General features: G+C 64.2%; 58 protein-coding genes, 1 tRNA gene and 1 pseudogene (2 of these 60 running past the window's edge). 36 read left to right on the top strand and 24 right to left on the bottom strand.

Going from position 1 to position 55,104, the window contains the following annotated elements:
• The 4 genes from IVB48_RS33805 to IVB48_RS33790 form a co-directional block, all read left to right on the top strand.
• A protein-coding gene (locus IVB48_RS33805) for an FAD-dependent oxidoreductase (protein ID WP_247406969.1) crosses the window boundary here: on the top strand, nt 1-1,598 show its 3' portion. It extends 109 nt beyond the left edge of the window; 1,598 of the gene's 1,707 nt are visible here — the last part of the coding sequence; its start codon lies off the left edge, out of view; the stop codon is at nt 1,596-1,598.
• A 126-nt stretch (nt 1,599-1,724) separates the two neighbouring features.
• A complete protein-coding gene (locus tag IVB48_RS33800; protein WP_027565721.1) occupies nt 1,725-2,033 on the top strand; it encodes an EthD family reductase in 309 nt (102 codons plus the stop codon).
• A gap of 231 nt (nt 2,034-2,264) precedes the next feature.
• A complete protein-coding gene (locus IVB48_RS33795; protein WP_247406966.1) occupies nt 2,265-2,774 on the top strand; it encodes a hypothetical protein in 510 nt (169 codons plus the stop codon).
• A gap of 19 nt (nt 2,775-2,793) precedes the next feature.
• Entirely contained in the window at nt 2,794-3,618 is an 825-nt protein-coding gene (locus tag IVB48_RS33790) for an alpha/beta hydrolase (RefSeq protein WP_247406963.1), read from the top strand.
• 6 nt (nt 3,619-3,624) lie between these two features.
• On the opposite strand, the gene IVB48_RS33785 is transcribed toward IVB48_RS33790, so the two are convergent.
• Nucleotides 3,625-4,278 (bottom strand): TetR/AcrR family transcriptional regulator, encoded by a 654-nt coding sequence (locus tag IVB48_RS33785; RefSeq protein ID WP_247406961.1) that lies wholly within the window; start codon nt 4,276-4,278, stop codon nt 3,625-3,627.
• Between the two features lie 83 nt (nt 4,279-4,361).
• On the opposite strand from IVB48_RS33785, the gene IVB48_RS33780 reads away from it, so the two are divergent.
• The 10 genes from IVB48_RS33780 to IVB48_RS33735 all read left to right on the top strand — a co-directional run bounded on the left by IVB48_RS33780 (nt 4,362) and on the right by IVB48_RS33735 (nt 10,726).
• Nucleotides 4,362-5,300, top strand: coding sequence for an SDR family oxidoreductase (locus IVB48_RS33780; RefSeq protein WP_247406959.1), 939 nt, complete (start codon nt 4,362-4,364; stop codon nt 5,298-5,300).
• A gap of 26 nt (nt 5,301-5,326) precedes the next feature.
• A complete protein-coding gene (locus IVB48_RS33775) occupies nt 5,327-5,986 on the top strand; it encodes an NAD(P)H-binding protein (RefSeq protein ID WP_247406958.1) in 660 nt (219 codons plus the stop codon).
• A gap of 81 nt (nt 5,987-6,067) precedes the next feature.
• Entirely contained in the window at nt 6,068-6,508 is a 441-nt protein-coding gene (locus tag IVB48_RS33770; protein ID WP_247406955.1) for a DUF2948 family protein, read from the top strand.
• 152 nt (nt 6,509-6,660) lie between these two features.
• Nucleotides 6,661-7,956, top strand: coding sequence for a histidinol dehydrogenase (gene hisD / locus IVB48_RS33765; RefSeq protein ID WP_247406952.1), 1,296 nt, complete (start codon nt 6,661-6,663; stop codon nt 7,954-7,956).
• A complete protein-coding gene (locus IVB48_RS33760) occupies nt 7,953-8,450 on the top strand; it encodes a UPF0262 family protein (protein WP_018453111.1) in 498 nt (165 codons plus the stop codon). Before hisD ends, IVB48_RS33760 begins: the two co-directional genes overlap by 4 nt.
• Before the next feature lie 5 nt (nt 8,451-8,455).
• Complete coding sequence (locus tag IVB48_RS33755) at nt 8,456-8,923, top strand: low molecular weight phosphatase family protein (protein ID WP_247285704.1); 468 nt, start codon at nt 8,456-8,458, stop codon at nt 8,921-8,923.
• A 156-nt stretch (nt 8,924-9,079) separates the two neighbouring features.
• On the top strand, nt 9,080-9,709 hold the full coding sequence (locus IVB48_RS33750) for a Maf-like protein (protein ID WP_027565713.1): 630 nt from the start codon (nt 9,080-9,082) through the stop codon (nt 9,707-9,709).
• Between the two features lie 154 nt (nt 9,710-9,863).
• Entirely contained in the window at nt 9,864-10,046 is a 183-nt protein-coding gene (gene yacG, locus IVB48_RS33745; protein WP_247406949.1) for a DNA gyrase inhibitor YacG, read from the top strand.
• Nucleotides 10,047-10,232: 186 nt separating this feature from the next.
• Nucleotides 10,233-10,308, top strand: a tRNA-Phe gene (locus IVB48_RS33740).
• 169 nt (nt 10,309-10,477) lie between these two features.
• On the top strand, nt 10,478-10,726 hold the full coding sequence (locus tag IVB48_RS33735; protein WP_247406946.1) for a hypothetical protein: 249 nt from the start codon (nt 10,478-10,480) through the stop codon (nt 10,724-10,726).
• Nucleotides 10,727-10,757: 31 nt separating this feature from the next.
• On the opposite strand, the gene IVB48_RS33730 is transcribed toward IVB48_RS33735, so the two are convergent.
• From IVB48_RS33730 to IVB48_RS33720, 3 genes are read right to left on the bottom strand one after another with little or no spacing between them, the layout of a single operon-like run.
• Nucleotides 10,758-11,975 (bottom strand): cyclopropane-fatty-acyl-phospholipid synthase family protein, encoded by a 1,218-nt coding sequence (locus IVB48_RS33730; protein WP_247285707.1) that lies wholly within the window; start codon nt 11,973-11,975, stop codon nt 10,758-10,760.
• Nucleotides 11,976-11,985: 10 nt separating this feature from the next.
• Nucleotides 11,986-12,768, bottom strand: coding sequence for a DUF1365 domain-containing protein (locus tag IVB48_RS33725; RefSeq protein ID WP_247406943.1), 783 nt, complete (start codon nt 12,766-12,768; stop codon nt 11,986-11,988).
• A gap of 3 nt (nt 12,769-12,771) precedes the next feature.
• Nucleotides 12,772-14,085: an FAD-dependent oxidoreductase gene (locus IVB48_RS33720; RefSeq protein ID WP_247406940.1), complete on the bottom strand. Its 1,314-nt coding sequence runs from the start codon at nt 14,083-14,085 to the stop codon at nt 12,772-12,774.
• 200 nt (nt 14,086-14,285) lie between these two features.
• Between IVB48_RS33720 and IVB48_RS33715 the strand changes: the two genes are divergently transcribed.
• The 3 genes from IVB48_RS33715 to IVB48_RS33705 all read left to right on the top strand — a co-directional run bounded on the left by IVB48_RS33715 (nt 14,286) and on the right by IVB48_RS33705 (nt 16,148).
• Nucleotides 14,286-15,092 (top strand): DUF1295 domain-containing protein, encoded by an 807-nt coding sequence (locus tag IVB48_RS33715; protein WP_247406937.1) that lies wholly within the window; start codon nt 14,286-14,288, stop codon nt 15,090-15,092.
• A gap of 151 nt (nt 15,093-15,243) precedes the next feature.
• Entirely contained in the window at nt 15,244-15,645 is a 402-nt protein-coding gene (locus IVB48_RS33710) for a DUF2177 family protein (protein WP_027565708.1), read from the top strand.
• 2 nt (nt 15,646-15,647) lie between these two features.
• A complete protein-coding gene (locus IVB48_RS33705) occupies nt 15,648-16,148 on the top strand; it encodes a TspO/MBR family protein (protein ID WP_247406934.1) in 501 nt (166 codons plus the stop codon).
• 53 nt (nt 16,149-16,201) lie between these two features.
• On the opposite strand, the gene IVB48_RS33700 is transcribed toward IVB48_RS33705, so the two are convergent.
• From IVB48_RS33700 to IVB48_RS33675, 6 genes are all read right to left on the bottom strand, one after another.
• Nucleotides 16,202-16,504 (bottom strand): hypothetical protein, encoded by a 303-nt coding sequence (locus IVB48_RS33700; protein WP_247406931.1) that lies wholly within the window; start codon nt 16,502-16,504, stop codon nt 16,202-16,204.
• A 20-nt stretch (nt 16,505-16,524) separates the two neighbouring features.
• Nucleotides 16,525-17,106, bottom strand: coding sequence for a sigma-70 family RNA polymerase sigma factor (locus tag IVB48_RS33695; protein WP_035961032.1), 582 nt, complete (start codon nt 17,104-17,106; stop codon nt 16,525-16,527).
• A gap of 79 nt (nt 17,107-17,185) precedes the next feature.
• Nucleotides 17,186-17,833 (bottom strand): ChrR family anti-sigma-E factor, encoded by a 648-nt coding sequence (locus tag IVB48_RS33690; RefSeq protein WP_247285713.1) that lies wholly within the window; start codon nt 17,831-17,833, stop codon nt 17,186-17,188.
• The gene (locus tag IVB48_RS33685; protein WP_247407294.1) at nt 17,830-18,375 is read right to left on the bottom strand and encodes a sigma-70 family RNA polymerase sigma factor; all 546 of its coding nucleotides are present in this window, start codon (nt 18,373-18,375) and stop codon (nt 17,830-17,832) included. Before IVB48_RS33685 ends, IVB48_RS33690 begins: the two co-directional genes overlap by 4 nt.
• Before the next feature lie 247 nt (nt 18,376-18,622).
• The gene (locus tag IVB48_RS33680) at nt 18,623-19,765 is read right to left on the bottom strand and encodes a helix-turn-helix transcriptional regulator (RefSeq protein ID WP_247406928.1); all 1,143 of its coding nucleotides are present in this window, start codon (nt 19,763-19,765) and stop codon (nt 18,623-18,625) included.
• Nucleotides 19,766-19,824: 59 nt separating this feature from the next.
• The gene (locus IVB48_RS33675) at nt 19,825-20,913 is read right to left on the bottom strand and encodes a helix-turn-helix transcriptional regulator (RefSeq protein ID WP_247406926.1); all 1,089 of its coding nucleotides are present in this window, start codon (nt 20,911-20,913) and stop codon (nt 19,825-19,827) included.
• Between the two features lie 515 nt (nt 20,914-21,428).
• Between IVB48_RS33675 and IVB48_RS33670 the strand changes: the two genes are divergently transcribed.
• From IVB48_RS33670 to IVB48_RS33655, 4 genes are all read left to right on the top strand, one after another.
• Complete coding sequence (locus IVB48_RS33670; protein WP_247406924.1) at nt 21,429-21,608, top strand: hypothetical protein; 180 nt, start codon at nt 21,429-21,431, stop codon at nt 21,606-21,608.
• Between the two features lie 160 nt (nt 21,609-21,768).
• Nucleotides 21,769-22,443: a heme-binding beta-barrel domain-containing protein gene (locus tag IVB48_RS33665; RefSeq protein WP_247406921.1), complete on the top strand. Its 675-nt coding sequence runs from the start codon at nt 21,769-21,771 to the stop codon at nt 22,441-22,443.
• 19 nt (nt 22,444-22,462) lie between these two features.
• Entirely contained in the window at nt 22,463-23,173 is a 711-nt protein-coding gene (locus IVB48_RS33660) for a dihydrofolate reductase family protein (RefSeq protein WP_247407291.1), read from the top strand.
• A gap of 10 nt (nt 23,174-23,183) precedes the next feature.
• The gene (locus IVB48_RS33655; protein WP_247406919.1) at nt 23,184-24,455 is read left to right on the top strand and encodes an NAD(P)/FAD-dependent oxidoreductase; all 1,272 of its coding nucleotides are present in this window, start codon (nt 23,184-23,186) and stop codon (nt 24,453-24,455) included.
• Between the two features lie 58 nt (nt 24,456-24,513).
• Here IVB48_RS33655 and IVB48_RS33650 read toward each other — a convergent pair whose 3' ends face one another.
• On the bottom strand, nt 24,514-24,834 hold the full coding sequence (locus tag IVB48_RS33650) for a hypothetical protein (protein WP_247406915.1): 321 nt from the start codon (nt 24,832-24,834) through the stop codon (nt 24,514-24,516).
• 221 nt (nt 24,835-25,055) lie between these two features.
• On the opposite strand from IVB48_RS33650, the pseudogene IVB48_RS33645 reads away from it, so the two are divergent.
• Nucleotides 25,056-26,435: pseudogene (locus tag IVB48_RS33645) on the top strand (oleate hydratase); the annotation flags it as partial.
• A gap of 35 nt (nt 26,436-26,470) precedes the next feature.
• On the opposite strand, the gene IVB48_RS33640 reads toward IVB48_RS33645, so the two are convergent.
• The 5 genes from IVB48_RS33640 to IVB48_RS33620 all read right to left on the bottom strand — a co-directional run bounded on the left by IVB48_RS33640 (nt 26,471) and on the right by IVB48_RS33620 (nt 32,314).
• Entirely contained in the window at nt 26,471-28,129 is a 1,659-nt protein-coding gene (locus IVB48_RS33640; protein ID WP_247406910.1) for a sensor histidine kinase, read from the bottom strand.
• Between the two features lie 360 nt (nt 28,130-28,489).
• Entirely contained in the window at nt 28,490-29,071 is a 582-nt protein-coding gene (locus IVB48_RS33635) for a hypothetical protein (protein ID WP_247406906.1), read from the bottom strand.
• Nucleotides 29,072-29,268: 197 nt separating this feature from the next.
• Nucleotides 29,269-30,582 carry a tetratricopeptide repeat protein gene (locus tag IVB48_RS33630; RefSeq protein ID WP_247406903.1) on the bottom strand — a complete coding sequence of 438 codons (1,314 nt, stop codon included), beginning with the start codon at nt 30,580-30,582 and terminating at the stop codon, nt 29,269-29,271.
• A 13-nt stretch (nt 30,583-30,595) separates the two neighbouring features.
• Nucleotides 30,596-31,606 carry an aldo/keto reductase gene (locus IVB48_RS33625; protein ID WP_247406901.1) on the bottom strand — a complete coding sequence of 337 codons (1,011 nt, stop codon included), beginning with the start codon at nt 31,604-31,606 and terminating at the stop codon, nt 30,596-30,598.
• Between the two features lie 282 nt (nt 31,607-31,888).
• On the bottom strand, nt 31,889-32,314 hold the full coding sequence (locus IVB48_RS33620; RefSeq protein WP_027565689.1) for a PaaI family thioesterase: 426 nt from the start codon (nt 32,312-32,314) through the stop codon (nt 31,889-31,891).
• A gap of 68 nt (nt 32,315-32,382) precedes the next feature.
• Here IVB48_RS33620 and IVB48_RS33615 point away from each other — a divergent pair, with 68 nt between their 5' ends.
• Both IVB48_RS33615 and IVB48_RS33610 read left to right on the top strand, forming a co-directional pair.
• Complete coding sequence (locus IVB48_RS33615; protein WP_247406898.1) at nt 32,383-33,009, top strand: CoA pyrophosphatase; 627 nt, start codon at nt 32,383-32,385, stop codon at nt 33,007-33,009.
• A gap of 70 nt (nt 33,010-33,079) precedes the next feature.
• Entirely contained in the window at nt 33,080-34,294 is a 1,215-nt protein-coding gene (locus IVB48_RS33610; RefSeq protein ID WP_247406895.1) for a hypothetical protein, read from the top strand.
• A 150-nt stretch (nt 34,295-34,444) separates the two neighbouring features.
• Here IVB48_RS33610 and IVB48_RS33605 read toward each other — a convergent pair whose 3' ends face one another.
• Nucleotides 34,445-34,747 carry a hypothetical protein gene (locus IVB48_RS33605; protein WP_247357746.1) on the bottom strand — a complete coding sequence of 101 codons (303 nt, stop codon included), beginning with the start codon at nt 34,745-34,747 and terminating at the stop codon, nt 34,445-34,447.
• 194 nt (nt 34,748-34,941) lie between these two features.
• Between IVB48_RS33605 and IVB48_RS33600 the strand changes: the two genes are divergently transcribed.
• From IVB48_RS33600 to IVB48_RS33580, 5 genes are all read left to right on the top strand, one after another.
• A complete protein-coding gene (locus IVB48_RS33600; protein ID WP_247357747.1) occupies nt 34,942-35,421 on the top strand; it encodes a hypothetical protein in 480 nt (159 codons plus the stop codon).
• 164 nt (nt 35,422-35,585) lie between these two features.
• A complete protein-coding gene (locus IVB48_RS33595) occupies nt 35,586-36,533 on the top strand; it encodes a TAXI family TRAP transporter solute-binding subunit (RefSeq protein WP_027565684.1) in 948 nt (315 codons plus the stop codon).
• Between the two features lie 157 nt (nt 36,534-36,690).
• On the top strand, nt 36,691-38,799 hold the full coding sequence (locus tag IVB48_RS33590) for a TRAP transporter permease (protein WP_027565683.1): 2,109 nt from the start codon (nt 36,691-36,693) through the stop codon (nt 38,797-38,799).
• The gene (locus IVB48_RS33585) at nt 38,796-39,173 is read left to right on the top strand and encodes a DUF1850 domain-containing protein (RefSeq protein ID WP_247357749.1); all 378 of its coding nucleotides are present in this window, start codon (nt 38,796-38,798) and stop codon (nt 39,171-39,173) included. Before IVB48_RS33590 ends, IVB48_RS33585 begins: the two co-directional genes overlap by 4 nt.
• A 56-nt stretch (nt 39,174-39,229) precedes the next feature.
• On the top strand, nt 39,230-40,036 hold the full coding sequence (locus IVB48_RS33580; protein ID WP_247406892.1) for a glucose 1-dehydrogenase: 807 nt from the start codon (nt 39,230-39,232) through the stop codon (nt 40,034-40,036).
• A gap of 44 nt (nt 40,037-40,080) precedes the next feature.
• On the opposite strand, the gene IVB48_RS33575 is transcribed toward IVB48_RS33580, so the two are convergent.
• Together IVB48_RS33575 and IVB48_RS33570 are read right to left on the bottom strand one after the other, a co-directional pair.
• A complete protein-coding gene (locus IVB48_RS33575) occupies nt 40,081-40,851 on the bottom strand; it encodes a hypothetical protein (protein ID WP_247406889.1) in 771 nt (256 codons plus the stop codon).
• 78 nt (nt 40,852-40,929) lie between these two features.
• On the bottom strand, nt 40,930-42,474 hold the full coding sequence (locus IVB48_RS33570) for a sodium:proton antiporter (RefSeq protein ID WP_247406886.1): 1,545 nt from the start codon (nt 42,472-42,474) through the stop codon (nt 40,930-40,932).
• A 128-nt stretch (nt 42,475-42,602) separates the two neighbouring features.
• On the opposite strand from IVB48_RS33570, the gene IVB48_RS33565 reads away from it, so the two are divergent.
• From IVB48_RS33565 to IVB48_RS33550, 4 genes are all read left to right on the top strand, one after another.
• The gene (locus tag IVB48_RS33565) at nt 42,603-43,361 is read left to right on the top strand and encodes a tetratricopeptide repeat protein (protein WP_247406882.1); all 759 of its coding nucleotides are present in this window, start codon (nt 42,603-42,605) and stop codon (nt 43,359-43,361) included.
• 146 nt (nt 43,362-43,507) lie between these two features.
• Nucleotides 43,508-44,893: a tetratricopeptide repeat protein gene (locus IVB48_RS33560; RefSeq protein WP_247406879.1), complete on the top strand. Its 1,386-nt coding sequence runs from the start codon at nt 43,508-43,510 to the stop codon at nt 44,891-44,893.
• A 144-nt stretch (nt 44,894-45,037) separates the two neighbouring features.
• Nucleotides 45,038-46,960, top strand: coding sequence for a propionyl-CoA synthetase (locus tag IVB48_RS33555; RefSeq protein ID WP_247406877.1), 1,923 nt, complete (start codon nt 45,038-45,040; stop codon nt 46,958-46,960).
• 169 nt (nt 46,961-47,129) lie between these two features.
• Nucleotides 47,130-47,390 (top strand): hypothetical protein, encoded by a 261-nt coding sequence (locus IVB48_RS33550; RefSeq protein WP_007597509.1) that lies wholly within the window; start codon nt 47,130-47,132, stop codon nt 47,388-47,390.
• Nucleotides 47,391-47,578: 188 nt separating this feature from the next.
• On the opposite strand, the gene IVB48_RS33545 is transcribed toward IVB48_RS33550, so the two are convergent.
• Nucleotides 47,579-48,274, bottom strand: coding sequence for a cell cycle transcriptional regulator TrcR (locus IVB48_RS33545; protein ID WP_027565675.1), 696 nt, complete (start codon nt 48,272-48,274; stop codon nt 47,579-47,581).
• A 253-nt stretch (nt 48,275-48,527) separates the two neighbouring features.
• Between IVB48_RS33545 and ispH the strand changes: the two genes are divergently transcribed.
• Genes ispH through rnhA form a run of 3 tightly spaced genes read left to right on the top strand, consistent with a single transcriptional unit; the run spans nt 48,528 to nt 50,947 of the window.
• Nucleotides 48,528-49,496 (top strand): 4-hydroxy-3-methylbut-2-enyl diphosphate reductase, encoded by a 969-nt coding sequence (gene ispH / locus IVB48_RS33540; protein ID WP_007597506.1) that lies wholly within the window; start codon nt 48,528-48,530, stop codon nt 49,494-49,496.
• 6 nt (nt 49,497-49,502) lie between these two features.
• The gene (locus IVB48_RS33535; protein WP_247406876.1) at nt 49,503-50,486 is read left to right on the top strand and encodes a homoserine kinase; all 984 of its coding nucleotides are present in this window, start codon (nt 49,503-49,505) and stop codon (nt 50,484-50,486) included.
• Nucleotides 50,483-50,947, top strand: a complete 465-nt coding sequence (rnhA, locus tag IVB48_RS33530; protein ID WP_007597503.1) for a ribonuclease HI — start codon at nt 50,483-50,485, stop codon at nt 50,945-50,947. Before IVB48_RS33535 ends, rnhA begins: the two co-directional genes overlap by 4 nt.
• Nucleotides 50,948-51,105: 158 nt before the next feature.
• On the opposite strand, the gene IVB48_RS33525 is transcribed toward rnhA, so the two are convergent.
• The 4 genes from IVB48_RS33525 to IVB48_RS33510 all read right to left on the bottom strand — a co-directional run.
• Complete coding sequence (locus IVB48_RS33525) at nt 51,106-51,591, bottom strand: peroxiredoxin (protein WP_247406874.1); 486 nt, start codon at nt 51,589-51,591, stop codon at nt 51,106-51,108.
• 117 nt (nt 51,592-51,708) lie between these two features.
• Nucleotides 51,709-52,263 (bottom strand): DUF924 family protein, encoded by a 555-nt coding sequence (locus tag IVB48_RS33520; RefSeq protein WP_247406872.1) that lies wholly within the window; start codon nt 52,261-52,263, stop codon nt 51,709-51,711.
• 15 nt (nt 52,264-52,278) lie between these two features.
• Nucleotides 52,279-53,964, bottom strand: coding sequence for a long-chain fatty acid--CoA ligase (locus IVB48_RS33515; RefSeq protein WP_247406870.1), 1,686 nt, complete (start codon nt 53,962-53,964; stop codon nt 52,279-52,281).
• Between the two features lie 189 nt (nt 53,965-54,153).
• Nucleotides 54,154-55,104 carry the 3' portion of a D-alanyl-D-alanine carboxypeptidase family protein gene (locus IVB48_RS33510; protein ID WP_247406868.1) on the bottom strand. Its footprint extends 498 nt past the window's final position, so the window shows 951 of its 1,449 coding nt (coding positions 499-1,449); its start codon lies beyond the right edge, outside the window — the gene reads right to left on this strand; it ends in the stop codon at nt 54,154-54,156.

Genomic DNA, 55,104 nt, shown 5'->3' with positions numbered 1-55,104 from the left:
GGCATTTCGGCGAGGTCCGCAACTATGCCGATGGGGAATTCCTGTTCGAGACCGGCAAGCCGGGGCCCGGCATGTTCGTCGTGCTGAAGGGCCACGTCGCCATCACCCAGCGCGACGGCCTTGGCCATGTGACCCCGTTGATCGACCAGGGGCCGGGGCAATTTTTGGCGGAGCTGAGCCAGCTCTCCGGACGGCCGGCGCTGGTCGACGGTCGCGCCGAAGGCGATGTCGAGACGCTGCTGTTGCCGCCGGAGCGGCTGCGCGCGCTGCTGGTCGCCGAGGCCGAGCTCGGCGAGCGCATCATGCGCGCGCTGATCCTGCGCCGGGTCAATCTGCTCCAGGGCGGCGTCGGCGGCGTCGTGCTGATCGGTCCGTCGCATTCGGCAGGCGTGGTGCGGTTGCAGGGCTTCCTCACCCGCAACGGCCAGCCGCATCATCTGCTCGATCCCGCGCGCGATCGCGACGCCGCCGACGTCATCGCGCGTTATTCGCCCAAGCCGGACGACTGGCCGCTGGTCGTCACTCCCGACGGTGCGGTGCTGCGCAATCCCGGCGAAACCGAGCTTGCGCGCGCGATCGGCATGATCGGCGGCCCGCGCAACGACCGCATCTACGACGTCGCGATCGTCGGCTCCGGGCCGGCTGGACTCGCCACCGCCGTCTATGCCGCGTCCGAAGGCCTATCGGTCGCCGTGCTCGACACCCGCGCCTTCGGCGGCCAGGCCGGAGCCAGCGCGCGCATCGAAAACTATCTCGGCTTTCCGACCGGAATTTCCGGCCAGGCCCTGACCGCACGCGCCTTCAACCAGGCACAAAAGTTCGGCGCGGAGATCATGATCCCGGTGACGGTGAAGTCGCTCGACTGCACGCGCAAGGATGGCGCATTTTCGGTGGCGCTCGACGGCTGCGACCCCCTGCACTCGCGCGCGGTGGTGGTCGCCAGCGGCGCGCGCTATCGCCGGCCCGAGATCGAGAACCTCGACAAGTTCGAGGGCCGCGGCGTCTGGTATTGGGCCTCGCCGGTCGAGGCGAAGCTGTGCGCCGGCGAGGAGGTGGCGCTGGTCGGTGCCGGCAACTCGGCGGGGCAGGCCGCCGTGTTCCTCTCGGGGCACGCCAAAAAAGTGCTGATGATCATCCGCGGCGGCGGTCTCGGCGCCAGCATGTCGCGCTATCTCATCGAGCGCATCGAAGCCACGCCGAACATCGAACTGATGTTCAACACCGAGATCACGGCGCTCGAAGGCGACGAGGCCTCGCTGCTGCGGCGCATCCGCTGGAAGAGCCGGCTGTCGGCCGACGAGGACTTCGCCGACATCCGCAATCTCTTCCTGTTCGTCGGCGCCGATCCCGCCACCAATTGGCTCGACGGCTGCGGCGTGACGCTCGATCGCGGCGGCTTCGTCGTCACCGGCGCGCAGTCCGAGCAGAACCAGGGCCGGCTGGTTGCACCGCTGGAGACGTCGGTGCCCGGCGTCTACGCGGTCGGCGACGTCCGCTCCGGCTCGGTCAAGCGCGTCGGCGGTGCCATCGGCGAGGGCGCGCAGGTCGTGGCCTCCCTGCACGGCTATCTCGGCGACGCCGCAAAGCCGGCGCTTTAGTCAAGTAGAAGACACGCAGATGGCAAGGCGAATGTGACTTGCCATCCCGACGTGTCCCACGGACTATCCCCTCGTCGCGAGGCCAAACGCCCGTGGAAGAACAAAGACTCAAATGGGAGGAACTAAATGGCTGAAATCGTCGTGCTGTATAAAACGCCCACGGATGCTGCGGCCTTCGACAAGTATTACGCCGAGACCCACATTCCGCTTGCCAAGAAACTTCCCGGCCTGAAGAAGTACGCCATCAGCAAGGGGCCGGTCGGCTCCCCCGCCGGACCGTCCGGAATCCATCTGGTCGCCATTCTCACCTTCGACAGCGCGGCCGACATCCAGGCGGCATTCGGCAGCCCGGAAGGCAAGGCGACCGGCGCTGACGTGCCGAAATTCGCCAGCGGCGGCGCCGACCTGCTGATCTTCGACACCAAGGAAGTGTGAGACGTGTGCAGGGGCGCTCGCACCTCGCGAGCGCCCCCGCCTATTCGATTCAACTTTCGTTGAAAGCCTGCCGTCGTTTATGACAGCGATGCAAATAATTCAGCCATGCGTTTTCGATTCGCACGATGACGCATGGCTGCGCACGCATGTGTGACGCCAGCGCGTGTGGCAATCTGATGAGGGCCGTAATATCAATCTCCCGAACTTGATGCAGAGAATAGGAGAGATGTCATGGTTCTTGGGTTGAGCTTGCCCGCCTTCACGCAGGTCCATGTCGTCATCAGCCTGATCGGCATCGCCGCCGGCCTCGTCGTGATGTTCGGCCTGCTCGGCTCGAAGCCGATGCCGGGCCTCACCGCGATTTTCTTAGCGTTCACGATCCTCACCAGCGCCACCGGCTTCCTGTTTCCGTTCAAGGAGCTGCTGCCGTCGCATATCATCGGCATCATCTCGCTGGTCCTGCTCGCGATCGCCTGCATCGCGCTCTACGGCATGAAACTCGCTGGCGTCTGGCGACCGGTCTACATCGTGACCGCGATGATCTCGCTGTATTTCAACGTCTTCGTGCTGGTGATCCAGTCGTTCCTGAAGGTGCCGGCGCTCGCCGCGCTCGCGCCCGCCGTGGCGCCGGCGCCGCCCGGAGGCCCCGTGTTCGCCGTGGTGCAGGGCCTCGTGCTGGTGTTCTTCGTGGTGCTCACCATCGGCGCCTGGCGCCGCTTCAAGCCGATGGCGTTCGCTTGATCATTCAAGGAGCCTGACAATGCCCACCATCACCACCAAGGACGGCGTCGAGATCTTCTACAAGGACTGGGGAAGTGGCCAGCCGATCGTGTTCAGCCATGGCTGGCCGCTGTCGGCCGACGACTGGGACGCGCAGATGATGTTCTTCGTGACGCGCGGCTATCGCGTGATCGCCCATGACCGTCGCGGCCATGGTCGTTCGTCGCAGGTCGCCGACGGCCATGACATGGATCATTATGCCGATGATCTCGCGGCCGTGACCGCCCATCTCGACCTGAAGAATGCGATCCATGTCGGCCACTCCACCGGCGGCGGCGAAGTGGTGCATTACATCGCGCGCCATGGCGAGAACCGGGTGGCGAAGGCCGCGATCCTGTCCGCGGTGCCGCCGCTGATGCTGAAGACGGACGCGAATCCCGGCGGCCTGCCGAAGAGCGTGTTCGACGATTTCCAGGTACAGCTCGCTGCCGGCCGCGCCAGCTTCTACCGCGACATCGCGGCCGGCCCCTTCTATGGCTACAACCGTCCCGGCGCGAAGCCCTCGGAAGCGGTGATCCAGAACTGGTGGCGCCAAGGCATGATGGGCGGCGCGAAAGCCCATTACGACGGCATCGTCGCGTTTTCGCAAACCGACTTCACCGAGGATCTGCAGAAGATCAATGTGCCTGTGCTGGTGATGCACGGCGACGACGACCAGATCGTGCCTTACGCCGACTCCGCACCGCTGTCGGCCAAGCTTTTGAAGAACGGCACGCTGAAGACCTACAAGGGTTTCCCGCACGGCATGCCGACAACGCACGCCGAGACCATCAACGCGGACCTGCTGGCGTTCTTCAGGGAGTGAGCGGCCTCATTCCAATATCGCCCTGATCGCGTCGAAGGTGCGCTTGACGAAAGCTTCCGGCTTCTCCCGCGCTCCTCCGCCGATCCAGCTCTCGCCGCCGACGCGCATCGCGCCGGTGGCGATCATGGCGACGAGGCGTGCCTTCAACTGGTCCGATTTGGTTCTGGCGCGGTGGGCGAGCCCTTCGGCCAGCGCCCGCTCGAGCTTCTCGTATTTGAGTTGGTCGCGCGCCCGAAGCGCGGGATTGTCGCGCTTGAGCCGCGACATTGCCGCGGCCTCCGCCGGATCGATCCGCTTGAGCGCCGCCGCGATCGCGTTCTCCGCCGCGGTCAGCATGGTTTCGCCCGCCGGCCGCGCAACGACCTCCGCGACCAGCGCGGCGGCGGCGCCTTCCTGCCAGGCCGCGACGACGTCCTCTTTCGAGGCGAAATAATGGAAGAAGCTGCGTCGCGACACGTCGGCAGCGGCCGCGATGTCGTCGATGGTCGTGGCCTCGAAGCCGCGCTCCAGGAAGAGTGCCATCGCCCTGCGGGTCAACCGCTCGCGGGTCGCCTGCAATTTACGCTGGCGCAGGCCGGGGCCATCGGGGGATTTTGCTCCTGCCGGCAATGGCTTGGTGCGCTTGTTGACCGATTTCCCGGCGAGCTTCGAGAGCTTCAAATCATTTCACCACTTGCAAAGTTGCACCCAGTGCACATTTAGACCCGTCGCGGGCCGTTTCCCAGCCCCGACGGAGCTATGGCATGACCGACTGGACCACGGCAGACATCCCCTCCCTCAGCGGCAAGACTGCCGTCGTGACCGGAGCGACGGGCGGCCTCGGCTACGAGACGGCGATGGCGCTGGCGGGCGCCGGTGCCATTGTCATACTCACGGGGCGCAACGACACAAAGGGCCTGCGCGCGATCGATGGCATTTGCGAGCGCTTTCCCAATGCGCTGATCGCCTACGAGCATCTCGACCTCGCCAGTCTCGCCTCCATCGCCGATTTTACCAGGCGCTTCGCCGCCAGCAACGAGCAGCTCGACCTGCTCGTCAACAATGCCGGCGTGATGGCGCTGCCGAAGCGGCAGCAGACGGCGGACGGTTTCGAGATGCAGCTCGGCACCAATTATCTCGGTCATTACGCGCTCACGGCGCAGCTGTTGCCGCAGCTTCGTCGTGCGAAGGCGGCTCGGGTCGTCAACCTCTCGAGCCTTGCGCACCGCTCCGGTTCGATCAATTTCGACGATCTGCAGGCTAGGCATTCCTATCGTCCGTGGCGGGCTTATTGCCAGTCCAAGCTGGCGATGCTGATGTTTTCGCTGGAGTTGCAGCGCCGCAGCCTCGCCGCAGACTGGGGTCTGACGAGCCTTGCCGCACATCCCGGCTACGCGCGGACCGATCTGATTTCGAACGGGCCGGGTGCGAACACGTTCCAGTCGCGCGTGAGCCGCTGGCTGCAGCCCTTCATCAGCCAGTCTGCCGCAGAAGGCGCGCTGCCGACCTTGTTGGCGGCGACCTCGCCGGCCGCGGAGCCCGGCGGCTATTACGGCCCGAACGGGTTCTACGAATTGAAGGGGCCACCGCGGCCGGCGAAGATCATGCCGAAGGCAAAGGATTTCGCCTCGGCAGCCATGCTGTGGGATGTCTCGGCGACTTTGACCGGTGTATCCTTCGACGAGATCGCGGCCGCCGCATGAGCCGCGGGCCTGTCGGGGAGGTCCCGATGCAGATCATCATCTTCGGCGCGACCGGCATGGTCGGGCAGGGCGTCTTGTGCGAATGCCTGGTCGATGCCGGCATCGATCGCGTGCTCGTGGTCGGCCGCAGCCCGAGCGGCGTGCGCAACGCCAAGCTCACCGAGATCACGCACGGCGATTTCATGGACTACTCGGCGATCGAAACGCAGCTCACCGGCTTCGACGCATGCTTCTTCTGCCTCGGCGTCTCCTCGATCGGCATGAGCGAGGAGCGCTACCGTCAACTCACCTATGACCTCACGCTCGCAGCGGCGACCGTCCTGGCCCGGCTCAATCCGCAGATGACATTCGTCTATGTCACGGGTGCCGGCACCGATTCCACCGAGCAGGGTTCGCGGATGTGGGCGCGGATCAAGGGCAAGACCGAGAACGATCTCCTCAAGCTTCCGTTCAAGGCGGCCTACATGTTCCGGCCCGGTGCGATCCAACCGCTCCACGGTGCCCGCTCCAAGACCGCGTGGGTGCAGGCCGTGTATGCGGCAACCTGGCCACTGTGGTCGGTGCTGCGCCGGCTCTCGCCGCGGTTCGTCACCTCGACCGAGCAGATCGGCCGTGCCATGATCCGGGTTGCGCGGGAGGGGTATCCGCGAAAGGTGCTGGAGATGGAGGATATCAATAGCCTCTAGTCCGGTGGGGCGTTAGTTGTAGGGAAATTTCGTCGGCCGCCCGCGTTGAGCCCCGTCCGCCCGAAGCAGAAAGCGCCGTCGATGTCTCCCCAGCTCAAACTGATCGCACTCGACGCCGACGACCTCTCCGTGATCTCGGCCCACGTCCAGGACGCCCGCGTGCAGCCCTCGGACATCATCTGGCGGCAAAGCGAAAAGCGGCTGGTCGTCGGCATGAGCCGGTTGGACTGGGAGCAGACGCTGGACGGCGAGGCCGAGCCGCGCCGGCTGGTGGCCGCCCTCCGTTTCGACCGCGTGCTCGCCTGCAAGTCGCGCAACATCGACCTCGACGCGCTGGACACTGTCCTGGACCTCGTCGGCATCGAATTCCACGGCCAGGATGCCCCCCCCGGCGGGAGCGCGCTGCTGCTGTTTGCCCAAGGCGGCGCCATCCGCCTCGACGTCGAATGCCTTGAATGCGAGCTGACTGATCTGGGGGCGGATCAGCTGGGGACGGGGTTGGAGGCTGAAGCGCAGGGGTGAGGTGGCATGCCAAGGCCACGCATTCCGCTTTTGCCAGGACGACGCCGGAGGGGAACGGCCCGGCCCAAGGGTTGACGCAGCTTCCCCGCCGCGCCATTGAGCAGGGGCCTGGTGAGCCAAGCCGCGCCCCCAAAAACCAGTTAGAAGCCAAGATGCCCGTTCGTCTCGACCGCAGCAGCGCCGATTTTGACCAGCGATTCGGGGCCTTCCTCGCCGCCAAGCGCGAGGCCTCGGCCGACGTCGAGGCGGCCGCGCGTGCCATCGTCGACGACGTGGCGAAGCGGGGCGATGCCGCCCTGCTCGAGGCCACGGCAAAGTTCGACCGGTTGACGCTCGATGCATCCGGCCTGCGCGTCACCGCCGCCGAGATCGAGGCCGCGGTGAAAGCCTGCGATGCAGCGACACTGGATGCGCTCAAGCTCGCGCGCGATCGCATCGAGACCTATCACAGCCGCCAACTGCCGAAGGACGAGCGCTTCACCGATCAGCTCGGCGTCGAGCTCGGCTGGCGTTACACCGCGATCGAATCCGCCGGCCTCTACGTGCCCGGCGGCACCGCGGCCTATCCGTCCTCGGTGCTGATGAATGCGGTGCCGGCAAAGGTCGCGGGCGTGGCGCGTCTCGTCATGGTGGTGCCCTCGCCCGACGGCAAGCTCAATCCGCTGGTGCTGGCGGCGGCAAAGCTTGGCGGCGTCACCGAGATCTATCGCGTCGGCGGCGCGCAGGCGATTGCCGCGCTCGCGCATGGCACCGCGACGATCGCGCCTGTCGTCAAGATCGTCGGACCCGGCAACGCCTATGTCGCCGCGGCAAAGCGGCTGGTGTTCGGCAAGGTCGGCATCGACATGATCGCCGGTCCCTCCGAGGTACTTGTCATCGCCGATGACACCGGCAATGCCGACTGGATTGCAGCCGACCTGCTGGCCCAGGCCGAGCACGATGCCAGCGCGCAGTCGATCCTGATCACCGATTCCGCGCGCCTTGCCGCCGATGTCGAAAAGGCCGTCGAGGCGCAGTTGAAGACGCTGCCGCGCGCCGCGATTGCCAGTGCCTCGTGGGCCGATTTCGGCGCCATCATCATGGTGAAGAACCTCAACGACGCCATTCCGCTCGCGGATGCGATTGCCGCCGAGCATCTCGAGATCATGACGCAAGATCCCGACGCGCTCGCCGCAAGGATCCGCAACGCCGGCGCCGTGTTCCTCGGGCCGCATACACCGGAGGCGATCGGCGACTATGTCGGCGGCTCCAACCATGTGCTGCCGACGGCGCGCTCGGCACGATTCTCGTCGGGTCTTTCGGTGCACGATTTCCTCAAGCGCACTTCGATCCTGAAATGCGGCCCGGATCAGCTGCGTGCGCTGGGTCCGGCCGCGATGATTCTCGGTAAGGCGGAGGGCCTAGATGCCCATTCGCGCTCGATTGGATTGCGCCTCAATTTGTCATGACCCAGCCGCCCGAACAGGACGACTCGACCAATCGCATCGTCGGCGTCACGCTCGACGAGGACTCGATCGGCCGTTCCGGGCCCGACATCGAGCATGAGCGCGCGATCGCGATCTACGATTTGATCGAGCAGAATTTGTTCGCGCCGGAGGGCGCCGACGGGAAGGGGCCGTTCACGCTGCATATCGGCATCACCGGCAGCCGGCTGATGTTCGACATCCGCCGCGAGGACGGCACGCCCGTGGTCGCGCATCTGTTGTCGCTGACGCCGTTCCGGCGGATCGTGAAGGACTATTTCATGATCTGCGACAGCTACTACCAGGCGATCCGCACGGCGACGCCGGACAAGATCGAGGCCATCGACATGGGCCGCCGCGGCATTCATGACGAGGGATCGCGTACGCTGCAGGAGCGCTTGAAGGGCAAGGTGCGGGTCGATTTCGAGACCTCGCGCCGGCTGTTCACGCTCATTACTGTCCTGCACTGGAAGGGTTAAGCGCGATGGCGGGTCCGCCACGCGCACGCGATCCGCAATCGGTGCTGTTCGCCTGCGCCATGAACAGCGTGCGCTCGCCGATGGCGGAGAGCCTGCTGCGGCACATGTTTCCGCAGGGCCTCTACGTGAAGTCGGCCGGTGCCAGGCGCGGCGAGCTCGATCCGTTCGCGGTGTCCGTGATGGCCGAGCTCGGCCAGGACATCTCCACCCACAAGCCGCAGACCTTCGAGGAGCTGGAGGACTGGGAGGGGCTCAATTTCGACCTGATCATCACGCTCTCGCCGGAGGCGCACCACAAGGCGCTGGAGCTGACCCGCACGCTCGCCGCCGACGTCGAGTACTGGCCGACGCAAGATCCCACCACCATGGAAGGTAGCCGCGACCAGAAGTTGGCTGCCTATCGCGACGTCTGCGACCAGCTCCTGATGCGCATTCGCCGGCGGTTTTCGAAGGTGGGCGCGGCGAACGGCTAGCATTCGGCGCCCGTAACACCCGCGTCACAGACTGCGGGCACACGCATCCTGTACCCGTCGAATCAGTAAAGTCCGGGTTCCCGGGTTGTGAAATCAGCCCCCGTCCGATAGGTTCCGCGCGCAATTCACCCCCTGCTTCATTCCCCAAATCACCTGATGCTCGGCCGCCCCAAATTCGTTCTCGCCTCCGGTTCGCCGCGGCGCCTGTCGCTGCTCAACCAGGCCGGCATCGAGCCGGACGCGCTCCGGCCCGCCGACGTCGACGAGACGCCGAAGCGGGGCGAGCTGCCGCGCGCCTGCGCCAACCGGCTGGCGCGGGCCAAGGCGGATGCGGCGCTCAAATCGGTTCAGCTCGACGACGAGCTGCGCGGCGCCTTCATCCTCTCCGCCGACACGGTGGTGGCGGTCGGCCGCCGCATCCTGCCCAAGGCCAACCTGGTCGACGAGGCCGCGCAATGCCTGCGGCTGCTGTCGGGCCGCAACCACCGCGTCTACACCGCCATCACCCTGGTGACGCCGCGCGAGGCCTTCCGCCAGCGCCTGGTCGAGACCCGCGTCCGCTTCAAGCGCCTCTCGGAAGACGACATCCAGGCCTATATCGGCTCCGGCGAATGGCGCGGCAAAGCCGGCGGCTACGCCGTGCAGGGCATCGCCGGGTCGTTCGTGGTCAAGATGGTGGGGTCCTACACCAACGTGGTCGGCCTGCCGCTCTACGAGACCACCACGCTGCTTGGCGGCGAAGGTTTCCCGATCCGCTTCGGCTGGCTCAACGCCACCGCCATCTGAGCCGACAAGCCGCTCCTGCAAAAAATCTCGAAAACAACCCCATGCACAGTAGAATTGCCCCGCGGAGATCTGGCCGGGACGCCTGCGCCTTCGCCGGAGGAACCCTTTGGCGACAGGCTCTTGAACTGGCTCGCATGTGTAAGCTGAGCACCTCATGGACGACCCGGTGAAAAAGCCCGCAAGCTCCCTCAAAACCTGCCCGATCTGCGGCAAGCCGCAGTCCGAGGCCACCCGCCCGTTCTGCTCCTCGCGCTGCCGCGACGTCGATCTGAACCGCTGGCTGAAAGGCTCCTATGTCATTCCAGGCCGGGATGACGAGGCAGATGGGGAAGAATAGCCCTGTTCTATCAAGTATTTAAATTGTCGATGCACCGCCACGCGGCGTTGCCTCCGAGCCACGTCCCGCCTTGTGCACAGCCGAGCCGCGCCCGGCTAAGCCACTTGGCGAAGCCGGGTGGACAGGCAGCCTTCAGCCCACTATAAACCGCCCGCTCGATGGGCTTTGGCCCCTCTTTTGGAGCACGCCCAGGTAGCTCAGTTGGTAGAGCATGCGACTGAAAATCGCAGTGTCGGTGGTTCGATTCCGCCCCTGGGCACCATTTCGCTCTCCACGGGCAACACTTCCCTAGCGCCAAGCCTTGACCAGCCGGCTCGCGCAGCAATCCATTCCGGAGCCAGATCTCGCCCGCTCGTTGCTGGCACTCTGCTTGCTCAGCCAGGACCAAAGTCTGGCCTCGGAAGAGAGGCCGTTTCAGGTTGAGGCAAGTGATGCAAGAAATGTCCCGTTCTGGTGCTGCTGGCGAATTCCGGCTCGATGCGTTGGTCGCCGATTTGTGGTGGCGCGTTCGGCTCATCAACACCGACATTCTCGAGGAAGAGGCGAGAGCAGGGGTGTTTGACCCGCTTCAGCCGACATACCCGCTTCTTGCGCTTAATCTTCGCGCGCGACGCGACAATTTGGTCTCGACGATCGGCGTGCTCGAGCAGCGTGCGCGATCAACGTCGGAAGCGGCTTGAGGGTTCGTTCACACCGGAAACGTCAGCGACGTCAGCTTCGGCGCGCGAATACCAGCTGACGGACGTCGATCTTTTCGGCCCTGAAACCTGCCTCGCAGTAGCACAAATAATATTCCCACAGCCGTCGGAACGGCTCGTCGAACCCGAGTGAGGTCAGGTCCGTCCAGGCATGGCCGAAGCTCGTTCGCCAGACCGCGAGCGTCTTGGCGTAGTCCTGTCCAAAGACCCGCTCGCGGATCAGAGGCATCTGCACGCGTTCGCCGAGCGAGCGCAGGACATTCGGCGAAGGCAGCATCCCGCCCGGAAAGATGTATCTCTGGATGAAGTCCACGCGCCGCCGGTAGCTGTCAAAGAGCTCGTCGCGGACGGTGATCGCCTGGATGCCGGCAAGACCGCCCGGCTTGAGCCGTTGATGCAGTTGATTGAAGTATGTCGGCCAGAACGGCTCGCCGACCGCCTCGATCATCTCGATCGAGGCGATACGGTCGAACTGTCCGTCCTGATCGCGGTAATCCTGCAACCGGATTTCGACCTTGTCGCCGAGCCCGGCTTCGTGGATTCGCCGGCTGGCGAATGCGTGCTGCTCCTTGCTGATGGTGAGCGCCAAGACCTTGGCGCCGCAAGTTTTGGCGGCATATTCGGCGAAGCCGCCCCAGCCGCACCCGATCTCGAGCAGGGTATGGCCGGGCCGTAGCTCGATCGCCTTCGCCAGTTGTTCGTATTTGTGCCGTTGAGCGGCGAGCAGGTCGGTCGCATCGGGCGAGAACAATGCCGACGAGTAGGTCATGCTCGGATCGAGCCAGGCCGCAAAGAAAGCGTTGCCGAGATCATAATGGGCGTGGATATTCAGCCGCGATCCCAGTCGCGTGTTTCGGCGCAACCGATGCAGCGCGCGCCGGCAAAGCCGGACCAGTGCATTGCCAGCGAAGGCGCTGTCGACCAGATCGTCGTTCAGACAGAACACGTAAAGCAGCTGGGAGAGATCCGGTGTGCTCCAATCGCCTCGAATGTAAGCCTCGGCCATGCCGATATCGCCGCCCAGGACCAGGCTTCGCGCGAAGGCGTAGCTGTTGAGCTCGATGGTCGCCGACGGCCCCGGATGCGTTCCCCGCAGCACCACCGTTCTGCCGTCGGGAAGGCGAACATCCACGGTGCCGAGCTTGAGCCGCGAGGCAAGCCGCAGCGCGAGCCGCGCGAGCAAGGGAACGTCATCGAAACGAGCAGTCTGGTGAGTGGCTGCGAGGTCCATGGCTTCACATTCAGCGTTGGTTCGGACGGGGAACGTAAGGAACATTTTTCAGCCAAAGCCGGATCGCTTCCCAATGGATGGCCACGACGACCTTGAAGGTGAGAAGTGGCAGGGTGACGAGCGTCGCCAACAGCGAGCGGCTGGTCAGCGGGCGACGTTGCCCGGAGAATGCGGCGGTAAATATCGCACCGTGCTCATCGGTCTGCACGATTCTGACCTTCACTTGCTGGTCGGGCGGAGCAATGCTGAAGCGATACTTCGTTTGCATCTCCATGAATGGCGAGACGTAGAACTCCTTCGCCTGGCATTGTCGTATGGCACCGCCGGCAGCAGCGTCCTCCACTGGAAGGATGTAGGAATGGATTTCGCCAAAAGTGTTGCGGACTTCGTAGATCAGCAGCGCAAGATTGCCGCAGCTGTCATGGCAGAAGTAGATCGAAAGCGGATTGAATACGTAGCCGAAGAGCCGCGGATAGCACAAAAGGAGGATGCGCCCTCCCGACAGATCGATATCGCGTTGTTCGGCCAGGCGTCGCACATGGTTGCTCAAGGATGCGCCGTCACGCTTGCCGTGATCGGATTCGTGGAAGCTGAAGACCGACGCGCGATTGATGCCGAACAGGCGAGACTGGCGATCCGCTTCATCAAGCCGGTCGAGGTCGATGAGCAGGTTCATGACCCGGTAAGCGAACCTGTGGCGCACGGGTCGCATGCGGGCGTGCATCACCCTGCCCAGGTAGAGCGCCGCCGCAGATGACGTCGCCGTTCGTTCTGGGGCGCCCGGTTGCAACATGTTCTACTCAGCAGCCTGCGCCAGCAACGCGCCGGACTGCCGCCACGGCACCGCACTGCCAAGTGCCTCGGCGACGGCGATGCCGGAGCGCAGGCCATCCTCATGGAATCCGTAGCCGGTCCACGCGCCGCAAAACCAGGTGCGGCGGCGTCCCTGGATTTCGGGGAGATTCCTCTGCGCGGCGAACGCGCCCGCGTCATATTGTGGATGCGAGAATGTGAACTTGCCGAAAGTGAGATGAGGCGCCGGCTCGCAAGGGGGATTGAGGCTGACGAATAGCGGCTTGAGGTCGTCGATGCCCTGCAGCCGGTTCATCCAGTAGGTCACGGCGACGTCGTTCTGGGCAGGCGTTTCGCGTTGCCAGCGCAAGAAGTTCCAGGATGCCCATGCATTGCGGCGTTTCGGCATAAGATTGATGTCGCGGTGCAGATAGGCCGTGTTTGGAGCGTAACGGATCGCGCCGAGAATGGATCTCTCGCGTGGGTCGGCATCCGACAGCATCGCCAGGGCCTGATCGCTGTGACAGGCCATCACGACAGCGTCGTAGGAGTCCTGATGGCCGTGACTGTCGCCGATCGTCACGCCGTGCTCGGTGCGATGGATTGATGTGACCGCGCAGCCGAGCCGGATGCTGGCCTTGAACCTGGCCGTGAGTTTCTCGACATAGCGCCGGCTGCCGCCCTGCACGGTCCGCCAGAGCGGTCGATCCAGATGCAACAGCCGGTGATTGTCGAAAAAGGCGATGAAGTTTTCCGCGGGAAAGTCAAGGATCTCGGCCGAGGGCGACGACCAGATGGCGGCCCCCATCGGTCCCAGATAATCGCTGAACAGGCGCGGGCTGAACGCTTGCTTGCGCAGATATTCGCCGAGTGTGAGGTTCTGGAGCCGGCCGGCCCGCAAGTCGGAGACGCTTTCCTTGTTGAAGCGGCGGACCTCTGCCAGCATGCGAAAATACGACGGGGAGAAGAGGTTACGCGGGTGGGCAAACAGGCCGGAGGCGACCTGCAGGAAGGTCTCGCCGCCGCCCCGCCACTCGAATCGGCCATGGTCGGCCGACATCGCGAAGCTCATGCATGTCTCCTCGGTCTTTACACCCAGGTGCGCGAACAGAGACGTCAATTCCGGGTAGTTCGGCTCGTTGAACACGATGAAGCCGATGTCGACGTCGATCTCTTCGCCATCGTAGTCAACGCGCACTGTATGACTGTGTCCGCCCGGTCGCAATTCGCGCTCGTAGACGGTCACGGCATGACGTTCGGACAGGAGCCACGCGGCGGCATTGCCGGCAATTCCCGTCCCGATCACCGCCAAACGCATGCTTTATCGCCCCCAATACCACCAGCGACGGCCGGAACATCCGGTTTCGGGCCAATGTCGTCCGCCGCCCGGCTCAGAACAGCTCCAATAGCTGACCTGTCCACCCGCGCTTGAGGAAACGTTCCAGCGGACAGCGTGGATCACCCGCGAAACCGGGGCACGGGACGGACGTAAGGATCCGAGTTTGGGTATGGTGAGGCATGGATTTCCTGCAAATACTGATCGTCGCCGGCATCGCGCTTGCGCTTTCGCTGTTGATGGGGCTGGCCTGGATCGTTCAGCAGCGAACCGGCAATTCCGGGTGGGTCGACACGATCTGGACCTATTCCGTGGGCGTGGTTGGGGCGGTGGCGGCCCTTTTGCCATTCGGCGAGGCTCTGCAAGTGCGTCAGATGCTCGTAGGCGGGCTCGTGCTGCTTTGGTCGGTGAGGCTCGGGACGCATATCGCCCGGCGCGCCGCAGCGGGTATCGACGATCCGCGATATGCAAGCTACGCGCAGGAATGGGGCTCACAGGCGCCGCTTCGCATGTTTGCTTTCCTGCAGTCGCAGGCCTTCGCCTCGGTGCCGCTGCCATTCGCGGTCTTCCTGGCTGCACACGCTCCACGGGCCGCCCTGGGCGTTCAGGACTATGCGGGCGCCGCCATCATGCTTGCGGCCGTCGCAGGCGAGGCGATCGCCGACGAGCAATTGCGAAGCTTCAAGCGCAACAAGGCAAACGCGGGCCTGGTCTGCAACATCGGGCTTTGGCGCTGGTCGCGTCATCCGAATTATTTCTTCGAATGGCTCGGATGGCTCGCCTATCCGATGATCGCGCTGTCGCCGGGCTACGCATGGGGCTGGGCGAGCCTGATCGCGCCGGCGATCATGTACTGGATACTCGTGCACGTGACCGGAATACCCCCGCTCGAAGTCCAAATGCTGCGATCCCGCGGCCGCCGGTATCGGGACTATCAGGCACGCACCAGCGCTTTCTTTCCACGGCCGCCCAAGAAGGTGCCGGAATGATCGGAGTTCCGGCCGCACGATCTGGTTCAAGGGCGTGACAGGGTTGTGCGGCAAGGCGGAACGACCGCGCCGCGTGATCCAGCGAGGGCTTCACGTCGTTTACAGCCGATGCCTTTGTTAAACCGGTTGCGACACCGGAGGGAGACCGGACATGAGCCTGCTTTTCACATATCTGTCGGTGGCTGCGACCTTCGTTGCGCTCGACATGATCTGGCTCAAGACCATGGTCGAGAGACTTTACCGGCCGGTGCTGGGCGACATGTTGCGGTCGCAGCCCGACCTCGCCGCCGCTGCAGTGTTTTATCTGGCGTATCCCGTCGGCCTGATCTGGTTCGCGGTGCTGCCGGCTCAGCAGGATGGGGGCGCGCTGCGTGCCTTCATGTCCGGCGTGATGCTGGGCTGCTTCACCTATGCGACCTACGATCTGACCAACCAGGCCACGCTGAGGAATTGGTCGACGGCACTCACTGTTGCGGATGTGGGCTGGGGATCCGTCCTCGCCGGTGTCAGCGCCTGGACCGGATTTCTCGTCGCTCAAAAAATAGCGCATTGATCATGGACGGGACGCACAACGGGGCGCTGCGGCACGATGGCGACCGTAAGCGCGGCAGATGGTACCGATGCGCCGGTTTCCTGTTTCTGGTTCCTGCCGCGGGGATTCTGATCGGGGTCCTAAACCGTCCGGGAGCGTGGTACGCGGCGCTCAACAAGCCATCCTTCAATCCGCCGGATGCGGTGTTCGCACCGGTCTGGACGGCCCTGTTCCTGATGATCGCCGTGGCGGGATTCCGCACCTTCGAGGCGGAGCCGCGCGGAACGACCATGAGAATATGGGGCCTGCAGCTGATCCTGAATTTTGCATGGTCTCCCATTTTCTTTTCGCTTCATCGCATGGACGTGGCGCTCGGCGTCATTGTTGCGCTGTTTGCTGTGATCCTTGCCTTTGTCTGGCGCCAATGGGCGAACGATCGGCTGGCAGCGGCGCTTTTCATTCCCTACGCCGGCTGGGTGGGTTTTGCGACCTTGCTGAACATCTCGCTGCTCCGCCTCAATTAGGATCGGCGCGCAGAACTGACTTCACGCGTCGAACGGACGAGCGTGGCGCCGAATCAGGGATCCGTCGCTCCATCGCACTCGTCAAAGGCCTCTCTGGTCGCCGCGATCTTGTCGGAGAGCGATGTGAATGCGATCTGGACACTCCGCTTGGCATCGTCGTCAAGCACGAGGTGCGCAAGATCGACCAGTCGATGGCCGAAGCGCTCCATGACAGCGAGCAAATGATCGAGATCTTCCGCGGGCTGGTTGGCCGCCAGACCGTCGACCTCTCTCACCATCTGCTCGAGTCTCGCAACGGAGGACACAAGCGGATCCTGGTGTCCACGGATGGGGAATTCGATGATCTCTGCGGCCACGCGCGGGTTCCTTGCCTGCTTCAGGCTGCAGCCGATGCGGCAAGGCAGTCCTTGCGTACCGCCAGAAGGGTTCGGTGCAACCAGGTCTTGATGGTGCCGACCGGCACACCGAAGCGCCGCGACAAGCTCGCACGGCTCTCACCCTCGAGATAGGCCAGCGCCACCAGCCTGCGGCGGTCTTCCGGCAAACGAGCCAGCACGCTGCGTGCGATCGGTTCGGCGCGGGCGTAGTCGAAATCGTCGATCGCCGGCTGATCAGCACTTGTCGGAACCAGCAGCGCCTCGTCCAGCTCGTGAGTCGGCAGTCTTCTGACCCGCAGATGGTCGATGGCGGTATTCCGCGCGATGGCGGACATCCAGGTCATCGCCGAAGCACGGTCGCCGTCGAACCGACCCGCGTTGCGCCAGATCTTCAGATAGGCTTCCTGAAGAATGTCCTCGATGTCGTGGGGCGGAGTTCCGACGGCGAGCGCAGTCCTGCGCAGCCTGCTCCGCGTCAGCATGTGCAGCGCTGCGAAGGCTTGTGCGTCGCCCGCCGAAACGCATGCCAACAATTCGGGCAATGTTTCGCTCTGCGCCTGCGTCAGGCTTAAGCCGGCCATGACCTGTCTCCCTTGCGTTTCCTTCGAAACGCTCCGGGCGCGCGTTCGGATCACCCGGCGGAAGAAGGAGGCGAGCGGATCAAAGCCGCACGAATGGCCCGATCAGCCTGCCAAGCAGGCCGTTCATGCGCAGGTCGCCCGTCATTGCGACAAGGCAAACACATGGGCCCTCGTCGCCCACCAAAGGTCGATGGTCGATCTCGTCGTCGCCATAGTCGAAATCACCCGGACCAAACCGGCCGCCCTGGTGGCTGAAGCTGCCCTCGAGCACGAGGGTCAATTCGGTTCCGGTGTGCGTGTGTTCGAGCATGCGCGTCCCCGGCGCGGAGCGAAGCAGAAATGCCCGCGCCGTGCCCGATCCGGACAACTCGATCGGTCGCATGCTCAGACCCGGAGCGATGCGCCTGCGCTTGCCGATGCGGTAGTTTCGCAGCGCCGCCGGAATATCCTGCTCGCTGCCGCGAGCGGCCTCGGAAGTCCGCGCCGCTCGCTCTTCAGGAGCGTCGTGAATGCGCGACATCACCTGCTCGAACGCATCCGATGCGACCGGCACCGGCTCGACATCTTCAAGAGCCAAGCCGCCAAGTTGCTCGATGGCCTGCACGAACCGGCCGCACCGAGCGCAACCCGCAACGTGCACCCCTACCACCAATTGATGGGCTTCTTCCAACCTGCCGGCCGCAAAGTCGGCCAGAAGATCTTCCGGTGGATGATGGCTGATCGTCATGCTTCTTCGTCCAATATGTCTCTCAGGCGGTTCATCGCCAGCCTGATCCGCGACTTCACCGTTCCGAGCGGAATGCCGAGCAGGCTCGCGATTTCCGGGTGCGGCCTCTCCTCGATGAACGACAATCTCACCACCATGGATTGCTCCATCGAGAGCTGCCTGACGGCCGAATTGATCCGCGCCGCGTCCTGCACGCGGGACATAACGGCGTCCGCGGGTTCCGCAGGATCCGGCGTCTCGGGAAGCTCAGAGGTGCGCCGCAGGCGGTCTGCCCGCGCTCTGCTGCGGAACAAATCGATGCGCAAATTGCGCGCGATGGTGAATATCCATGCCGCTGCCCCGGCCGTCGTAGGATCGAACTGGCCTGCCTTCCGCCAGACGGCGATCAGGGTATTTTGAGCAATCTCCTCCGCCTCGTCCGAACTGCACCCGGCCTTCAGCATCAGTCCCTTGATGCGCGGCGCGAAATGCTCGAACAGGCGCTTGAAGGCCTCCCGGTCTCCGGCCGAGGCGACGCGTCCGATCAGATCAGCCCAATCCACCTTTGTGTTCGGCCCTTTGTTCGCGCCAGTCGACAGCCGCGCTTCGATCCTCCGGGGAAAACCAGCCTTCGCCCGGAATGGCGCATCTAAAGCTCGGATAGCAGCGATCATAGCGCCTCGACAAGCGACCTGTGGGTCTGGGAACGAACGAGGACTGGCCCTGGATCACCGCGGAATGGTCATTCCGAAAGGTTCCGGCGCCGTCCGCGCAGAGGTCCGGCCGACCGCGCGCCGTCTCTCCCGGGCCTCACACCGGAAACGTAAGCGATTTCGCGAGCCTGACCAGATCGACCTGGCGCCGGCAGCCCGTCTTTTCGAAGACGTGAATAAGGTGGCTTTTCACAGTGCTGACGGAAACGCCGAGCAAGGCCGAGATCGCGTCTCGCGTGTGTCCCTCGCAGATGAGCTCGAAGATGCGGATCTCGGCCGGCGTCAGGTCATAGAGCTGGTTGAGCGCATCGTGAGGCAATCGCGGCGGGCCGGAGGCGGACGTCACGAACACGGCGGCAGCGGCGCTCTGGATCAGACCGGATCGCGTGTGGCTGCGTCGCAACGGCAGAACGTGGATGACGAGAGGGTCATCGCCTTGGCGCGGGATCGGGATGCCGATGCCTTTTTGCCCGAGCGCCGCCTCGTCCTTTGCCGCCTGCGCGACGGCTGATTGCAAAGCGGCCGTGGTCGCTGCGGATTGAACCGCGATCCGGCCATGCCTTGCCACGATCGGATCGCCGGCCGCGAGCATCGCCGCGGCTGCGGCGTTGGTGTGAACGATGTTCGAATCCTCGTCGGCCAGGACGACGCCGACCGTCAGGGCCTCCACCGTCGCCGAGAATGTGTTGGCTTCCACCGTCTTCATGTCGAACAGATTGCTGATCGTCACGGCGCGGCGGATGTGAGGCGCCAGAAGGCGCAATCCGTCGACCTGCGCATCGTCAATGCGGCCTGCCGACTCATGCTGGCTGAATATCGCATTTCCAACCATCGTCCTGTCGCGTACGAGGCAGACGGCAACGGCGTCGAACAAGCCCTTGGGCAGGGCCCATTCGCGATAATAGCGGTTGCTGGAAATGATGTCCGGCCGGACCGCCTGGGATTGAACGATCGGCTCGCCGAGCGGATATTGCTGAATGCGCTCGGCGCCGCCCCAGAGCTCGATGATATCGGGGCCGTAGCCGACCCCGTTCTGGGCCATCTGGGCCAGGTCGGACCCAGACACCGCGTTGACGACGGCCTTCATGTTGGTGAGGCTGGCGACCGAGAGCGCGCCGGTGGCAAAGCCGAACTCGGCGCAAATCTCATCCAGAACGGCGGTCCAGCGTTCAGGCGCGATCACACAATCGTAGACCACGCCGATGAGGTCAGAGAACTTCTCGACCGAAGCCTGCTGCATTCCAAACCACTCACTTCAAAATCACTGGACGACGGAGCGTACCGTCACCCCGAGCTTCCCTACACCGGAAACGTCAGCGACCTTGCCAGCCTGACCAGGTCGACTTGGCGCCGGCAACCTGTCTTTTCGAAGACGTGCAAGAGGTGACTTTTCACGGTGCTGACCGACACTCCGAGTTGCGACGAGATCGCGTCGCGTGTCTGTCCATCGCAGATGAGCTCGAAGATGCGAATTTCGGCCGGCGTCAGATCGTAGAGCTGGATGAGAGCATCGTGAGGCAGCTGCGGCGGACCGGAGGCAGATGCCACGAACAGAGCGGCGGCGGCGCGCTGGACCAGGCCGGCCCGCATGTGGCCGCGTCGCAGCGGCAGAACGTGAATGACGAGAGGATCTCCGCTCGAGCGGGGGATTGGGATGCTGATGCCTTTTTGGCCGAGTGCCGCCTCGTCCTTTGCTGCTTGCGCGATGGCCGATTGCAACGTGCTGGTGGTGGTCGCCGATTGAACGGCGATCCGGCCACGTCGAACCAGAAGTGGATCGTTTGCCGCGAGCATGGCTGTGGCTGCGGCATTGGTGTGAACGATCTTCGAATCGTCGTCCGTCAGAACGACTCCGACTGTCAGGGCCTCCACTGTCGCGGTGAATGTCGCGGCTTCCACGGTCTTCATGTCGAACAGATTGCTGATGATCACGGCGCGGCGGATGTGAGGTGCGAGAACGCGCAATCCGCTAACCTGCGCATCGTCAATGGCCCCGTCCGACTGATGCTGACTGAATGTCGCATTGCCGATCATTGTTTTTTCGCGAACGAGGGCGACGCCGACGGCGTCGAACAAGCCCTTGGGGAGAGCCCATTCCAGGTGATAGCGATTGCCGAGGACTATTTCCTCCGGGACCGCTTGGGATCGAATGATCGGTTCTCCAAGCGGATATTGCCGGATGCGCTCAACGCCGCCCCAGAGTTCGACGATATCAGGCGCATACTCGATGCTGGTCTGGGCCATCGTCTGGACAGGGTCGGTCCCGGAGGCGGCATTGACTCCGATCCTCATGTTCGTGAGGCTATATGCCGATAGCACGGCGGTCGCGAAGCCGAGCTCCGTGCGAATCTCGTTTAGAACGCCCGTCCAGCGTTCCGGCGCGATCACGCAGTCGTAGATCGCGCCGATGAGGTCCGAGAACTTCTCGACAGAAGCCTGCTGCATTACAAACCACTCACTTGAAAATAACGGACGTCACGTGAACGCTAGTTTAGGAGTGGCTTCATCGCCTATGGTGTATTTCACAATCCTGAGGTCGTGATCTTATCACCGTGATTCCGTGGCGCAAACGGGAACACCGAACACAATGCTTATGGCCTGATTAAAACTGCGGCAGACGCGACGTTGATTGCAAACCGGCAGGGCGTATCAGGATTCGACGATGCAATGATATTGGGCGCGAGATGTCCTTGTCTCGGGGCCGCGGAGGCCCGTCCGCCGGGCGTCGACGAATCATAATAGATCGTGAGGGTCGCCGTCCGGCCTCTCCTCCGATCGGACGATGGCACGGCTGACAGCGCATCGATCATCGCCGGGTGATCGACGACACATATCATTCGAGCTGATCAATCTAGCTTGGTGTCAGGTGGCTCGCAGTGATCCACCAAGCAAAGGCAAAACTCATGCGCAACTACATTCTCGTGGCTCTTGCAGCGATCGCACTGGCGAACGTGGTGACGCCTTCGAACGCGACGACCATCGTCCGCGACCATCGCGACCCGCCCGTCGTCCGCGACCATCGCGATCAACCCATCGTCCGGGATCACCGGACTCACCCCGAGGTCCGCGACCACCGCCACTAAGCATCCTGGCGACGGAGCCGAACTGAGGAGGTTCGGCTCCGTTTCGCATCATGGATCGTCTGCGCGTGGCGCCTACGTCCATTCGCGATTGTGAGGCTTGAGAGCGAGCCACGCCGGCGCTCTCATGCTATTGCTGCCTCGCAACGACGCGAGGACACCCATGCTCCCCCTTCCCGCCGATATCTTCACCGAGCCCGAGGACGTCTCGCCCGACGGCCTTGCCAATCTCGGCCCGCTCCGCCGTCTCGCCGGTGTCTGGCAGGCCGACAAGGGTATCGACATCAATCCGAAGGCGGAAGGGCCAGAGCGGCGGACCTTCATCGAGCGCATCCGGATGGACCCGATCGATCCCCAAGCCAACGGTCCGCAGCTGCTCTATGGGCTGCGCTATCACATCCATATCAACACGCCTGAGGAAGACATCACCTTCCATGACCAGGTCGGCTATTGGTTGTGGGAGCCCGCGACCGGGTTGATCATGCAGACGCTGGCGATCCCGCGCGGGCAGGTGCTGCTGGCGTCGGGCAAGGCCCGGCCGGACGACAAGGAGATCTCTGTCACGGCCAAGCGCGGCGACACCGCTTACGGGATCTGCTCGACTGATTTTCTGGAACAAGCGTTCCGCACCGACGCTTACCGCTGCGACATCACCTTCAACGACGACGGCAGTTGGACCTATCTGATCCAGACCGAGTTGTTCGTGCGCGGCGCGCCGTTCAACCATCGCGACACCAACACGCTCAAACTCGTCGCGCCGCCAAAGCTCAATCCCCTCGCGGTGATCGTGAACGATCGCGCCACGGGGAGTGAGAAGGGCAATGAGCCGGCCGCCTGAGCGCGGCCCGGAGATGCGCATGAAGCCTTACGTCATCTGTCTGATGCATTCGAGTCTGGACGGCCGCACCCATCCGAGCCGCTGGCGCCCGAAGGGACCAGGATCGGACTGGTTCGAGAAGATCCACGACGAGCTCGGCGGCGATGCCTGGGTGATCGGCCGCGTCACCGGCTCGGAGTTCGCCAAGCGCGAGCCTTATCCGGCGACGACGGACGCGAAATTTCCGCGCGAAAACTGGTTCGCGCGACGTGACGCGAAAACCTATGGCGTCGTGCTCGATGCGAAGGGCAAGATCGGCTGGGGCCGTTCCGATATCGGCGGCGATCCGATCGTCGTCGTGCTGACCGAGAGCGTCTCCGATTCGCATCTCGCCGGGCTCCGCGGCGAGGGCGTGTCCTATATCTTTGCCGGCAAGTCCGAGATCGACCTCGCACTGACGGTGGACATTCTCAATCGCGAGCTCGGCGTGAAGCGCCTGCTGGTGGAGGGCGGGGGCGTCGCCAACGGCGCGTTCCTGCGTGCCGGCCTGATCGACGAGTTCAACCTGATCCTCAGTCCCGCGATCGACGGCGCCAGGGGCGCGCCCTTCGTGTTCGATTCCACGGACTCCGAGGGCGACCGGCGTGCACCGTTGAACGCGATGACGCTGGAGAGCACGCGGGATCTCGGCGGCGGTGTCCTGCTGCTGCGCTATCTGATCCAGAACGATCCGCAGGCCGTGGGCGAGTAACAGCACCGCCATGTCCGTAACATCAGAGCATATCGTCATCGTCGGTGCCGGCGCGGCCGGCCTGATGGCGGCGCGCCTGCTGGCGCGCGCGGGCAAGACAGTGACGATCCTGGAGGCGCGCGAGCGCTGCGGCGGCCGCATTCACCCGCTGTCTGCTTCGGAGTTCGGCTACCCCGCCGATGGCGGCGCCGAATTCGTCCACGGCGAGGCGCCGGTTACGCGCGCGTTGCTGCGTGAGGCCGGGTTGTCCCTTCAGGAGATCGAAGGCGAGCGGTGGGGCTTTGACGGCGCAGACATCGTGCGCGAGGATCGCCACGATCCGCATGAGGCTGAGCTGCACGCCGTGGTTCGGGAATTGAACGACGACCTCACCGTCGCCGATTTCCTGCGCCGGCATTTTTCCGGCGATGAGCACGCGCGGCTGCGCCATGCGATCGAGCGAATGGTCGAGGGCTACGATGCGGCCGATCCCGAGCGCGCTTCGACGCTGGCGCTGCGCGAGGAATGGATGGCTGGCGGGCACTCTCCGCAGGCGCGGGTCAAGGGCGGCTATGGTGCGATGATCGAGTTCCTGACGGCCGAGTGCCGCAAGCTTGGCGTGATTTTTCGCTTCGGCTGCGTGGTGTCGGCGATCGAGGAGGAGGGCGGCGCGCTCGCCGCTCGCTGTGTCGGCGGCGGGGTACATGGCTGCGATCGCGTGATCCTCACTGTTCCGTTGCCGTTGCTGCGCGAGATCGCGCTCCCGGAGAGCGCGCGCGTGAAAGCGGCGTCTGCCGACGACATCGGCTTCGGCAACGTAATAAAAATCCTGCTGCACTTCAGGCGGCCATGGTGGCGCGAGCGCAAGGAAGAGCTTGCGGACATGAGCTTCCTTTTGACCGACCAGGCCATCCCGGTGTGGTGGACGCAATATCCGAACCGGCATCCCGTGCTGACCGGATGGTTCGGCGGCCCGCGCACGGCAGCGCTGGCGCAGCTCGACCCGCAAGCGCTGATCGATGCCGGGCTCGTTTCGCTTGCGACCGTCTTCGGCCTCTCGCGCGAAGATCTCGCGCACGAGCTCATCGCGGCCGTTGCGACAAACTGGGCGCACGATCCCTACGCCCGCGGCGCCTATTCCTGGGCGACGCCGCGAACGCGCGAGGCGCAAACGATCCTCGCGCGCGCCGACGGGCCGGTGCTGTTCTCCGGCGAGGCGCTCTATCGCGGAGCCGACATGGGCACGGTCGAAGCGGCGCTGGTGAGCGGTCAGCAGACGGCGGGGATGATCTTGCGGGGATAGGCTGACGGGCAAAAAAAGGCCCGCATTTCGCGGGCCTTTCGTCTTACCAGCAGCCGTCTTACCAGCGACTGCCGCCGAAGCCGAACGTCACGCTGGGACCGCCGCCGCCATAATATCCGTACGGTCCGCCGCCGTAATATCCGTGGTGCCGCGGATAATAGCCGTAGCTCCGGTAGTGCGGACGATGAAATCCGTGATGGTGGTGAGGACGCCAGTGATGGCGATGGCCGTGATGGTGGTGCCTGTGCTGCGCGCTGATGTCGGTTGATTGGGCGGCTGGCGCGTTCTGTTTCGCGGTTGAATGATTGGCCGCGTTCGCCGCCGATCCGCCGGCAAGCGCCGCAGCACCGACGGCCATCGCGACAAAGAGATACTTCATGTCATCACTCCAGTTGAATGTCGTGTGACAACACATGGTCAGCCGGCGCGTTCCGGCCAGTGCGGGCGTCGAAACGACGCAGTTTCCTCGGCGCCCGATTCGCGCGGCTGCGTGCGTCTCGTGAGATTTATTGTCGCATCACCAACGTCGATCGCAACCTGCCGTTTCTAATGCTGGCATTGCGCGCTGAGCTTGTCGGCGAGCTGCGGAAACGAGACCGGCTCACGACCGATCACTACGAATGCACCTGGGACCTGCTGTCGAGCATTCCCTCGCTCGAACGTCCCGGCCTCAGCGTGCGCGAGGAAACCGTCGCGTTCAACACCGAGAACCCCGCGCATTCGCAGGCGCGGCTGGTCGATCGCAACCGCTTCAAGCTCGACGTCTCGCGTATGGGGTTTTCCGGGCGTGACCGGCTCGAGTTGCTGCGGCTCACGGAGGCCTCGGAGGAGACGCTCGGCAACAGCCGCATCACCGACTGGCTGTCGCCCAAATTTTTCGAGTCCAATTTCTGGTACATGTGGCAGACCACTTTCGCCTTCCAACCCTGGCACAGCGCGGTCGAGCTGAAACGCTATCTGCATCGCTTCATGAACGAATTCCCGCGCATCGAGACTCTCGCCGGCGTCAAGCGCACCGTCTACAACCAGTATGACGCGATCGTGCGGCCGCTTGCCGGCTGGCTTAAAGGGCAGGGCGTGCAATTCGTGCGCGGCACCGCCGTCACCGACATGGCGATCGAGAGCGAGGACGGACGCTTGCGGGTGCGCCAGCTCGTACTCGACCGCGACGGCCGCACCGCCAATGTCCAGCTCGAGGACGGCGATCTCGTGTTCTTTCAGAACGGCTCGATGACGGACGCCTCGAGCCTGGGCTCGATGACCGAGCCGGCTCCGCGCCTGACCAAGTCCGACAGCCGGGGTTGGGCCCTGTGGGAGAAAATCGCGAAGGGCCGTCCAGAATTCGGCAAGCCGTCCGCGTTCAACGCGTCGATCCCGGAATCCTATTGGCAGTCATTCACTGTCACCTGCCGCGATCCGCGCTTCTTCGACAAGATGGAGGCGTTCTCCGGCAACAAGGCCGGCACCGGCGGTCTCGTCACGTTCAGGGACTCCAATTGGCTGATGTCGGTGGTGCTGTATCATCAGCCGCATTTCGCCGGACAGCCGAACAACGTGCAGGTGTTCTGGGGCTATGCACTGCATCCCGACCGCGTCGGCAATTTCGTGGCCAAGCCGATGTCCGATTGCGGCGGCGCCGACATCCTGAAGGAGCTTTGCGGTCACCTGAATTTCGACCCTGCCGTGTTCGAGGATGCGATCTGCGTTCCCTGTCGCATGCCCTACATCACCAGCATGTTCATGCCGCGCACCGCTGACGACCGGCCGCTGCCGGTGCCCAGGAATTCCGTCAATCTCGCCTTCGTCAGCCAGTTCGTCGAAATCCCCGATGACGTCGTGTTCACCGTCGAATATTCGGTGCGCGCGGCGCAGATGGCGGTCTATCAGCTGATGAAGATCGATCGCCCGGTGCCGCCGGTGACGCGGCACGACAAATCGCTTGCGGTGATCTTCGCGACGCTGGAAAAGGCGTTCACGTGACGGGCGGAGCGACTTGAACGGCAGAGGGCCTCGACTTACGACCGTGCCACAGCCAGCGGCAGGCTGATATGAAAGACGGCGCCTCCCGTCGGCGCGTTCTCGGCCCAGATGCGCCCGCCATGTGCCTCGATGATCGTGCGAGTGATCGAGAGGCCGATGCCCATTCCCTGCGTCTTGGTTGTGAAAAACGGCTTGAAGATTTCGGTTACCTTTTCTGTGCAGATGCCGTCGCCGGCATCTGCGATCGAGATCATGGCCTGATTGTTCGCAAGGCTGGTTCGACCGACGATGCGTCGCCGATCCTCCGGCAGATCGGCCACCGCTTCGATGGCATTCATGACCAGGTTCAGAATAGCCTGCTGGAGCTGCACTTTGTCGGCAGTTACGCGAATATCCAAGGACGATCGATCCGTCGCGAGCGCAACGTCGTAGGTCAGGGCCTGAATGGAAAGGAACCTAAACACATCGCTGACCGTCGCGTTGAGGTCGAGCTCGATCCGCTCTGTGCGGGCCCTCTTCAAAAATGAGCGCACCTGAACGACGATCTCGTTAGCGCGCTTATCGTCTCGGCGAATGTCACCCAGTATCTCGCTGATCACGCCGAGGTCAGGTGCCGGTGTCTGCAACACCTGCTCGGCGGTCTCAGCATTGATCAGAATGGCGGCGAGCGGCTGGCTCAGCTCATGCGCGATCGTGGCGGACATCTCGCCCGCGGTCGCAAGGCGATTCATGTGGGCTAGCTCCGACATGCGTTGGCGTGCCTCGACCTCCGCTTGGAATCGCAGCCTGCGCTCGCGCAGGAGGATGCCGATCATCATCGCCTGCACCAGCACCACGCCGGCGCTGATCATGACACGCCAGTAGTACTGCTCCCAGAAGCTCGGTTCTCGGAAACGCACCTCGCTTCCGGGAGGCAGATGGGCTTCGTCCACATTCCAGAGCTTGAGCTGTCGCCAGTCGAAGATCGGCTTCACGTTATCCCCGGCAACGGGCGGGATGTTCGACGGCGATTCGCCGCCGAGAATCCGCATTGCCAACTGGCCGGCTTCCTGTCCGATGGTTTCGGGCAGCAGCAGGAAGCCGCCAACCCCGGTTCGCCCGAGAAATGTGTCGGAGGTGATAATGATCGGGCGGTTCGCGCGCTCGGCGACGCGCGCAAGCGCCGCGGCCGGCAAATAGTGGGTGCCTTCGCCGTCGGAATACATCGCCGAGGTCAGAATCGCAGAACGAGGGGGCAAGGAGCCGACCCGTTCGCGCACCTCCCGCAGCACCATGCCGGACAGATCGATGATTTCGAGACCCGGCATCGTGGTCGCGAATTCCTGTTTCCAGTGGCCATATATCAGCGGATTTTTCCATGCATCGCCAACGAGGACGACGCCAGTCAAGTCGGGAACGACCGCGCGTGCCGCAGTCAGTATCTGCGCCGGAGACACCTTGGCAAAGATGGCGGTCGTGCCGGGCAGGAACAGCGCGCGCGTCTCGGGCAGATCGGGCACGAAGCCGTAAACCACGGGGGCGGCGGGCCAGATGTCGTGCTTGCGCGCCTGAAGGAATTTCGCCGACGCGACGCCGATCGAGACGATGATGTCGATCGGCCGATGTGCGTATTTGGTCTTGAGATGACCGACCAGGCTCTCCTCGTAGTCCGGTCCCGGGAAACGGGCGAGATCGAGGCTTTCGCCGTAGATCACGGTGTGGATTTGCCCATTTTCCTTCGCAGCCGTGCGGATACCGGCGAAAATCTCCGAATAGAATGGCGAACGAAAGTCGGCGTCTTCCAGCACCAGGATAGAGCGCTGCCCCGGACTGTCGGCTGCAGGGCATTCATGTGCCAGGATTGCGAACAGGCAGGCGATCAGGAGCCGTTTGATCGCGATGACCATCCTCATTGCTGACTCTGTGCCTGGCCTGTGTTTGCAACGGGCGCCTCCTCGGTGAGGACGCATCCGAGCATACCTGCCGGTTCCGAAGTTTCAACGAAAGGATTTGATCCGGCTGTGCCGCGCAGGCGGCGGTTCACCTGGCCCCGCATGCAGAGCGAAGAAGGACCGCTATTTGAACGGATCCTGGATCGACGGCGCCGACTGCCTGATACGACGCACGCTCACGGGCGTGCCGTCGGAGACGAACAGCAGTTCGTAGCGACGGCCTTCGCTGTCGGTGGCAGAGCAGGTGACGTCAGTCACCTTCTTGGCGGCGAAATTGCCGGTCTGGCGGCAGAGGCCGGTGGAGGTCTGCTCGGCCGGCACCGGCAGGCCGTCGACCTTGGGACGGTCCTTGGAGTTGAGCAGCATGCGGTCGATCGGCAGCTCATAGGAGTTGTCGTCGGCGCGCTTGCCGTTCTCGCCGGAGAACGACACGACGTGATTCTCGTCGGCGGGATCGTCGACCGCGACCGTGAAATTGACCCGGCCCCTGTCGCCGTGGGCGTAGGCCACCGTCTTGCAGGCGAAGGTGCGGCCGGCGACCTTCAACGTCTTGCAGTGGCCGGACATCAGCGCCAGCAAGTCGATAAAGGCGGTCTGCTGCCCGGGTGGATTGTTGACGGGAATCGGCGCGGAAGACTCGGCAAAACAAGGGCTTGCCAAGAGGACGACGAGGGCGACAGCGAGGATGGATCGGCAGAGGCGCATCGGAAGGCTCACATGCCAGGGAACCACGGAAAAGTTCCGTCCGACAACCAGCGAACCGCAAATTGGTTGCGATCCCGTTTGCTCAGCCAAGTCCGTCTGAAATACCACCGCGCCACCCCAACGGCGATTCGCCCAGCTCGCCCAACCCATTCCCGGCCGGCACTTGCCGCTCGGCCGATGTTTTTTTCGTGGCGGGGCTATCCCATCGCCGCCTGCCAGCGCGTATCGCGCAGGGACGGGCGGCGGTGCAGGCGGGCGTCGAGCAGTGCGCGGGCGCGGGGCAGGTCGCCGCTGCGCATCAGGGCAACGACAAAAGTGTCCTCGATCAACTCGCGCTGGGCGTGGCTGCCGCCGAGACGCACGACCTCACCGAGAATCGGCGTGAGCGTTTGCACGCATGCCGCGTAGTCCTCGTTGGCAAAGGCCGCCAGTGCGCGGCAGACCGCGGGCACCACGGGACCGGCCGGAAGCTTGCCATCGGCGAGCCTTTGCTCGATCGCGGCAAGACGTGTGGCGAGCGCCTCGCGATTTTGCGTCGCAGCCGCGAACAGCGCCATGTGGATATCGGCGAAGGGCAGGCTCGATTTCGGAAACAGTTTTTGCGCGGCGGCGTCGGCTTCGAGCCAGAGCGCTCTCGGCACGGCGTGGCCGTAAGCCGACAGGCGCCAGAGCAGTGACGCAGCGTCGGTGACGAGATTGAGCGGTGGCGCCTGCGTGGCGTTTGGCTGCAGCACGTCGGCATAGATCGCGAGCGCCCGCGCGGCATCGCCATGCTCCAGCGCGCCGAGCGCCTGATGCCAGCGGATGTGGCCGTGCAAGATTCCGGCGCGATGGTAAGAGGGGATCCAGTCGTCGACGAGCCGGTCGGCCGCTTCGATCGAACCGTCCTCGAACATCGCATGCAGCACGGCGTGCGCGGCATGGGCATTCTGCCGGCGCAGGTCGAAGCCGCGCTCGGTGACGCCGCGGCCGCGACCGACATTGCCGTTCTCGGTCATCGCCCAGCCGTACATAGTGAGGAACCACCAATCCTCGCCATAGTGATGCGCGACGCGCTCGCACAGCTCCTGCCGCGCGCGGTCGTGATCGGCCATGCCGGAGAACGCGTACAGGCCGAACGCGCCGAGCGGCAGCGACAGCACCAATGCGTCGCGCGGCCACGCCTCGACGTGCGTCATCGTCGCCGCGATCGCCTCGGGCAGCCGGCCCTCGATTGCGAGCGCCAGCGTCTCGACATGCGAGCGCTCGCGTTCCGTGCCGCGTTTCGCCACGAGCTCGCGCGCGAGCGCCGCCTTCTGCCGAGCCAGATCGCCTTGCTGATAGAAGCCATGCACGCGGGCCCGGGCGATATGGGGGAGCGCAAAATCCGGATCGAGCGCAATCGCGCGCTCCAGCGTTTCCGCCGTGCCGGTCCAGCCCGCGAGCATGAGGTCGACGCCCTCGCGATAAGCGGATGCCGCCTCTGGCGAAGCGGTGGAGAGCGGCAAGCCGTAGCGATCTTCGAGGGCCATTCCTGTCTCCAGCTCAGGCCGTCCGCGCGCGGCGTCCTTCGATCGGATAGGCCGGGTCGTTGTAGCCCGGCGTCGAGGGATGACCCGGCACGACCAGTCTGTCGATCAGCGCCTCGTCCTCGGCAGTGAAGCGATAGTCGAGCGCGCCGGTGTAGCCTTCCCATTGCTCCTCGGTGCGCGGACCGGCAACGATCGAGGAGACAAAAGCGGAGTTCAGCACCCAGGCGACCGCAAACTGGCCTGCGGTGATGCCCTTTTTCTCGGCGTGGGCCTTGATCTCCTGCGCCAGCTGGAGCGATTCCGGCCGCCATTCGGTCTGCATCATGCGCGTATCGTTGCGGCCTGCGCGGGTCTCCTTGTCGGGAGCCGCGTCGGGCTTGTATTTGCCGGTCAGCACGCCGCGCGCCAGCGGGCTGTAGGGCACGATGCCGAGGCCGTAATAGGAGCAGGCCGGGAAGTGCTCGACTTCGGGCATGCGATTCATGGCGTTGTAATAGGGTTGGCTCACAGCGGGACGGTCGATGCCGAGCCGGTCGCAGATGTTGCAGATTTCGGCGACGCGCCAGGCGCGGTAGTTCGAGACGCCGAAATAGCGCACCTTGCCGGCGCGGATCAGGTCGCCCATCGCGCGCACCGTCTCCTCCAGGGGCGTAGAATGGTCTTCCTTGTGCAGATAATAGATGTCGATGTGGTCGGTGCCGAGCCGCTTCAGGCTCTCATCCGCCGCTTGCAACACCCAGCGGCGGGACAGGCCGACACGGTTGGGATCCTCGCCCATGGGGTTCGCAAGTTTCGTCGCGAGCACCCAGGCGTGACGGTTGTTGCCGATGGCGCGTCCCACGACCTCTTCGGATGCGCCCTTCGAATAGGCGTCCGCGGTGTCGATGAAGTTGATGCCGGCCTCGTGCGCCTTCGCGATGATCCGCTTTGAGGTGGCTTCATCGGTCGGCCCGCCGAACATCATCGTGCCCAAGCAGATCGGCGACACTTTGAGGCCGCTGCGGCCGAGTTGGCGGTATTGCATGGGGCGCGTCCTTAGCTGCTGCTTCGGGCGACAGCATAACCGTCTCACTCCGTCATTGCGAGCGCAGCGAAGCAGTCCAGAGATGCGTCTGCGGCGGCAGTCTGGATTGCTTCGCTGCGCTCGCAATGACGACGTTGGCGGAGATGCTTGCTACGCTCTCAGCTGTCATCGCCCGGCTTGACCGGGCGATCCAGTATTCCGAGAGGGCTGTAGTTTAATCGAGAAGCCGCGGCGTACTGGATTCCCCGCCTGCGCGGGGAATGACAGCGGTGGGTATCGCTCCTACCCCGGCCCCTTCAAAATCTTGAACACACCATTTGCCATCACCACGCAACGATCGTCCACCGTCACCTCGGTGCTCATGAAGATCAGGCTGCGCGTCGCGCGCACCACGCGCGGGCGGGAGATCAGGATGTCGCCGATCTGGCCAGCTTCGACGAAATGGGTGTCGAGCTGCACCGTCGCCATGAACTCCTTGCCGGAGACGTAGCGGGCGGTCATGCCGCAGGTACGGTCCGCGAACGTCATCATCACGCCGCCCTGGACCATGCCGCGGCGATTGTGGTGCTTGTCCTCGGTCGCGAGTGCGAATTCGTATTGGCCGTCGATCTTGCGCTCCCACAGCGGGCCGATCAGATGCATGAAGCCCGTGGTCTCCAGAATGGTCCAGCCTTCTGCCTTCAGCCGTGCGGCTGTCTTATTGGTCATGTCGTCCATTCCTGAGCGGGTCGTGCGATTTCATTTCATCGGGGCCGGACGTGGTGTAGTCAAGCATCATGAGACCGTTCGACGATGCCACACGGCGGAATATCGCGGCCGCCTGCGCGGCCTTCACGCGGCTGCCAGAGGACGAAGCGCCGGCGGCGTTGAAGCGCGCCGCGGTGGCAGTTGCGCTGACTGCGGCCAGCGAGAGCGATGAGACGGCGTTGCTGCTCACGCTGCGCGCATCGCATCTGCGCGCCCATCGCGGTCAATGGGCCTTGCCCGGTGGACGCTGCGATGCCGGCGAGACGCCGGTCGACGCGGCGCTGCGCGAACTCGACGAGGAGCTAGGCCTCCACCTCACCAGCGCGGAGGTGCTCGGCACGCTCGATGATTATCCGACCCGCTCGGGCTATCTGATCACGCCAGTCGTGGTCTGGGCCGCCGATAGTGCCGCGATCAAACCAAACCCGGACGAGGTCGCCTCCGTCCATCGCATCGCGCTTGCGACGGTCGAGCGCTCCGACGCTTTCGATTTCGTCGCGATCCCCGAGAGCACGCGCCGTGTGATCCGCTTTCATCATCACTCGAGCCTGATCCACGCACCGACGGCGGCCCTGATCTACCAGTTCCGCGAGGTGCTGGCGGGGCGGCACACCCGCGTCACCGAGCTGGAACAGCCGGTATTCGCCTGGAAGTGACGCGAGGGGCGAAAACGAGGTAAACGACGTGTTAACGTGACGGTTACCGGATGCCTGCTAAGAGGGCAGCATGCATCAATCGATTCGAAATGCCGTGAGACTGGTTCCACTCGCGCTCGTCCTGCTCGCGCCTGCCGCGCGCGGTGGCGAATCCGACGCGCTGCCGCCGGCCGTCCGCAATGCCAAAGCCCAGCTGTTGTCGCAATTTTTCGCGCAAGGCGGTGCGTCGCCCGCCGTGCTGGAATATCGCCGCAAGCTGCAGGAGTATCAGGCGGCGCGTGCGGCCTTCGACGAGGAAGCCGGCGCCTATTGGAGCCAGATCTCCGAGAAGCGGAAAGGTCGCAACGCCAAGCGGCGCAGCGGGCAGCAGATCACGCTCGACGATTACGTGCTGGAGCATCCGCCGCTTTATAACGGGCCGAAACGGCCAGTGAATCCGGAGCCGGAGGAAACCCCGGACCGCCCGACGAAAAAGCCGATCCCCGTGGTCGCCGATCTGCTGCGCGCGGCGCAGGAACTCTACCAGTTCACGCCGCAGCGGCCGTCCAACGAAGTCGAATTCAAGCGCGTCTATGCACGCTACGCGCTGGCCTCGGGGCTGACGCGCGAGCAGGCGGTGCGGGTCTTTGCGTTCGAGACCGGCGGCACCGGCAGTTATGACGTGCAGGCGGGAATCGAGCATGGCGGCAAGCGCGCCATTTCGACCGCGATGGGCTACAACCAGCTGCTGACGACCAACAGCGTCGAGCTGCTGGCCGAGCAAGGCCATGAGTTCATCCGCGCGCTCTCCGATAAGGTCGCGCGGACCTCGGGCCCGGCGCGCCAGTCGCTCGAGCACAAGCTCACCGTTCTCAAGAAAATGGTGGCGCACGCCAAATCGGTGCCCGACACTTGGTCGGAGCACGAGAAGATCGGCAACACCGCGCAGGGCTGGGCCATGCATGCCATGGTGCTCGACATCGATATCGGGCCGATGCTGCAGACCCACAAGCTGCTGACGTCGGTGCTGTTCGCGCGCGCCAAGGGCTATAGCCGCCCGCTCAGCGCGGCCGAGCTCGAGATGATGAACCTCACCGGCGACGGCACCGGCCTCGACATGGTGACGATGCCGCAGGCGATGCGCGAGCAGGTGCCGACCTCGAACTTCTTCCAGCGCGGCGGCTACGAGCGCAACCCGGTCGCGATCCGCCACAACACGGTGGCGAAGCTGCTGGCGGTGACGGACACAAGGATGGACAGCAACAGCAACAACGCCGGCGCGCGGGAGCTGGCGGGGGCGTTTTAGGCGGCGGTAGCTGTCATGCCACGCGCAGGCGGGGCATCCAGTACGCCGAGGCGTTTCGGTTTAAGCACAACCGCCTCTGGAATACTGGATCGTCCGCCTTCGCGGACGATGACACCGAGTGTGGCGGCGCTGTCGCCCGCCGTCCCGTCCCTACTGATCCGACCCGAACTTGAACTTGCCGTCGCCTTCCAGATACGGGCCGCTGCGCATGTAGAGCTGGCCGTTGTGGCCGATGAAGAACAGCGTGCCTTTCGGTACCTTCTTGGCGCCCTTCAGAAGTTCACCGGCATTGCTGGTGCCCATCTTGTAGGAAAAGGTCTTGCCGTCCTTGTCATAGGCGTAGCCGGTGTCGGGCTTGAGCTCCCAAGGTGTCGCAGCGGTCTGCGCCAATGCGGGCGCAGCAAACGCGCCGAGCACGGTCGTCACCAAAAAGATCTTTGTTGAAATTGCCATCACCCTATCCTCCCCATCGAGGCGCCCGGCTTGAACAAATCACGAACGATGCATCCGGGTCAATTTGCGAAAGCGCCGCAGCGCATCACGTCTTGCCCAGCAGTTTGTGATTTTCCCTTCGTCCCTGCGCGACTATGTTCCGCTTTCCGTCTAGAACGCAATTCGACAAAAACATTGGGTAGGGGATGATTCGAATGAACCTCGTCATTAAAGCTTGCTGGGCCGCCGGCCTGTTGCTGACGGCGCTCACGCCGGCCGCCCGGGCCGATGATTACCAGCTCAGCCACAACCAGCGGATTTCGTGCAGCCGCGGCTTGGCCCCGGGCAAGCTGAACACCGCGACCTGCAAGTCCTACACTTATCTCTTCAACACCAAGACCTCGGAATATTTCCGTTGCCAGGTCTCGCTGGCGCTGACCCGCGACAACAAGGAAGTCATCAACGTCCAGACCGACGGCGCCTGCACCAAGAAGCCGCGCATCTTCGAGACCGATGGCCATTACGATTTCGACGCCACCGAGACCGAGCCTCCGAACACCAATTCATTCTTCGGCCCCGGCGGCTACTCGGTCTGGGCTGCCGACGTCAGCGCGCAGAAGGTGCGCGGCTGCATCATCATCTCCTCGGGCCTCGGCTCCGACATCTCCAAATGCCTGGACATGACCTTCCAGTGAGGGGGCTGTCCAGACTTGGCTGCGCCACCTCGCCGCACCCGCCGAGTTCCCCAAAAATCGAGGCAGGACAGCCATTTACCGCAGTCCTGTTTTGACTTTTGGATGGGTTGACCCGCACCCCTCATCCGGCCAACTTCCCGGCCGGTTTGGGGAGTGGAAAGATCATGAAACGGACGATTTTCGGCGTGGCCGCGGCTCTTGCGCTGGCGGCCTCCGCGCCTTGCGCGCAGGCGCAATCCTTCATCAACGTGCTGACCGGCGGCACCTCCGGCGTCTACTATCCGCTCGGGGTCGCGATCGGGAAGATCTACGGCGACAAGATTCCGAACGTGAAGACGCAGGTGCAGGCCACCAAGGCGTCAGTCGAGAATCTGATCCTGCTCCAGCAGGGCCGCGGCGAGATCGCGTTCACGCTGGGCGACTCGCTGAAAGCGGCCTGGGACGGTGACGAGGAGGCGGGCTTCAAGTCCAAGCTCGACAAGCTCAGGACCATCGGCGCGATCTATCCGAACTACATCCAGATCGTCGCGACCGCCGAGAGCGGCATCAAGACGCTGGCGGACCTCAAGGGCAAGAGCCTGTCGGTCGGCGCGCCGAAATCGGGCACGGAGCTCAATTCGCGCGCGATCCTGGCAGCGGCCGGCATGAGCTACAAGGATCTCGGCAAGGTGGAGTATCTGCCGTTTGCCGAATCCGTCGATCTCATGAAGAACCGCCAGCTCGGCGCGACGCTGCAATCGGCCGGCCTCGGCGTGGCCTCCCTGAAGGATCTGTCGACCTCGAGCCCGATCACGGTGGTGTCGGTGCCGAAGGAGACCGTCGACAAGATCGGCCTTCCCTTCATCGCGGCGACCATTCCCGCCAACACCTACACCGGGCAGGACAAGGACGTGCCGACCGCCGCCGTGGTCAACTACCTCGTCACCAGCTCGGCCGTGTCGGACGATCTCGCCTACCAGATGACAAAACTGGTCTACGAGTCGCTGCCCGAGCTCGCCAACGCGCATGCGGCCGGCAAGGAGATCAAGCTCGAGACGGCCGCCAGCGGCAGCCCGGTTCCGCTGCACCCCGGCGCGATCCGCTATTACAAGGAAAAAGGGCTGATCAAGTAATCAGCTTTCGTTATCGGGCGTCATGGCCGGGCTTGTCCCGGCCATCCACGTTCTAGGAGCAGGCGAGAAAGTCCGTGGATGCCCGGGACAAGCCCGGCCATGACGGTCTGGAGGCGTCGTGCAATGTTATAAGCGCTGGACGGTTGGGGTCATATCGATGTTGCAGGCAGAGGGCAGCGAAGCGCCCATCAAGGTCGAGTTCGACAATTTCGAGCACGGTTTTCCGGAAGGTTTTGGCCCGGGCTGGTGGGGCACGCTCGCGTACTGGATCGGCATCGCCTTCGCGACCTTCCAGCTTTATGTCGCGGCCTTCAACTATCTGCCGAGCCAGGTGGTGCGCGGCGTCCATGTCGGCTTCCTCATCCTCCTCACCTTCGGCCTGATCGGCAATTTCACTGCCAAAAGCGATGTCGGCCGCGCGATCGGCTGGCTGATCGGCGGCGCGGGCTTTCTGTGCGGGCTCTATCAATGGATCTTCTATGCGGATCTGATCGCACGTGACGGCGATCCGACGCGCCTCGATCTCGTGGTCGGCACGCTGCTCGCCGTCCTGATCTTCGAAGGCACGCGGCGGCTCATGGGCGCGGCGCTCCCGCTGATGTGCGGCGCCTGTCTCGTCTACTGGTTTTTCGGCCAGTATCTGCCGTCGCCGCTCAACCATCGCGGCTATGATTTCGACCAGATCGTCACGCATCTGTCGTTCGGCACCGAGGGCTTCTACGGCGTGCCGATCTACGTCTCGGCGACCTACATCTTCCTGTTCATCTTGTTCGGCTCGTTCCTGGAGCGCGCCGGCATGATCCAGCTCTTCACCGACGTTTCCCTTGGATTATTCGGCAGGACCCGCGGCGGCCCGGCCAAGGTCGCGGTGTTCGCCTCGGGAATGATGGGCACGATCTCCGGCTCCGGCGTCGCCAACGTCGTCACCGTCGGCCAGTTCACGATTCCGCTGATGATCAGGTTCGGCTATCGCCGCGCGTTCGCGGCCGGCGTCGAGGCGACAGCCTCGATGGGCGGACAGATCATGCCGCCGGTCATGGGCGCGGTTGCCTTCATCATGGCGGAGACGCTCGGCGTCCAATATTCGGAGATCGTGAAAGCCGCCGCGATTCCCGCGATGCTCTATTTCGCCTCCGCCTTCTGGATGGTGCATCTGGAAGCCGGCAAGCACGGGCTCACCGGCATGAAGCGCTCGGAGATTCCAAGCGCCTGGAAGGCGCTGGTGACGCGCTGGTATCTCGTGCTGCCGCTCGCGGCGCTGGTCTACATGCTGTTCGAAGGCTTTACGCCGCTTTATGCCGGCAGCATGGGCCTTGCGCTGACGGTGGCCCTGATCCTTGGCACCGCCATCACGACGGGCGCCCCTTCGATGGCGATCCGCTATATCTTCTGGATCGGGCTCGCGCTCGTCGTCGCCGCGCTCTCGCGCGACGGCCTTCAGATCGTGCCGGTCGCCTGCGTCGTCGTCGCGCTGATCGTGGTCACTGCGTTCGTGCGCGGTGGATTTTCCGCCCTGCGCGCCTGCCGCGATGCGCTGGCTGAAAGTGCGAAATCCGCCATCACCGTCGGCATGGCTTGCGCCATTGTCGGCGTCATCATCGGCATGATGTCGCAGACCGGCGTCGGCACCATCTTCGGCGGCTGGGTGATCGGCCTCGGCGAGAAGAGCCTGTTCCTGGCGCTGATCATGACCATGCTGCTGTCGATCCTGCTCGGCACCGGCATCCCGACCATTCCGACCTACATCATCACGGCAGCGCTCGCGGCGCCCGCGCTGGCCAAGCTTGGCGTGCCCCTGATCGCGAGCCACATGTTCGCGTTCTATTACGGCATCATGGCAGACCTCTCGCCGCCGGTGGCGCTGGCGGCGTTAGCCGCAGCACCGATCGCGAAGGAGAATCCGGACAAGATCGGCTGGGAGGCGATGCGCATCGCGCTCGCCGGCTACGTCATCCCCTTCATATTCGTCTATTCGCCGGCGCTGATGCTGCAGGGCGGCGATCCCATGGCGGCCAAGCTCGGCTTCTACGGCGCGGTGGCATTGGCGACTCTCAAGGCGATGGTGGCGATCGCGCTGTTCGGCATGGTCGCGATCGGCTTTTTGTTCACGCGCCTGACGTTCCTCGAACGTCTGGTCGCGCTCGGTGCTGCGCTCTGCCTGCTCGGGGACTTCCCGTTCAGCGACACCGCGGGCTTCCTGCTCGCAGCGGCCATCGTGCTGTGGCAGTGGCGTCGGCGTCCGCCGGCGCCGGTCGAGGCGGTGTGAGCCTCTGCTTCGTCACAGCCTCAGGCGTGAAGGCGCTGGCGCTGTCCGCGTTCACGCTGGTGTGGACGCATTCGATCGCGAAGGTCGACTGGCAGGAAGACTGGCGCGTCACCCCCGCCGGGCTCGAACTGACGCAGGCACGCGTGAAGGGCACCGGCCCCGGCATGGAGCCGCCGCCCGAGGCGCGCCTCGTCGACGGCTGGTTTCAATGGAAGCCTGCGCGCGCGCCGATGCCGGAGGTCGTGCTGGGCAATTCCGGCGCGGCTGGTGAATGGCGGCTATGCCATGACGGCAAGTGCCGGACGTTGTCCGAGATTGTCGGCCATCCCATTGGTGCTAACGTCACGAAGATGAGCGTCTGCAAAGATCCGTAGCCGGATGGAGCGAAGCGTAATCCGGGCTACAAAAACAAGAATAGGGGAGAAACGCGATGGATCGGCTCAAGGGCAAGGTTGCGATGGTCGTGGGCGCCGGCTCGATCGGGCCGGGTTGGGGCAACGGCAAGGCCACCGCGGTCACCTTTGCGCGCGAGGGCGCGCAGGTGTTTTGCGTCGATCGCAACGGCGCAGCTGCCGAGGAGACCGCGAAGATCATCACGGACGAAGGCGGCAAGGCGAGCGCGTTTACGGCCGACGTCTCGCGTGCGCGCGAGGTTGAGGCGATGGTCGCGGCGTGCCTGAAGGCCTACGGCCGCATCGACGTCCTCGACAACAATGTCGGCATCGCCGAGATGGGCAGCGTGGTCGAAGTGACCGAGGAGAGCTGGGACCGCGTCTTCAGCGTCAACCTCAAGAGTGCCTATTTCGCCATGAAGCACGTCATCCCCGTGATGGTGAAACAGGGTGGCGGCTCCATCATCAACATCTCCTCGATCGCCTCGATCCGCCACATGGGTATCTCCTACGTCACTTACGGCACTTCGAAAGCGGCGATGAACCAGATGACCCGCACCACCGCGATCGAGTTTGCGCACCACCATGTCCGCGTCAACGCGATCCTGCCCGGCCTGATGAAGACGCCAATGGTGGAACATTCCGCAGGTCTTGCGAACAGCTATGCCAAGGGCGACGTCGAGGCGATGTGGCGCGCGCGCGATGCGCAAGTGCCGATGGGCCACATGGGCGACGCCTTCGACGTCGCCAACGCCGCGCTGTTCCTGGCCTCGGACGAAGCGAAATATGTGACGGGGATCGAGCTCGTGGTGGACGGCGGGATCACGTGCAAGGCGGGGGCGTAGCTCCTTGCTCGCCGCCCTGGCCTTCGCCAGGACGACGGCTGAACTTATTGCGCCAGCGCCAGGATCCCGCCGGCAAACGAATGCCACGCCGCGGTCTCGCTGACCGGCCAATTCAGGACCTTCACCGCCAACATCGCGAGCGTGCCGGTGATGTAGACCGGATGCACCCGGCCTTCGGTGCGCCAGTCGCGTACCATGGCGACGACGAGCAGCAGCGAGGCGACCACGGCCGGCGCGATGGTGACGGGCACCGGCGGCGGCCCGGGCGGTCCCGGAGGCGCGAGGAAGGTGAGAAACCAGCGCGCGATCGCGGCATCGAGGATGGAGACCGCGGCGAGCAGCATCAGGCGTTTGTGAATCTCCGGCTTTCGCGTGTTCATGATCGCGAGCACGAATACTCCCGCGAAGAACGCGATCCCGCTCATCGGCACGATCGCGAAGGCGATACCGGCCTCTTTCTGTCCGAGCGCCGCGGAATGCTGCATTACATGGACGGAGGCGAGGAAGCCGAAGATCGTCATCGCGGTCGCGAGCGAAACGCCGGCGATGCCGAGCGCGCGGTGATTGACCACGCGACCTGAGGCGGCGAGCCAGGTCTGGATCACGAAATAGAGAGACCAGGTGAAGAACAACAGACCGTGGAAATGAATGACGGGGCTTGCGGACAGTGTCCGGTTGGCGAGCGGCACAAAATAGGTCGGTGCGAAGCCGAGAAAGGCGGTGGCCGCGCAGGCCAGTGCCATTTGGAGATAGAAATATCGTGCGGGCGACGCATCTCGCGCGCGCACACGACGGTCGTCGATCAGGGTCGTCATGAGGGATGAGTCTGGAGAGGCGGCGTTTGGTTCAAGCCCCTAGCCACCTGTGCAGGGCTCTTGTTGGGGGATTGGGATTTAACCCCCTGCGCTCAATTCTGCGCGATCGAGCTCTTCCTCGATCCGATGGAACGCATCGTCGCCGATCACTTCCCTGGCGCGAAGGTCGAAGATCGATTTGCGCGCGGCCGCGATACCTCGGCGGCGCAGCGGATCGGCGGGCAGTTCGCCGTTGGTGATGCCGCCATGGGGATCGTCGTCCGCCTGCATCAGGATGGCGCGATATTCGAGTCGCAGGATTTCAGCCTCCTCGGATGGATCGTCCTCGATCGCGTCGAGCGCCGCGCGATAGGCGACGGCCCGGGCGCGCGCGACCTCGATGCCGACGGGATCGTCATCTTTGAGGCCGAACGCCAGGATCAGCGGCCGCAGCGTCAGGCCCTGAACGACCAGCGTGCCGAGCACGACGGCAAACGCCGAGAAGACGATGAAGTCACGATGCGGAAAGTTTTCCGGCAAGGCAAAGGCGGTGGCGAGCGTGACGAGGCCGCGCATACCGCACCAGGAGATGATGAGGCCGCCCTTGGGCGAGGCGACCTGCTTCGGATCCTTGGGGTGATAGATCCCGTGCGCGATCAGCGCGCGCAGCGTCGTGCGGTAGAATGTGATCCAGGCCAGGCGCACCAGGACCACGGTGAGCAGGATCCAGGCCGCGGCCACGCAATATTCCCAGCGCACGTCTGCGTCGAGCCGCGTCCAGATCGGCCGCATCTGCATGCCGATCAGCATGAAGGCGAGCACGTTGAGCACGAACACCATAGTCTCCCACACCGCATAGGAAGGCACCCGCAGCCGCGCCGGCATGCGTGCCCCCGCCGTGCGCGCGATGGTGATGCCGTAGACCACGATGGTGAGGATGCCGGAGAGACCGAGATGCTCGGCGGCAATCCAGACCATGAAGGTGGTGGCGAACTGCACGATGATCGCGCTCGGCGCTTCCTTCACGCGTTCCATGAACAGCGGGATGATGCGGCCTGCGACCAGGCCCGCGACGACGCTGCCGACCAGCGCCAGCGCCATGGTCGGCGCGACCTGGCTCCATGCCAGATGCTCGGTGGCAACCGTGCCGACGGCGATGCGATAGATCAGGAGCGCGGTCGCGTCGTTGAGCAGGCTCTCGCCTTCCAGGACCTTCACCATGCGATGAGGCAGCTTGACCTGGCTCAGGATCGCAACCGCGGCGGCCGCATCCGGCGGGGCCACGATGGCGCCGAGCGCAACCGCGGCGGCCCAGGGCATATCAGGCATCAGCCGGTGCGCGACGTAGGCCACGCTGGCCGTGGTCAGGCCGACGGCGGCGACGACCAGGGTGGCGACTGGAACCCAATTGTTGCGGAGATCGCGCAGCGAGGTGTCGAAGGCGGCATCGAGCAGGACCGGTGCGACAAAAAGAGCCAGTGCCAGGTCGGGCTCCAGCGTCCAGGACGGGCTCGACGGCACAAAGGCGATCAGTGCACCCCCGATCGCGAGAAAGGTCGGGTAGGGGACCTTGATCCGCCGCGCCAGCGCCGATAATCCAACGGCGCCGAGCAGAAGCACGATGATCCATTCGAATGTCGACACGTTGATCCCCGAAACCGATTTGAGCGGCGCCCCAAGCTAGCACCAATCCGGCCGTATGATTGATAGTGCAGCCCCAAGGCAAGACCTCAACCCGGACCTTAACTCAAGACTTTCCGACTGTGACAAGCATGCGTTTTCTCATTCAATGGGCCGGAGCCGCGGTGCTCTTCGCGCTCTCGTTCGTCGTGGCTCATGCCGCGACCGGCGGCGAACCGGCCGCGGTCCCGCAGGTCGACATCGCGCCGTGCCTCGCGGCCGCCGCAGCCGACGATATCGACAAGGCCGTCACGGCCTGCGCCGCCGTGATCGACAACGAGAAGACGGCGAAGGCGGACCTGATCAAGGCGCTGATCGCGCGCGGCGCGCTGTATGCCCGGCATGATCAGGTCGATCGCGCGATCGCCGACGACAGCCGCGCCCTGGAGCTCGATTCCGGCCTCGCCGATATCTTCAACGCGCGGGGCGAGCTCTGGCTGAGGAAGGGTGACAAGCCCAAGGCGGTGCAGGATTTCGGCGCGGCATTGAAGATCGATCCGAACCACGAGAAGGCCAAGGTCAACCACAAGGCGATGGCGCGCGAGATCGAGCGGATCGGCGCGCAGATGGCGGTCGCGGGCAAGCCCAGCTTCATTTGCAAGGGTGCGCGCCGTCCCGTCGAGAAGGCGATCTGCGCCAACCGCGAGCTCGCCGATCTCGACCGTGAGGTCTTTGCCGCCAGCGCGCGCGTGTTGCGCGAAGCCCGCAAGGCGGGCGAAGCGAAGGCGCTTCAGCGCGAGCAGGACGATTTCATCGCCCGCCGCAACGCCGGGTTCGGCCGGCCGGGGTACGATTTGAAGAAGGCAATGCAGGAGCGGCTGCAGCGGCTCAACGGGGTGGACGGGTATTGAAGCTTTAGGGCCTCCGCAACCTCAAGCCCGGGCATGACGACTTCTCGTGAGAAGGGCGCTGGTGCGCCCCTGACTGGCTCAATTTTGAACCCATCGCGTCCCCGCCGCGACAATGGTGAAAGCCTGATGTCCCGGAGCCCTATGCCATGTGCGGCACGCATCCTTCCGCGCAAATGCTCTCGTTTGCAAAAATCTCGTTTCTCTCGCTCCTGCTCAGCGCGGCAATGAGCGTCGTCCTCGTCGCCCCTGCTTCGGCCGGCGTCGATTGCGTGATGGGGAGCAAGGCCGCTCCGGCTGAGCTGATCCCGGCCTGCAGCGCCACCATTGACCAGACCTCAATTCCATCCTCCGATCGCGCCGCGGCGTTGCTGGTGCGCGCCGACGCCAATGCGCGGACCTCGGGCGGCCTCACGCAGGCGCTGCGAGATATCGACCGCGCCATCGCACTCGATGGCAAGAACGCAAAAGCCTGGCGCCTGCGCGGCGATCTCCTGCGCGAGGCCGGCGGCGATCTCAACCGCGCCGCGGCGGATCTCAGCAAGGCCATCGAGCTCGATCCGCAGGATTCCGAGTCTTACGAGCTGCGCGGCGTCGTCTACACCAACCAGCGCCGGCTCGACCGCGCGCTTGCCGATTACGACCAGGCGATCAAGCTGAAGCCTGACAATGCACAGGCCTGGTCCGACCGCGGCGTGGCCTATTATCTCGGCGGCGACAACGAGAAGGCGATCCGCGATCTCAGCGAGGCGTTGCGCCTCGATCCGAACCGGCCGCGCAGCTACACCAATCGTGGCGCCGCCTACAAGAAGCTCGGCCAGCTCGACAAGGCGGTTGCCGACGATGGCGAGGCGATCAGGCTCGATCCGAAGGTGCCCGAATATTACGACAATCGCGGGCTGTCGCTGGCCGCGATGGGCGAGTACGACAAGGCGATTGCCGATTACGATCAGGCGCTGCGGCTGGCACCGCGGCCGAATTTCTTCACAAACCGCGGCGATTCCTACCACCTCAAGGGCGAGCTTGGCGCGGCGCTGAGCGATTACGAGGCCGCGCTGAAACTCGATCCGAGTTTCGCGCAGACCTACAATAACCGCGCCGTGCTCTACAAGAAGATGGGCGAACGCAGGAAGGCGCTGGCCGACTACGAGACCGCGCTGCGGCTCGATCCCGGCAATGACAACGCCGCCGCCGGACGCCGCGCCATGATCGCGGAGATCGCGAAATTCGGCGGCGAGCCGCTGCGGCCGCTCGCTGCGAATTCCGGCAATGGCCCGTCGTTCGATTGTGCCACTGCGAAGCGCGAGGTCGAGAAGGTGATTTGTGCCGATCCGCAGTTGGGCGTGCTCGATCGCCAGATCGCCGAGACCTACGAGCGCGTGCTGAAATCGGCCGGGTCCCGCTCGGCCGGCGAGCTCCGTCGCACCCAACGCGACTTCCTCGCCACCCGCAATACCAGCTTCGGCCGCCCGGGCTATGATCTCAGGAAGGTCATGCAGGAGCGGCTGCAGCGGCTCAATGCGATGGATAGCTGAGCACTGTTCTTTTCAGCTTGAACCGCGGCCCGTTCCCGGGAAAATACCCCTCAAACATGGCTGGTACTTGATCCCTGTCATGGCGGGACGTTTGTCCTGCCACAAGGTCAAGCCCAGGCGAATAAAGGGAACGGGAGCGCGGGAATGAACGTCCGAGGGAACGTCGACGGAAAGAGCCTCTATCACGAGGTTTATGCGCGCTCGCTGGCTGACCCTGAGGGCTTTTGGGCCGAGGCGGCCAAGGAAATCGACTGGATCGAGCCGCCGAAAAAGATCTTCGATCCCTCGCAGGGCGTCTACGGTCGCTGGTTCGGCGGTGGTGTCGTCAATACCTGCTACAACGCGCTCGACCGCCATGTGGAACGCGGCCGCGCCGACCAGATCGCGCTGATCCATGATTCGCCGCTGGCAAATAACGTCACCAAATTCACCTACGCGGAACTGCTGGCCGAAGTGCAGGCGCTCGCCGCCATCATGCAGGATTTTGGTGTCGCCAAGGGCGATCGCGTCATCCTCTATATGCCGATGGTCCCGGAGGCCGTCGTCGCGATGCTCGCCTGCGCGCGCATTGGCGCGGTGCACTCCGTGGTGTTCGGCGGCTTTGCCGCGAAAGAGCTCGCCACCCGCATCGACGATGCGCAGCCAAAATTGATCCTGTCGGCGAGCTGCGGCATCGAGCCCGGCCGGATCGTGCAGTACAAGCCGCTGCTCGACGAGGCGATCAGGCTTGCGGGCGCAAAGCCGAAGGCCTGCATCGTGCTGCAACGTTCGCAGCTCGTCTGCGCCCTCACGCCCGGCCGCGACTATGATTGGGCGGGCCTGCGCCGCAAGGCGATGAACGACGGCAAGCAGGCGCCTTGCGTGCCCGTCGCCGCCACCGATCCGCTCTACATCCTCTATACGTCAGGCACGACCGGCATTCCCAAGGGCGTCGTGCGCGACAATGGCGGCCATCTCGTCGCTGTGAAATGGTCCATGTTCAACCTTTATGGCGTTAAGCCGGGCGAGGTCTGGTGGTGCGGCTCCGACATCGGCTGGGTGGTCGGCCACAGCTACATCGTCTACGGCCCGCTGCTGCACGGCGCGACCTCGATCATGTATGAGGGCAAGCCGGTCGGCACGCCCGATGCCGGCGCATTCTGGCGCGTGATCAGCGAGCACAAAGCTGTCGCCTTCTTCACTGCGCCGACCGCATTCCGCGCGATCCGGAAAGAAGATCCGGAAGGAAAATTCATCCGGCAATACGACCTCTCGACCTTCCGTACGCTGTTCCTGGCTGGCGAGCGCGCCGATCCGCCAACGGTGGAATGGGCGGAGCAGCAGTTGAAAGTGCCTGTGATCGACCATTGGTGGCAGACCGAAACCGGCTGGTGCATCGCCGGCAATCCGGTCGGCTTAGGCCAGCTGCCGGTGAAGCACGGCTCGCCGACGGTGCCGATGCCGGGCTATCAGGTCGACGTGGTCGACGAAGCGGCAAAGCCGGTCGGCCCGAACACCATGGGCTCGATCGTCATCAAGCTGCCGATGCCGCCGGGCTGCCTGCCGACGCTCTGGAATCAGGACGAACGTTTCAAGGAAGCCTACCTCACCGAATTCCCCGGCTACTACAAAACGTCGGATGCCGGCTATAAGGACGAAGACGGCTATATCTTCGTCATGGGTCGCACCGACGACATCATCAACGTCGCCGGCCATCGGCTCTCCACCGGCGGCATGGAAGAGATCCTGGCTTCGCATCCCGATGTCGCCGAATGCGCCGTGCTCGGCGTCAAGGACGCGATCAAGGGCGAGGTACCCTGCGGCTTCCTGGTGCTCAAGGCGGGTGTGAAACGGGCCCCGGCCGAGATCGAGAAGGAGATCGTCGCGCTGGTGCGCGACAAGCTCGGTCCCGTTGCCGCGTTCAAGCTCGCCATCACCGTCGGCCGCCTGCCCAAGACGCGATCCGGAAAGATCTTGCGCGGCACCATCAAGAAGATCGCAGATGGTGAAGCCTGGACCATGCCGGCGACGATCGAGGACCCCAAGGTGCTGGACGAGATCGGCGATGCGCTGAAGGGGCGGGTGTGAGGTTTGTAATGGGGCTTGAATAGGCCGCATTTTTCCGCTCAATCCTCATCCTGAGGAGCGCGCCTGGCGCGCGTCTCGAAGGATGAAAGGCCCCGCTGCTGCAGCTTGGCCTGCATGGTTCGAGACGCCCGCTGCGCGGGCTCCTCACCCTGAGGATGAAGGGCCTGCCATGAATTCGAAGCCGTTTCTAGCGATTGCATTTGCGGGCCTCATTCTCTCCGCCTGCTCCGCGCGCTACCAGACGCCGGTGGCAATGGGCGGCGACGATGACGATGCGGTCTGCCAGAGCCGCGGCTATGCGGCCGGCTCGCCCGAATACGTGGCCTGCCGCAAGGACCGCGACGTCCAGCGCAGCGCCGCGACCACCCGCGCCGACCGACGCCAGCGCGACCTCGGCGAATACATGCTGAACCATCCGGACCGGCCGTAAAGGCTGCTTTCCACTTATCCGTCATTGCGAGCGCAGCGAAGCAATCCAGGATCTCTCCGTCGAGACAATCTGGATTGCTTTTCGCTGCGTTCGCAATGACGCGGTTGCTGAAGCTTCTTGCGTCACACAAAAAAAAGCGGCGGGTTTCCCCGCCGCGCTTGCATTCGATGACGACCGAAGGCGAAGGATTACTCCTCCTCCTGGTCCTGCTTCTTGCCGCCGAGCGTCTTCAGCTTGGCGAACACGGCATCGACGTTGAGATCGTCGCTGGACCTCTCCGCGGGTTCGTACTCGTCCTTCTTGGTGGTTTCGGAGGCCGGCAGCAGGGTGGCGCCGCCATAGGCCGCGTCGATCGGCTTTTCCTTGGCCGCGCGCGCGACCTCGAAATCGAGTTCGATCTGCGAGCAGAGGCCGAGGGTGACGGGATCAATCGGCGTCAGCTGGGAGGTGTTCCAGTGGGTGCGATCACGGACGCTGGCGATCGTGCTCTTGGTCGTGCCGACCAGGCGCATGATCTGGGCGTCCTTGAGCTCGGCATGGTTGCGCAGCAGCCAGAGGATGGCGCTCGGGCGTTCGTGGCGGCGCGAGACCGGGGTGTAGCGCGGGCCCTTGCGCTTGGGCTGCGGCGGCAGCACCACCTTGCTCTCCTGGAGGCGGAGCCGGTAGTCCGGGTTGTTCTCGCCCTTCTCGATCTCCTCGCGGGTCAGCTGGCCGTTGGAGAGGGGATCCATGCCCTTGATGCCCTGGGCGGCGTCGCCGTCGGCGATCGCGCGCACCTCGAGGGGGTGCATTTTGGTGAAATCGGCGACCTGATCGAAGGTCAGCGCGGTGTTGTCGAGCAGCCAGACGGCGGTCGCCTTGGGCATCAGAGGTGCGTTGCTCATGGCAAATCTCCTTTGTGCTTCGCCCACCCCTTTGGAGGCGAAACCGGTGGTCATCAGCGATGACTGGGAATTCGCGCTATATAAGCCCGGAGGGGGTAGCCACGCAATGGTTCTGCTATAGATAGTGCCTTGACAGCGCCCGAAAGGGGGCCCAATTCCCTCTGAAGTCGCTGTAAGACCGCACCCAAGCCCTATTCATTCATCGACCGCTTCCCGCCCCTCTGGCGAGGTGATTCGGTCCCGAGATCACTCAATGTCAGCCAAACCAGACCTCAAGATCGTGCTTTGTTCTCCCCGTGGCTTCTGCGCCGGGGTGGTCCGGGCGATCGACACCGTGGAACGGGCGCTCGATAAATACGGTGCCCCCGTCTATGTTCGCCATGAGATTGTGCACAATAAATACGTCGTCGATGGGTTGAAGAAGAAGGGCGCGATCTTCGTCGAGGAACTCGCCGAGATCCCGGAAAACACCACCGCGCCGGTGGTGTTCTCGGCCCATGGCGTGCCGAAATCGGTTCCGGCCGACGCCACGTCCCGCAATTTGTTCTCGCTGGATGCGACCTGTCCGCTGGTCACCAAGGTGCACCGCGAGGCCGCAATCCATTTCAAGCGCGGCCGCGAGATCTTCCTGATCGGCCATTCCCATCATCCGGAGGTGGTGGGCACGCTCGGCCAGCTCCCGACCGGCGCCGTGACCCTGATCGAGACCGCCGAGGACGCGAAGACCATCGCCCCGAAGGACCCGAACAACCTCGCCTTCGTGACCCAGACCACGCTGTCGATCGACGACACCGCGGAGATCGTGGCGCTGCTGAAGGAGCGCTTCCCGAACATCAACGGGCCGCACAAGGAAGACATCTGCTACGCCACCACCAACCGCCAGCTCGCGGTGAAGAAGGTGGCGCCGGTGGTGGATGCCCTGATCGTGGTCGGCGCGCCGAACTCGTCGAACTCGCAGCGCCTGCGTGAGGTCGCCGAGCGCGAGGGCTGCCCGATCGCCGTGCTGGCTCAGCGCGCGACCGAAATCGACTGGAAGCGGTTCGAGAACATCACCAGCCTCGGCATCACCGCGGGCGCCTCGGCCCCGGAAGTGATCGTCGAGGAGATCATGGACGCGTTCGCCGAGCGCTTCACGCTGCATGTGGAGACGGTCTCGGCCGCGGAAGAAAACGAATTCTTCCCGCTGCCGCGTCAGGTGCGCCCCGAAGCCGCCGCCGAGTAGACCTTCATGGCGGTCTACACCGACGTTGCCGCCGACGAGCTTGCGGACTTCCTCAACCAGTACGATCTCGGCGAGTTGCTCTCCTACAAGGGCATCGCCGAGGGCGTCGAAAATTCCAACTTCCTGCTGCATACGACCAAGGGGTCGTTCATCCTCACGCTCTATGAGAAGCGCGTGGCGAAGAACGATCTGCCGTTCTTCCTCGCGCTGATGACGCATCTGGCCGAGCACGGCGTCAACTGCCCGCTGCCGGTGAAGGGAACGGACGGCGAGGCGTTGCGCGAGCTGTCCGGCCGGCCCGCCGCCATCATCACCTTTCTCGAAGGCGTCTGGCCGCGCAAGCCGAGCGCGGCCCATTGCGCCGGCGTCGGCGAGGGGCTCGCCAGGATGCATCTGGCCGGCGCGAATTTCGCGATCAGGCGTGCGAACGCGCTGTCGGTCCCGGGCTGGCGGCCGCTGTTCGATGCCGCGTCACAGCGGGCCGACGAGGTGCAGCCCGGCCTGCGCGCGTTCCTGGGCCACGAGCTCGACTACCTCGAGAGTGGCGTCTGGCCGACGCAGCTGCCCGAAGGCGTGATCCACGCCGACCTCTTCAACGACAACGTCTTCTTCCTCGGCGACAAGCTCTCGGGGATCATCGACTTCACCTTCGCCTGCAATGATTGGCTTGCCTATGACGTCGCGATCTGCCTCAACGCCTGGTGCTTCGAGCCGGATCATTCCTTCAACGTCACCAAGGCGCGGGCCTTCCTCAATGCCTATGGCCGCGTTCGAAAGCTGTCCGAGGTGGAAGAGGCGGCGCTGCCGCTGCTCGCGCGCGGAGCTGCGATCCGCTTCCTGCTGACGCGGCTGGTCGACTGGCTCAACGTTCCGCCCGGCGCGCTGGTCAAGCCGAAGGATCCGTTGGAATATGTCCGCAAGCTGCGCTTCCACCAGAGCGTTTCCAGCGTGCGCGACTACGGGCTGATGCCGTCGGGGCTGATGGCGTGAGCGAGCTTCCGATTGTCACGATCTACACCGACGGCGCCTGCTCGGGAAATCCGGGGCCCGGCGGCTGGGGCGCGATCCTGAAGTTCGGCGACAAGGAAAAAGAACTGAACGGTGGTGAGCGCCACACCACCAACAACCAGATGGAATTGATGGCGGCGATCTCCGCGTTGGAAGCGCTGAAGAAGCCGTGCACCGTCGATCTCTATACCGACAGCCAATATGTCCGTCAGGGCATCACCGGCTGGATCCACGGCTGGAAGCGCAACGGCTGGCGCACCGCCGACAAGAAGCCGGTGAAGAATGTCGAGCTATGGCAGCGCCTCGATGCCGCGCTGAAGGCTCATGACGTGCGCTGGCACTGGGTCAAGGGCCACGCAGGGCATCCCGAGAACGAACGCGCCGATCAGCTCGCGCGCGACGGGATCGTGAAGGCGCGGTTGCAGGCGCGGGTGGCGGAGTAGCGCGCGGTCGGCGCTCCAGTCTCAACTGTCATCGCCCGCGAAGGCGGGCGATCCAGTACGCCGCGGCCTCTCGATTTAACAACAACTGTTTCTGGAATACTGGATGCCCCGCTTTCGCGGGGCATCCAGTATCGTTTGTGGCTGAAAGCGATGGCCGCTTACAGCTGCCCGAGCAGAGTATCGCCGCCGGACACTTCGACCTTGCCCGGCATCGCCTCGAGGTTCAGCTTCTTGACCACGCCGTCCTCGACCAGCATCGAATAGCGCTTGGAGCGGATGCCGAGACCGTTGCCGGAGGCGTCGAGCTCCATGCCAATCGCCTTGGCGAAGTCGGCATTGCCGTCGGCGAGGAAGATGGCCTCGTCGCGCTGGTCGGTGTCGCGCTTCCACGCGTTCATGACGAAGGCGTCGTTGACGGAGACGATGGCGATGGTGTCGACGCCCTTGTCCTTCAGGGCGTAGGCGTTGAGGAAGATGCTCGGCAGATGCATCTTGTGGCAGGTGCCGGTATAGGCGCCGGGCACCGCGAACAGCGCCACTTTCTTGCCTTTGAAGATATCGTCGTTGGTCTTCACCTGCGGTCCTTCCGCCGTCATCACGCGGAATTTCGCCTCGGGCAGCTTGTCGCCAGTCTGGATCGCCATCGTCAGTCTCCCTGAAAATCGGTCCCGCTTTTTAGACCGTGCGGCGGGCCTGCACAATATTGCCGGCACGGATAGTGACCCGGAGGCGGTGAGGGCGGGACCTTCACCTTTATGTCATCAGCCGGCGAACCCGCCGCCGTCGAGGAAGGCCTGCTCGTCCGGCGTGGTGTCGCGGCCGAGCAGACGGTTGCGGTGGGGGAAGCGGCCAAACCGCCGGATGATGTCGGCGTGCTCCCGCGCGTATTTCAGGTTTTCAGCATTGTCGGTGTTTTGAAACAGCGCGACGCAGTGCAATTGGTCGGGCAGGTGCTCGGAATGCATGAAGGGCAAATAGAGGAATTCGAGCAGGACCGGGTCGATCCTTTGATCTGCACCCCGCGCAATGGCGCGGCGGGCGACGTCGCGCGCCAACGCGTCGCTGGCAAAGGCCTGCGACGTGCCGCGAAACATGTTGCGCGGAAACTGGTCGAGCACGATGACGAGCGCGAGTGCGCCCTCGTCGGTCGCCTCCCATGACAAGATCTCGCCGGCGACCGCCTTCTGCCACAGCGCGAGAAAGCGGCGCCTGACCTCAACGTCGAATGCGTCATTGCGCTCGTACCAGGCATCGCGGCCGGCCCCGCGCCAGAAGGCGAGGATGCCGGCCGGACTGATGTTGCTGTCGTCGGTCATGAACGAAAGAGGCGCTTACGCCGCCTCCGCCTTCTTCTCGTCGCGCAGCTGTCGGCGCAGGATCTTGCCGACGTTAGTCTTCGGCAGGTCAGTACGGAATTCAATGTGCTTGGGCACCTTGTAGCCGGTCAGCTGCTCCTGGCAGAACTTGACCAGGGCCTCCGCCGTGAGGTTCGGGTCCTTCTTGACCACGAACGCCTTCACCGCCTCTCCCGACTTGGAATCGGGAATGCCGATGACGGCGCATTCGAGCACCCCGGGGTTGCTCGCGATCACTTCCTCGATCTCGTTCGGATAGACGTTGAAGCCGGAGACCAGGATCATGTCCTTCTTGCGGTCGACGATCTTGGTGTAGCCCCTCTCGTCCATGATTCCGATGTCGCCGGTGCGGAAATAGCCGTCCGCGGTCATCACCTTGGCGGTCTCCTCCGGCCTGTTCCAGTAGCCCGACATCACCTGCGGGCCCTTGGCGCAGATCTCGCCGGGCTGGCCGAGCGGCATCTCGTTGCCGTCGTCATCGCGGATCGAGATCCAGGTCGAGGGCACGGGGATGCCGATGGTGCCGTTGAACTCGGGATCGGTCGTGGTGTTGCAGGTCAGCGTCGGAGATGTCTCCGACAGGCCGTAGCCTTCGGCGATGGAGCAGCCCGTGATCGCCTTCCACTGCTCGGCGACCGGGCGCTGCACCGCCATGCCGCCACCGTTCGAGATCTTCAGCTTGGAGAAATCGAGCTTCTTGAAGTCGGGATGATGCATCAGGCCGTTGTAGAGCGTGTTCACGGCCGGGAAGTTGTTGACCTGGTACTTCGCCAATTCCTTGATGAAGCCCGGGATGTCGCGCGGATTGGGGATCAGGAGATTGCAGCCGCCGGCGCGCACCGCGAGCAGGTAGCAGGCCGTCAGGGCGAAGATGTGATAGAGCGGCAGCGCGCAGACGACCATGAGTTGATCGACATGCGGCGGCGCGGCCATCGCCGGCTGCAGCCAAGCGTCGTTCTGCAGGACGTTGGCGACGATGTTGCGATGAAGCAGGGTGGCACCCTTGGACACGCCGGTGGTGCCGCCGGTATATTGCAGGAAGGCGACGTCGCCGGGCGACAGCTTCGGCTTGTTGAAGGCCAGAGAGCGACCGGCGGAGATCGCGTCGTTGAAGGACACCGCGCCCGGCAGCGACCAGGCCGGCACCATCTTCTTGACGCGGCGGACGACCAGATTGACGATCACGCCCTTGAAGCCGAGCAGGTCGCCCATGCTGCCGACGATGACGTGCTTGACTTGCGTCTTCGCGATCACCTGCTCGACGGTGTGGGCGAAATTCTCCAGCACGATGATGGCTTCGGCACCGGAATCCTTGAGCTGGTGCTCGAGTTCGCGCGGCGTGTAGAGCGGATTGACATTGACCACGGCGAAACCGGCGCGCAGCACGGCCGCGGTCGCGACCGGATATTGCAGCACGTTCGGCATCATGATCGCGACGCGGGCGCCGCGCTGCAGGCCTCGCCCTTGCAGGTAGGACGCCATCGCCAGCGACATCCGGTCGAGATCGCGATAGCTGATCGACTTGTCCATGCAGATGAACGCCTTGCGGTCGGCGAACTTGGCGAAGCTCTCCTCCAGAAGGTCGACCAGCGATGAATATTGCGTCGGCTCGATATCGGCGGGGACGCCGGGCGGATATTGCTTAAGCCAGATGCGCTCCATGGAAACTCCCCTCATTGACCAGAGCCCGTTGTGTCTCGAGCTTGCCTCATTGCCGTCAGTATCGAGCCTGCCGGAACGGGTGGCAAGCGGTCGAGCCTTAGGACAAACGTCAGGGAGTGGCTACCGGAATCCTCGCAATGGCGCTGCCGCAACTGCGAAGTGCGGCGCGGTCTCGCCTCGCATCGGCCGTTAACTGTTGTTGGCCGGTTTGGCGGGCTTGGTCGCGGCCTTGGGTTTGGCGGGCTTGGCCGCCTGCTCGCCGCTGGCCGCAGGCTTTGCCGCCGCATCGGGCTTGGCTGCGGCATGCTTGGTACCGGCCGGCTTGGCTGCGGATTTGCCGTCGGCCGGCTTGGCGGTCGCCACCGGCTTGCTGTCGGGCTTTGCCGCCGCCGTCTTGGCATCCTTCGGCTTGTCTGCCGCGTCGGGCTTTTTGGCGACGCGCGACTTCTTGCCACGCGGCTTTGGCGTGGCCTGCTGGTCGGCATCGGCCGCGACCGCCGCGATCAGGGCGGTCCCGGTGCGGGTTGGGCCGGTATACACCAGCACGGGCTCGGCCGCCGCCGGGGCCGAGGCCATCAGCTCGGAGGCCTTCATCAGCGGCGGCTGAAGCCCGGCCGTGAAGAAGGTGACCTGAGCTTCGCCGCCCGTGGCCGAGGCGGACCCGGACGTGCCGCCATTGGTCGCGATCAGTGCGTCGTCATCGTCGCTGGCCGGCCGCTTGCGATGGCCGCCGCACATGTCGTCACGCAGGTTCGGCGGCGAGGCGTCGACCGGCACCAGCTTGTCCACGGTGCCGAGCGAGGGCCGGAGCCAGGTGAGATTGTCTTGCGAGAAGCCGCGCTCCAGCAGCTGCGCCGCCTTCACCGCGCGCGCGGTCCCGGAGTTGGCGCCCAGCACGACGGCGATCAGCCGGCGGCCGTTGCGGGTGGCTGATGCGACGAGGTTGTAACCGGAGGCGCAGATGAAGCCGGTCTTGAAACCGTCGGCGCCGGGATAGCGGCCGATCAGCTTGTTGAAATTGCCGGTGACGCGCTTGCCGAAGCGGATTGCCGGAATATGCACGAAATACTCGTACTCGGGCAGGTCGCGCAGGAACGAGCGCGCGAGAATGCCGAGATCCCGTGCGGAGGTGATCTGTCC

Source organism: Bradyrhizobium sp. 76, assembly GCF_023073025.1.
GTDB lineage: Bacteria > Pseudomonadota > Alphaproteobacteria > Rhizobiales > Xanthobacteraceae > Bradyrhizobium.
The sequence above is the reverse complement of the archived record's forward strand: the minus strand, read 5'-3'. Positions and strand labels throughout refer to the sequence as shown.

Coding starts and splice junctions, on each gene's coding strand:
- IVB48_RS33615 (WP_247406898.1), top strand. CDS start 32,383: ATGAGACCGTTCGACGATGCCACACGGCGGAATATCGCGGCCGCCTGC.
- IVB48_RS33725 (WP_247406943.1), bottom strand. CDS start 12,768: ATGTTGCAACCGGGCGCCCCAGAACGAACGGCGACGTCATCTGCGGCG.
- IVB48_RS33600 (WP_247357747.1), top strand. CDS start 34,942: ATGAACCTCGTCATTAAAGCTTGCTGGGCCGCCGGCCTGTTGCTGACG.
- IVB48_RS33655 (WP_247406919.1), top strand. CDS start 23,184: ATGTCCGTAACATCAGAGCATATCGTCATCGTCGGTGCCGGCGCGGCC.
- IVB48_RS33635 (WP_247406906.1), bottom strand. CDS start 29,071: ATGCGCCTCTGCCGATCCATCCTCGCTGTCGCCCTCGTCGTCCTCTTG.
- IVB48_RS33775 (WP_247406958.1), top strand. CDS start 5,327: ATGCAGATCATCATCTTCGGCGCGACCGGCATGGTCGGGCAGGGCGTC.
- IVB48_RS33760 (WP_018453111.1), top strand. CDS start 7,953: ATGACCCAGCCGCCCGAACAGGACGACTCGACCAATCGCATCGTCGGC.
- IVB48_RS33795 (WP_247406966.1), top strand. CDS start 2,265: ATGGTTCTTGGGTTGAGCTTGCCCGCCTTCACGCAGGTCCATGTCGTC.
- hisD (WP_247406952.1), top strand. CDS start 6,661: ATGCCCGTTCGTCTCGACCGCAGCAGCGCCGATTTTGACCAGCGATTC.
- IVB48_RS33520 (WP_247406872.1), bottom strand. CDS start 52,263: ATGACCGACGACAGCAACATCAGTCCGGCCGGCATCCTCGCCTTCTGG.
- IVB48_RS33710 (WP_027565708.1), top strand. CDS start 15,244: ATGAGCCTGCTTTTCACATATCTGTCGGTGGCTGCGACCTTCGTTGCG.
- IVB48_RS33665 (WP_247406921.1), top strand. CDS start 21,769: ATGCTCCCCCTTCCCGCCGATATCTTCACCGAGCCCGAGGACGTCTCG.
- IVB48_RS33780 (WP_247406959.1), top strand. CDS start 4,362: ATGACCGACTGGACCACGGCAGACATCCCCTCCCTCAGCGGCAAGACT.
- IVB48_RS33515 (WP_247406870.1), bottom strand. CDS start 53,964: ATGGAGCGCATCTGGCTTAAGCAATATCCGCCCGGCGTCCCCGCCGAT.
- IVB48_RS33690 (WP_247285713.1), bottom strand. CDS start 17,833: ATGACGATCAGCCATCATCCACCGGAAGATCTTCTGGCCGACTTTGCG.
- IVB48_RS33770 (WP_247406955.1), top strand. CDS start 6,068: ATGTCTCCCCAGCTCAAACTGATCGCACTCGACGCCGACGACCTCTCC.
- IVB48_RS33755 (WP_247285704.1), top strand. CDS start 8,456: ATGGCGGGTCCGCCACGCGCACGCGATCCGCAATCGGTGCTGTTCGCC.
- IVB48_RS33590 (WP_027565683.1), top strand. CDS start 36,691: ATGTTGCAGGCAGAGGGCAGCGAAGCGCCCATCAAGGTCGAGTTCGAC.
- IVB48_RS33625 (WP_247406901.1), bottom strand. CDS start 31,606: ATGCAATACCGCCAACTCGGCCGCAGCGGCCTCAAAGTGTCGCCGATC.
- IVB48_RS33735 (WP_247406946.1), top strand. CDS start 10,478: ATGCAAGAAATGTCCCGTTCTGGTGCTGCTGGCGAATTCCGGCTCGAT.
- IVB48_RS33545 (WP_027565675.1), bottom strand. CDS start 48,274: ATGAGCAACGCACCTCTGATGCCCAAGGCGACCGCCGTCTGGCTGCTC.
- IVB48_RS33800 (WP_027565721.1), top strand. CDS start 1,725: ATGGCTGAAATCGTCGTGCTGTATAAAACGCCCACGGATGCTGCGGCC.
- IVB48_RS33715 (WP_247406937.1), top strand. CDS start 14,286: ATGGATTTCCTGCAAATACTGATCGTCGCCGGCATCGCGCTTGCGCTT.
- IVB48_RS33575 (WP_247406889.1), bottom strand. CDS start 40,851: ATGACGACCCTGATCGACGACCGTCGTGTGCGCGCGCGAGATGCGTCG.
- IVB48_RS33680 (WP_247406928.1), bottom strand. CDS start 19,765: ATGCAGCAGGCTTCGGTCGAGAAGTTCTCTGACCTCATCGGCGTGGTC.
- IVB48_RS33560 (WP_247406879.1), top strand. CDS start 43,508: ATGTGCGGCACGCATCCTTCCGCGCAAATGCTCTCGTTTGCAAAAATC.
- IVB48_RS33620 (WP_027565689.1), bottom strand. CDS start 32,314: ATGACCAATAAGACAGCCGCACGGCTGAAGGCAGAAGGCTGGACCATT.
- IVB48_RS33720 (WP_247406940.1), bottom strand. CDS start 14,085: ATGCGTTTGGCGGTGATCGGGACGGGAATTGCCGGCAATGCCGCCGCG.
- IVB48_RS33790 (WP_247406963.1), top strand. CDS start 2,794: ATGCCCACCATCACCACCAAGGACGGCGTCGAGATCTTCTACAAGGAC.
- IVB48_RS33660 (WP_247407291.1), top strand. CDS start 22,463: ATGAAGCCTTACGTCATCTGTCTGATGCATTCGAGTCTGGACGGCCGC.
- IVB48_RS33565 (WP_247406882.1), top strand. CDS start 42,603: ATGCGTTTTCTCATTCAATGGGCCGGAGCCGCGGTGCTCTTCGCGCTC.
- IVB48_RS33750 (WP_027565713.1), top strand. CDS start 9,080: ATGCTCGGCCGCCCCAAATTCGTTCTCGCCTCCGGTTCGCCGCGGCGC.
- IVB48_RS33550 (WP_007597509.1), top strand. CDS start 47,130: ATGAATTCGAAGCCGTTTCTAGCGATTGCATTTGCGGGCCTCATTCTC.
- IVB48_RS33525 (WP_247406874.1), bottom strand. CDS start 51,591: ATGGCGATCCAGACTGGCGACAAGCTGCCCGAGGCGAAATTCCGCGTG.
- IVB48_RS33595 (WP_027565684.1), top strand. CDS start 35,586: ATGAAACGGACGATTTTCGGCGTGGCCGCGGCTCTTGCGCTGGCGGCC.
- ispH (WP_007597506.1), top strand. CDS start 48,528: ATGTCAGCCAAACCAGACCTCAAGATCGTGCTTTGTTCTCCCCGTGGC.
- IVB48_RS33555 (WP_247406877.1), top strand. CDS start 45,038: ATGAACGTCCGAGGGAACGTCGACGGAAAGAGCCTCTATCACGAGGTT.
- IVB48_RS33630 (WP_247406903.1), bottom strand. CDS start 30,582: ATGGCCCTCGAAGATCGCTACGGCTTGCCGCTCTCCACCGCTTCGCCA.
- IVB48_RS33535 (WP_247406876.1), top strand. CDS start 49,503: ATGGCGGTCTACACCGACGTTGCCGCCGACGAGCTTGCGGACTTCCTC.
- IVB48_RS33730 (WP_247285707.1), bottom strand. CDS start 11,975: ATGGACCTCGCAGCCACTCACCAGACTGCTCGTTTCGATGACGTTCCC.
- IVB48_RS33610 (WP_247406895.1), top strand. CDS start 33,080: ATGCATCAATCGATTCGAAATGCCGTGAGACTGGTTCCACTCGCGCTC.
- IVB48_RS33650 (WP_247406915.1), bottom strand. CDS start 24,834: ATGAAGTATCTCTTTGTCGCGATGGCCGTCGGTGCTGCGGCGCTTGCC.
- IVB48_RS33605 (WP_247357746.1), bottom strand. CDS start 34,747: ATGGCAATTTCAACAAAGATCTTTTTGGTGACGACCGTGCTCGGCGCG.
- IVB48_RS33670 (WP_247406924.1), top strand. CDS start 21,429: ATGCGCAACTACATTCTCGTGGCTCTTGCAGCGATCGCACTGGCGAAC.
- IVB48_RS33705 (WP_247406934.1), top strand. CDS start 15,648: ATGGACGGGACGCACAACGGGGCGCTGCGGCACGATGGCGACCGTAAG.
- IVB48_RS33580 (WP_247406892.1), top strand. CDS start 39,230: ATGGATCGGCTCAAGGGCAAGGTTGCGATGGTCGTGGGCGCCGGCTCG.
- IVB48_RS33695 (WP_035961032.1), bottom strand. CDS start 17,106: ATGGCCGGCTTAAGCCTGACGCAGGCGCAGAGCGAAACATTGCCCGAA.
- yacG (WP_247406949.1), top strand. CDS start 9,864: ATGGACGACCCGGTGAAAAAGCCCGCAAGCTCCCTCAAAACCTGCCCG.